The organism is Varibaculum cambriense, assembly GCF_032557235.1.
GTDB classification, from domain to species: Bacteria; Actinomycetota; Actinomycetes; order Actinomycetales; family Actinomycetaceae; genus Varibaculum; species Varibaculum cambriense_C.
The window spans coordinates 1-54,518 of the sequence record NZ_JAWGMB010000011.1 but is presented as its reverse complement, the minus strand read 5'-3'; the positions used below and the strand labels follow the sequence as shown (position 1 = coordinate 54,518).

Below are 54,518 nucleotides of genomic sequence, written 5' to 3'. Positions count from 1 at the left end.
TTTCGTTTGCGGAAATCACGAAACCGCAGGTAGAGCGTTTCGTAATTTTTTCGTATTTTGATCGGCAAATTACGAAACGAGGTCAAAACTACGAAACGAGCGCGCTACAGACGTGTCACAGGTCATAAAAAGGCGCGCCCCTTGCGTGTCACCGTGACGCAGCATCCCGGCCGTGTCACATAGCTACAACCCCTGCAGCGTGCCCTCAATGAGGACGGTCTATGTCGTAGACATGTGCCCGTAATGTGTGTCTGTGTCTCTCCCTTAAAAGGTTTGGGTCGAAATGCCGCAAAATTACGAAACATCCCCGAAATGTGACGTGTCTGTGCAGGTCACAGCGTTATCGCGTGTTTCGTAATTTGGTTTTCCGATTTTCGTAGTTCTACGAAACCGCAGGTAGAGCGTTTCGTAATTTTTTCGTATTTTGATCGGCAAATTACGAAACGAGGTCAAAACTACGAAACGAGCACACTATAGACGTGTCACAGGTCACAAAAAGGCGCGCCCCTTGCGTGTCACCATGCCGCCACACAACAGCTGCCCCACCACAACACCCCAGCCGTGCCACGTGGCGTGTAGAAACGTGCTCGGTTCGATTCGTAAAGATTAGGTCGCAGGCTATTGTGCGCGACGCATAAGTTCCGTACGATGGCCCCCAGACCGTATGTGGCGTTTTAATTCGTTTTTGGTTTAGCCAGCCGCATACGGGGGATAACCCCGAGGATAATTCATAAAGAGACAGCCTCTCGACCGTGATAGGCGCGGTTCCTCCGACGAGATAGACCGGTCGGCAACGGCATTGCCAACCACAAAAGCGGTCAGGTAGGGAGTAAGCGCTCCCGTAAAGCGATGGGACGGCAGACCACCGTTCTAGCGAGTTGAGCACGGCACTCCAAGCCGCCTGAATAGCAAGCCGGTAAAGCACCCCGCTCCGGGACAGATCAATCTGCCCAGGAGCGTTTTTCTATGTCCGAAAAGGACACGACTACCGCCGTCGCGCCACGCTTTTACACGCTGCAGGAACTCGCCGATCTCGGCGTCGGCTCCGAGTCCACGTTGCGAAAAGCTATTAAAGAGGGCCGTCTTTCATTCCACCGTTTCGGCACCGCCTATCGGATTCGCCAAGACGATCTCGACGCCTACCTCGCGGCCGCACGCCGCCCTGCCCCGCAGCTATTCGACGGCTTCGTCGATGCCGTCGTGAATGCAGCGCCCCAACTGACAGATGAGCAGCGCCAGCAGCTCGTCACGGTGCTGGGCGGTGTGAAGCACTAATGCGGACAAACCCGCCTACGACGAGATCCCGCCGCTTAGCTCAGCTAGTCAGGCTGGGTCTTGAACTGAGTGCGAGGGCTGATGGGTGATGGCCGTGCTACTACACACGCGCGCTCCACCGTCGTGCCCCGAGTCCAAATAAACAGTTCATTCAACCAAGGAGAACAAACCATGTCTTTCAGAGACGATTACGCAGCAGCGCTGCGCGATGAGCAGCAAGCAAAAGATACCGTGAACGAGGCGCGCCGTGCACACAAAGCGACAAAGGAGCGCCTTGCGCAGTTGCGCAAGTATGCCGAAGAGTTCGAGGTGAATCTCGACGGTGACAAGTCCGCCAGCACCGAAGGGGACGGTGACAAGTCCGCCAGCACCGAAGGGGACAGCGATACACCTGAGAACGGTGACGGCGACACGCCTGAGAGCACCGAGGGCAGTAAGCCGAAGCGGCATCTAGAAGTTGTACCCGACTAACCCTTTAGCCGTACACGCAATCACCTCATGTGTGTACGGCCACGCGGCGTGACGACGTACAGCCGTCACGTTTGATGTCGCCACACACCCCGCTCGCAAGGGCGGGGTTTTCGCGTGTGTGCGGGTGGCTGCGGCACCGCTACACGTGACACTGTCACGATGCTTGCGCCGGTATCGGCGACGGGGCATATACACGTCTGCCCCGTCGCCTGGATCATCCGCCACATAGCTGGCGGTATGTCGCGCTGCTGTGATGCGCGGTCCCGGTCGGCATAGTCTTGTGTGGACTTGAAATATGCCGAAGACGGGGCCGTGGGTGCAGCAAAGACAGCAGCGTGGACAGAGCAGATTTCAGCAGCTGTGCTGCTGAAGATGCAACCGCGACGGCAGATGGTATGCGGCGCATGCCGCATAATGGACGCGTCGTGAGATACGCCAATATCCATCTCGGCAGGCTTGCCGTGATGGAGCGTTTCGTGATGACCCAAACACGACACATCGATGCTGGCATATCCGAATACATATCGACGGGATATATCGGATTGCCAGCATCGATGTGTCGTGACGTAAAGCATGGGTCATCACACAAGGTGCAGCGCCAGCTGCACTATTGGGCATCTTGACCGGAGCGCAGCGGAGGGCAAGACAGCACCAGCCAGACCGAGCGAGCGAGGTCTGAGACTGGGGCTGTAGGGGGCGGCGCGCCAGCGCCGGGCACCGGGTTATGCGAGCGCCAGCGAGCAGTAATACCCGGTGCAGTGCCTCGGCTATGCCGAGCGCCGGAGCGCAGCGGAGGCGTCGCACCCCCTTATGCCCTTTTCCCCCTTCTACCCCTATAACGACAAACATATAGGGGTTTTGACACAGAAGGGGGCTGCGACCTGCGTGTTTCGGGTCTTAATGCGGTCTTCGACCCTTACCCGAAACGGCCCGTTGATGCGCGAAGCGCACATGGTGCCTACGCAAAACCTGCAGGTCGCCACGCTGTGCGCACCACATACGGCGTCAGCCACTGTATGTCGGTCTTAAAGTAAGGGCCGATGACGGGTGGAAACGCCGCTTGCGGCGTCTTCCCGCGTCATCGAGACACCTGCAGCGAGCCTGCGAGCGCAAGGTGTCTAACCGAACGGCAAGACCGACATCGTTTACGTGGTGCGCACAGCTCCACCCTGCACTCTGGCACCGCCGCCAGGCGGTCATTGCAGGGTGGTGAACATCCCGCAGCGAGCTATCCGCCGCCAGGCGGTGTTGATGCTGCTGCGGGGGTAACGACACGGGTCCGAGTAACACACTTCATATCGGCCCGTGCCACAAGCACACTATCGGTGCAGACGCATCACGTTCGCGGCGGTCATATGCGCGCAAGCGCATGTAACGGACACCGCCAGCGACGTGTGTTTCGCAGCCGTAGGCTCGCGGCAGATCCAGCGGCAGCTGCTGATGCAAATGTGTAGCGCCGCGACTCGATTGGTTCATCTTTGTGGCAGCGGCTGTACGGCCCTGTGGCGGCCGTAGACGCCTCGGATGGACGGAGTGCGCGTGCAGAAGAACAGTTTCAAGACGTCGCTGTTCGTCGTGTATCTGCCGAAGTCGATGTGCAAGGAGATCCCCGACTACTACACCAGTGAGGTGGACGGGCGCGAAGTGAAACGTCCGCGCTATGTCGCCCGCGACTACGAGGAAGCAAAGCAGTACCTCGAAGAGTCAATGCGCTGGCTTGCAGAAAACTTCATCCCCGGCGGTATCGACGCAGTCGCTGGCGGTGATATGAACTTTGACGAATCAACGCCACACATCCAGTTCCAGGCGGATACGTTCTCACCGAAGCCCGAAGATCCCGACAAGCTCCGTTGCCGCCCCGGCATCGCGTACAACACTGACACCTCAGTGCGGTACACATCCGGCCCGAAGAAGGGCAAGCAGATCTCGGGTAATCAAAAGTTCATCGACGCGCAACGCGGACTCCGGGAGCACATGCACGCGCTCGGTTACCCGGTAGAGCTAGAAGTCTCCGAACGACACGACGAGTCACTGAACCTCGACCGCTACACCGAGCAACAAGACCGGGAGCGCGACCTTGCGAAACGTGAGGATGATGTGGAAGTCAAGAAGCGATCCGTGCAGCGCGACATGGACGCAATTGATCGTGACCGCGAGCAGGCTGCTAAGGAACTTGAACAGGCGCAAGAAGCCCGCGAAGCAGCCCAGCGCGTACAGGAGAATGCTGAAGCACAGGCTCGCGAGGTTGCCGAGCGTGTGCTCAAGGAAGCACGCGAGAAGGCCGAGCAAGAAGCCGAAGAGATCCGCAGCGAAGCACGCAAGGATGCTGAGCAGGAGTTGGGCCTGGCCGAAGCGCAAGCAGACGAGCTGCTCGAACGAGCCGAAGAGACTGCGCGGGCCAAGGCGGGCGATATTACAGCCGCAGCTCGCAGCGAAGCAGAGACGATCACTCGCAAGACCGACGAGGCCCGTAAGCAGGCTGAGCGCGACGCCGAGACGATCCGCAGCAAAGCACGAGATGAGGCTACGAGCATCCGCGACGAGGCCACACGCGACGCTGCAGTAACGCGCAAGGATGCCCGCGATGAGGCTGATCAGATCCGCCGCAACGCGCACACGGACGCCGAAGATGAAGCCGCCATCATCATCGAAGAAGCGGTGAAGTCAGGACAACAGTTGGAGCACTTGGATAAGAAGTTCCTGGTGCAAGAACTGCATCGCAGCCCAGAGTTGCTTGAGCGTTACACGCTGTTCAGGCAGTCGCAGACCTCAGGCAAGAAGGGCGGGGCGCAGCAGCGTGCACGCGAGCGCATCGAGAAGCGCCGCCAGCAGCAACAGCAGCGTGATCGTGATGGCGGTATGGAGTTGTAGCACTGCTCTCCCCTGCCCTGTACGGCCTTCTGCGGGCCTAACAGGGGGCCGTCGGCGTCGTAGGTCATTGGCGGCGGGTAAACGGCTGATATTCAGCGAAAATCGAAGAAATCTCGGCTAGGCGGGGCCGGTGTCACTACGTTGCGCAGTGAATTGGCCTGTTGAGTGGCGGAGATAGTGCGCAGCACGTCGGTGTGTACGACGGGGCATGTGCTGCGCAGAAGAGATGTCCGTAGAAGGGCCGACAGAATGTCGTTGTCATTCTGTTGCGTAGTAAAGGTGTCAATAGGATGACAAACCACTTCACTGCCCAATTCACATGTCATTAAAGTGACAGGGCATTTGATTGCGCAGTAAACGTGTCGATGAAATGGGTGCCCAATACACAGTGCAACCTACGTGTTAATGAAATGTCACAGACACTACATAGTGCAGTGAGTTGCGCAGCAGAAACGCCAGTAAAAGCACCGCACCACTGCACCGTAAAACTGCACAAGTGATTCGCAGCAAATTGGCGTGTGAAATGGTTGAAAAAATAACCCCGCAGGTTTCCCTGCGGGGTTTCGTAGTTAGAACGGTACTTCTTCGCCCTCAGCGCCAGCCAGGGCGGCGGTCGCCGCCTCGCCTCCGCGACGGGCAGCGCGAGCAGCGGACTCCTTCTTGGAATCGATCAGCTGCACCGTGTCGATGCGCGCCACCAGCGGGTACTGCTTCACACCGTCCTTGTCGGTGTAGACGTCGGTCTTGAGCGAGTAGCTCACCGCAACGCGATCGCCGGAGCCGATGCAGCCGAACACACCGGGGTTCGCGGCGTCCTGGACGTAGCCGGTCAGCTCCACGATCTCGCTTTCCACCTTGCCGGTGGACTTGTTCTTGAAGGTGTTGCGCGCATAGACGCTGAGCTTCACCGTCGCGCCGCCGTTTGCGTGCTCGAACAGCTTGGGTGCGCGAGCTGCGTTGCCGACGATGGTGCCGTTGTTGAAGGGGTTGGACATGTTGGTTCTCCTTACGTGAGTGGGTGTGATTTGCCGTGCAATTTGGGTACTTAAGCAGCTGCTTTGCTGCTGCGGGGCGGTTGCGCTGTCGTTACAACACTGCCCAGGGCAGCGGTGTGCCTGCCGCCTCTAGGTCGCGCAGTTCTTGTGCTGCGCCCGGATCGGCGTCCTCGCCGTCGATGCCGTCGGCGAGCTGGTAGAGCAGTTCCAGGTCGGTGTGGGTGATGTCGCGCATCACGTGCCTCCTTGTTCGGATTGATGGTCAATCCGTCTGTTGGAGACAGCTCTGCTGTCTAAAGGTCACTCCCCTGCCTCGTTGCGGTGTCTGTCGTCGCAAGCCAAGGCCCCGCGAGAAAAAGAAACCCCGTTGCATTGCTACAACGGGGTGTGTGGTGCTACTCGGCAAACAAGATCGTGCGGGTCTTCTCAGCGCCCTCGCGGACAAGCTCGACCATCCGCTCGCCCTGGCCGATATCGGTCAGCTTCGCCACCAGCGACGGGAAGTTCTCGTCTGGCCCGATCTCGGTGGCTCGCTGCGCAGCCACGCCAGCTAGCCCCGGCTGGCCTGTGGCGTGAGCGAGCACGGCAACAGTGGCGGTGAGCTGCGAGCGCATGCCTGGCCAGCTGGTCGGGACAGCGCGCATAACCTTCTCTATGAACGCAAGGCCCGCCTGCGGCTCATCGAGCAGTGCGGCAAGCAGCGTGTCCCGCAAGCGCGGCGTGGTGAAGCATTTCAGCGCAGACCGAACAGCGCGAGCGCTCGGCTGGGTGATCCCTGCCGCCGCCTGCTCATACTCACGCTGCAGCACGTCTGCGAACATGGGCGGGATATACGCCAGCGCGTCTTCGATGATGTCGGCGTGCTCGGCAGCGTCGATGCCGTGGTCAGTGCTGTTCAACCGTGCCTCGATGTCGTCTTTGCTCGGCTCCGGCAGCTCGCCGGTGTGCTCTAGCATCTGCTGCAGCGCCGCTGATGCGGCGACCTCGCCGACAACACCGTGGCGCGGCTCGTCGATGAGCGGATGCTGGTACACAGACCACCAAGCAGCCCCAGTGACGATCTCGGGCACCTGCACCACCCCGAGCAGCGGCGGTAGCGGCGAGGCCCCGCTGGTGAGGTACGTGGCCGTCTCGTCGAAGACCGGCTGCGCAATGTCATCGCTGATCATGTACGCGATAACAGCGTCGAGTTCGAGGTGGTGGACCCACGCTGCGAACCGCTCGCGGCTCTCGGTGAGCTTCTCCACTGCTTCGTCCAGGTCGAACCGTGCGACCGGGCCGAGGCGGACGGTGTCGACGCCCTCGTCGTCGACGAAGAACGCGAGGATCAGCGAGTTGTTCGGGTAGAACCCGAGGATGCCGGGGAGGTTCGCGAGGATCTCGCCGTGGGATGCAAGCGTGTGAGAATGGGTGGACATGGCAGTGCTCCTTTGCACGAATACGGGGTGTATGTGGTCAATCCCGTATTCGGCCCGGCTCTGCCGGTCGCAGGCGTATCCCAGCAGTGCAGCACTCATGTGTGCCGAGCGTCGCTAGCGCAGCCTGATGCCTTCTCGCCGGGTGCGAGCGCTAGCGACGCAGCCTGTGCTTAAGCGTCGGCTTCGATGCGCTTGAGAGCGCGATAGATCGTCGGCCGCGAGACGTTAAAGGTGCGCGCTACAGCGCTGACGGACTTGCCGCCGTCGATAAGCTCCTTGGCCATCTGCGCCTGCTCAGCGCTGAGCTTCGGCTTGGGGCCGGCGACCCTGCCCTGTGCGCGGGCGTGCGCCACGCCCTCACGGGTGCGCTGGACAAGCAGGTCACGCTCCCACTCGGCAAGACTTGCCATGACGTTGATAACCACCTTGTCGGTGGGCTTCGACGTGTCCAGCGCTGGCTCCAACACCTTGACGTTGATGTCACGCTCGGCGAGGTCAGCGATGGTGTTCACGGTGTCCGCGAGGCTGCGGCCGAGCCTGTCCAAGCGCGTGACAACGAGCGTGTCGTCGGGGCGCATGTACGCCAGCGCGTCATCAAGACCAGGCCGTTGCCAGTTGGTGCCGGAGATGGTGTCTGAGTAGATGTGGTCCGGGTCGCAGCCAGAGCCTGAACGCTCAGATGACTTCGAGCCTGACTTCTAGCCTGGAACCGCTGGTAGAAGTAGCTGTATCTGAGGCAATGTCGAAAGAGCCTAAGAGCCTGCACGAGGCAGCAGAAGCCTCTAAGAAGGCTCGCAGCGCTCTGCTCCAGGAGAAGGAGTCCAACGAAAAGCTGCTGGAGGAGATACGCGCAGAACGCAAGCAGTATAACGACGATATGGAAAAGTCGAACACGAACTTTATTAAGGCCTGCATGTCTGCCTCGTGGATTGCAGCCAGTGTTCTCTTCGTTGCTATCGCACTCGTTGCTGTCGGAGCCTTGGGGAACGGGCTGCTAAGTATGCTCGGCATACCCGACGGCGTGTCTGCCTTGTGGGGTCACGTCCAGGAGGCCAACGGCATCGGCCCAACACTGGGCTGGTTGGCGTTAACACTTATCGTCATAGGGGTTCTTATAGCGCTTATGACCTGGATGTTGTCCCAGGCTGCGCCGGGTATTGCTCACTTAGTCGAGGAATACCGTCGCAATCACCCGAGGAAAGAAACGAACCACTAACTAGAACACGTGCACCGTAAAAAGTAAAAATCCCCACAACACAGCGTAGCGGTTAACCGCTACGCTTCTTTTATGCTCTTCCTATGCCCCAACTTTGCAACAGCACCAATAAACTGGCGCCCCGGTTATAAGTTGGGGCGCCAAGTCGATGTGCTCGAGTCGGGGGATGTTAGTGGCCGGTGCCAAGCCGGCCAGACAGGCGGTTCAGCCGGTCCTGACTGGGACCGTCGAGCCCGATAATGGACACGGTTTTGCCTCTGTCCTGGAACTTCTGCGTAATCGCGTCAAAGGTCGCGACCGTGGAGGCATCCCAGATCTCCGCCTCAGTGAGATCAATAGTGATATGACGGGCAGAATCGGTGTAATCAAAGCGATAAACCAGGTCATTGCTTGATGCCCAAAACAACTGGCCATGCACCCGGTAGGTACGAGTATCAATCTCTCCATCGCCGTCGCCGTCGATCTCGGAGACCTTTTCAATGGAAGCGATATGTGCCATCCGACGGGCGAACATGATCATCGCGGTGACCACACCCAACACCACACCAATGGCCAGGTTGCTGGTGGCTAGGGTGGCAATAATCGTCACGGCCATAACAATGGTCTCAGAGACCGGCATGAGTTTAAGGGTGCGTGGATGCACCGAGTGCCAGTCGATGGTGCCGACCGAGACCATGATCATGATTGCCACCAGGGCAGCCATCGGGATCATGCCAACGATGTCGCCCAGTGCCAGGACCAGGACCAGCAGGAACACACCGGCTAACAGGGTGGATAGGCGGGTACGTGCCCCGGATTCGCGGACGTTGATCATGGTTTGACCGATCATCGCGCAGCCACCCATGCCGCCGAAGAAACCGGAGGCAATATTAGCCACCCCCTGTCCCCAGGATTCACGAGTTTTATCGGAATGAGTGTCGGTGATGTCATCGACGAGCTTGGCGGTCATCAACGATTCCATGAGACCGACCACGGCCATGGCCAGGGCATAAGGCGCGATGATCTGCAGGGTCTCCAACGTCCACGGCACGTTCGGAATAAACAGGGACGGTAAGGTCTCCGGCATCTTGCCCATGTCCGAGACCGTCGGGACAGTCAAACCGGCGGCAATGACCAAACCGGTGAGCACGATAATCGTGACCAGCGGGGCGGGGATCACACTGGTGAGCTTGGGGAAGAAAATCATGATCACCACACCCAAGCCGACGAGTGGGTAGACTATCCAAGGCACATCAATGAGGTGTTCGAGTTGGGCGGTGAAAATCATAATGCCCAGTGCATTGACGAAACCCAGCATCACCGATCGGGGGATAAAACGCTGAAGTTTCGCCACACCGAGGGCGCCGAGCACGATTTGTAGGACACCGCCCAACAGGACGGTGGCGATGAAATAATCCATCCCGTAACCACGCGCCACAGGAGCAATGACTAGGGCGATAGCCCCGGTGGCGCCGGTGATCATTGCCGGGCGGCCACCGGTAAAGGCGATCGCAATGGCCATGACTACCGAGGAAAACAGACCCATGGCTGGGTCAACACCGGCAAGGATGGAAAAGGCAATGGCCTCAGGGATCAGCGCCAGGGATACCGCCAGTCCGGCCAGAATCTCTATACGGATACGGGCGGGGGAAGAAAATGCGTAACGGAAGGATGCGATGATCCCGGTAGGGGCATCAGCGCCGTCTGGACTCAGGAGGGGGCGGGGGGCCGCCGTGCTAGTTTCAGTCATAGATGTCCAATCTTTGAGGGGATAGGTAACTGGGCGAACGCCCGAAAGGAATCCAACCCTCTAGTAACTTTAGGTTTGGTGATGGTGGTCATGGTAGCGGGAGTTTTACTCAACCGCCAACCCAGGCACAGGAACCCGTGGGCAACATCACCGTGAAGGAGAACAGGCAATGCAAAACAGTAATTTCAAGATCGGCGAGGTCGTTGACCAGACGGGGTTGTCGATTCCCACCTTGCGTTATTATGACAACGTCGGCCTGATTACCCCATCGGGGCGTAGCCCTGGTGGGTTCAGGCTTTATAGTGAGGCTGATGTACGTCGTGTTTTGCTGGTGCGACGGATGAAACCGCTGGGGTTTACTCTGGATCAGATGCGGGAATTCCTGGAAGCTGCGGAGATTCTTCATAGTTCAGATGGCGGGCAGGACAGTGATACCGCACAGCAGGCACGGAGTAATGCCAAGGCCACCCTTGCCGACATTCGTGAGGAGACGCGCACCCGCTACGAAAAGCTACGCAAGCAAATTGCCTACGCTGAGGAATTCCTCGATCTGGTCAACACCCTGGTACCCTAAACTGCCCCCATCCTTCGCAGGGAGAAAAAGACCATCGTATTGAATGCGCTCTGTCGAATCGCGTTCCAGATGAAGTGGACGAACGCCCGCGGCCTCTCCGGAGTGGATGGCGATAGTACAGAGGACTTCTGAAATCCGTGCAGACGACTCCTCAAAACGACACAGTCATCCAAGGTCACAAAATCGAAAATTGTCACTTAACCCCATCACTTCCAAACCGGCTTAAGTGACAAAATGCCATCGCTAAAGTCCCGATTTGAGTCCCAGGACGTGCGCCTTAAGAGAAATAACTAAAGCCCCTACCAGTGTTTCTCCTGGTAGGGGCTTGGAAGTTGGTAGCGGGGGCAGGATTCGAACCTACGACCTCTGGGGTAACAAGAGCCGTGTCATACTTCCTGCGAACGCCACGGTTGAGCAGTGTCGCCCCCGATACACGAAGGCAGATCTCCCCCGAACTGCCGGCTCCCGTGGCGTTCCTTCGTAAGAGCTTTGCGCGCCGCAGCGCATGCGCGCGATTGTTGACGTGTCACACACTGCAACCTAGTTCCACACGATCTGCACCGATTCAGGGTTAAAGGTCTTGGTGCCGCGCACGCCACGGCGCAGGCGCACCTGGCACAGGGTATTGATGACTCGGCGCTGCACGGCAAGCTCTGCGTTGTCGAAGGCATCCACGGGCGAGGCGTAGCCGGTTGTGTCGAGCAGCGCCGATGCGCCAGCAAGACGGGCACGGCGCGTTTCGAGTTTCTCGATCTGCGGCTCATAACGGTTTCGCGCGCGCTTGAGGTCACGGGCCTCGATAAGCTCCTCATCGTAGTCAGCCTGGACGCGGGCGAGCTTTGCGCGAAGCTCAGCGAGTTCGTCGTCGATGGCGTTGACCTCGTCGTCGTCCACAGTCGGCAGCAGGTCCGCCAGGTCGTCACGGCCAAGGCGGGCGCGGATCACGGCGAGCACAAAATCATCGACGCTATGTGTGCGCACTAATCCACAGGCGGCGCAGCGGTAGCGGTCGGCATGTGTGCGCACGGGGTTGCCACACTCGTCGCAGACATACAGACCCGAGCCGAGATGGCGGCGAGTGTTCCGGCGCTCCTTGTTGGTCAGCCGGTCGGGATCGTCGAGCACGTTCTGCACGCGCCACCACAGATCTGGTGTGACGATCGGCTCCCACTGCCCTTTCACCGGCTCGCCGGTATCGGGGTCGCGGACGATATGCGTGACACGGCGGTATTTGTTCTTCACGCCTTTGCGCTTGGCCTTCTTATAAGTGGAGTAACCCGCATACACGGGGTTGCGCAGGATCGAGTGCAACGACGTGTAGGCCCACGGCTGCGCGTCGGGAACCGGCTTTTCTTCCTGGCCTTCAGCGCGGCGTCGAGCGTTGCGCTCTGTGACCACGGTGTACATATGGCGCGGCGTGGTCGGGATATCCGGCAAGCCCGGTTGATCGACCCCAGATAAGGCGCGCGCAATGTCGCGCATGGAGTTGCCCCTCTCGACAGCGCGGAACATACCGAGCACGGCGGCGGCTTCGGATGGAATGATCTCGCCGGTGGAGGTGTAGCCGATAGGGCGCACACCGCCGGAGTACCAGCGGCCCTGCTCGGCGCGTTGCTGTTGCGCACGAGACTGGCGCATGCTCTTTCGCTCGATCTCGCCGCGTGCCACGGCTGCTTTGATGCGCGCGTACATTCTGCCGCCGTCGGTGGCAAGGTCAGCATCACCGTTCGCAGTGACGAGTTTCAGCCCCTGCTCCTCTGCCCTGTCGATCCACTCTTCGAGCTGCCAGGGCTGCCGTGTGAGGCGGTCGAGGTCCCAGCAAATGATCGCGTCGATCTCGCCGCGCTCAAAGGACGCCACCATCGCGTCGTAGTCGGGGCGGTCCACGTCCTTCTTCGACGCGGAGATCGACTGATCGACGTAGGTATGCACGACGTCCCAGCCGCGTTGCTCGGCAAGGGCTTCGCAGTCCTGGCGCTGCCGGTCGATGGCGAGGCCGTCCATGGCAGCATCGAGCGAGATACGGAGGTAAATAGCAGCACGTGTTGTCATGCCGCTAACACTAGCGCGCCTCAGGTTACATTGAAACGAAACTCCACTACGTCGCCGTCTTGCATTACGTATTCTTTGCCTTCTTGGCGCAGCTTTCCGGCGTCGCGGGCAGCGTGGATCGAACCGAGTTCCACTAGCTCATCAAAGCCAATAATCTCGGCTTTGATGAATCCGCGTTCAAAATCGCTATGGATTACCCCCGCCGCTTGGGGAGCGGTCCAGCCTTTATGGATTGTCCAGGCACGGGACTCTTTTTCCCCGGCAGTCAGGAACGTTTGCAGCCCCAAGGTATCGAAACCTACCCGGGCTAATTGATCAAGACCAGACTCGCTCTGTCCGGATTCTTCCAGCATTTCCCGCGCGTCCTCTTCATCCAGTTCCACTAGGTCGGCCTCGAACTGGGCATCTAGGAAAATGGCTTTCGCCGGCGCTACCAGATTTTCTAGTTCACGGCGCTGATCCCCATCCAGCACCTGCTCGGCATCCATATTGAACACATAGATAAAGGGCTTCAAAGTCATCAACTGAAATTCTTTTAGCAGATCTTTATCCAAGTCACCGTGGGCAGATAAAAGCTCTCCGTCCTCTAATATCGCCTGGGCTTTCTTGACCTCTGCCAGCACTTCCGGAGGAGTTTTCCGTCCGCGCACTTCCTTTTCTAGCCTTGGTACTGCCTTTTCTAGAGTCTGCAGGTCAGCCAGAATCAGTTCGGTAGAAATGGTTTCAATATCGGAGGCAGGGTCAATCTTGCCATCTACGTGCACCACGTCCGGGTCGCTAAATACCCGAGTTACCTGGCAGATAGCGTCGGCCTCCCGGATATTGGCTAAGAACTGGTTACCGAGACCTTCCCCTTGGGAGGCGCCTTTTACGATTCCTGCAATATCTACGAAAGAAACCGTCGCGGGCACAGTTTTCGCAGATTGGAACATTTCGGTTAGTTTCTGCAATCGCGGATCCGGCAGCGGCACTACCCCCACGTTGGGGTCGATAGTCGCGAACGGATAATTCGCGGCAAGCACGGTTGCGCGGGTGAGCGCATTGAACAAAGTTGATTTACCGACGTTAGGTAATCCTGCAATCCCAATTGTTAAAGCCACGCCTCTACCCTATCGAAGGGTGAAAGCGGCAGGAAATCTAGCCAAAAAACGCTTAGTTCCCGAGTACGCCCCCCTGCCCGCTCTCGGTGGCTCCCGCTAGCCTGCCCCGGTAAGGGTCTGCACAATCTCTGCCAGCGAGGTATAGAACTCCCCGAATCGGTTAATAGGAAGCATGACCGCCACGATCACTAAAAGCATCGCTGCTATCGATCCAGCTAGGGCCCGCAAATAGGCCGTGCGACTAGCCACTTTCATCACTTTGGGAACCCGGCGAATTAGCGTACCCAAAGCCAAAATGGCCACCACCCCTGCAACTGCGATAGTTCCCCATCCCATGAGGGAAAATATCCCCGGACCAGTATCTGGCAGCAGCGCTGAATTGGCACCTTTAATTTGGGCAGTCTTCGGGGCGTCACTACTGCGCACCTGTTCCCACCAGCGGTAAAGCTCTGGCATTTGCTCCCGCCAAATTGCCCAATTGTGTCCGCCTTTCGGCTCAATATGTAGCTGTACCCGGTCGCCTGGTTTAAAAGAAGCCTGCGAAAAGGATTTCGCTAAATGTAGGGAATCTTTATCTAACCTCGCCCCCGATACATACATATTTAGTGGCCAGGGGCGTTTCTTGCCCGCTAAAACTGAAAGGGTATTGTCTCGGAATCCGGTACTATTTTTCCCTCCCCAAGCCCCCACGATCGGCTGATCGTAGCCGGAAAGCACTGCGCTAGTACCAAAAACATCCCCGTAGAGAATCCCCAGGCGCGCGCTGCAATAAGCTCCGGAAGAATTCCCGGCGATCATCCAATCTTTTCGCTTTTCAGATACGTTCGGGAAGCTAGAGCGCACCATTTTGGGAATATCGAAGCTCAGCCAGGTGGCAGTTTGCGCCCCGTTCTTTACATCCGCGCAGGTAGGGGCTTTAAGGTCAACGTTTCCTTCCGGAATAACCACGATAGTGGGAGCGATCTCTCCGCTATCAATTGCTTTTTGCAGGTTGTTAGAAAAATCGAGGGCGAGGGCGACCGATACCGGAGATCCCGGGTAGCCGTGGATAAACTCCATAACGTTATAAGTGGTGTTTTTATCCAAGGGATCATACCCCTGCGGCGTCCACACGATTACCTGCTCTTTTACCCCAGATTGCGGCCCGGAAAACACCGTTAGTTGTCGGCCTTTCGACAGGGGTTTAAAACTAGGGATCCATTCTTCTTGCCCCGGTAAAGCCGGCGCGGTCAAGGGATTTAGTTTTTCAGAGGCAGCAGGTAAACGTTTGTCTGCTCTCCCAGATTTCTTGGCAGCTATTTTGGATCCCCGCTGGGTATCACTGATTTTTACCTGGCTGTTTTGCTGATCGCTAACCATCTGCCACAGCTCAGAAGGGGTGGATACGTATTGCATCGGCAAGTTGACCAGCAGACCCACTGCCACCACCTGGATCACGGCTACCAATAAAACCACCAAAACCGACCGCAGGTAATGCCCAGGTTGGCGAATCATCAGCGGCAGTGCTAGCAGCAGACCGACTGCTGCCACACAAAAGAGGATAACGAAGGGTAGAGAGGTAAGCATGCTTGCCGCTAGCAGGTATGCCCCGGATCGTTGGTGCGCCGGCGGTTATTGTTTTTTATGATTCCTGCTTCTGTCAGTTCTTTACGCAAGGGTAAAGGCAGCGCGAAAGTTACTGTTTCCTGGGCGGTTTCCACTTCCTCTACTTCCGCAAATCCCCATTGTGCCAGCTGCGCTAAAACCTCTTTTACCAGCACTTCTGGCACGGAAGCACCGGAGGTTAGCCCCACGGTTTCTACCCCTTCGAACCAGATCTCTTCCATCTCTAAGGCCTTATCAATGCGATAGGCACGCTGGGCCCCGCCTACTTCTGCCACTTCTTTTAACCGCACTGAGTTGGAGGAGTTCGCCGACCCTACGACCACTACTACCTCGGCCTGTTCCGCAATCTTTTTTACTGCCCCCTGCCGGTTTTGAGTGGCGAAACAAATATCTTCACTGGGGGGATCACTGAGCCCTGGGAATCGTTCTCGTAACCTATCTACAGTTTCTCTAGTTTCATCCAGGCTTAAAGTAGTTTGGGAAAGCCACACCACTTTTTCCGGGTCACGCACCTTTACTTGGTTTACGCTTTCGGGGTCGCCTACTACTTGAATATGGTCGGGGGCCTCCCCTTGGGTACCTTCTACTTCCTCGTGTCCTTCGTGGCCTACCAGCACAATGTCATAGTCAGCCTTGGCGAAACGCAGGGCTTCGCGGTGAACTTTGGTCACCAAAGGGCAAGTGGCATCGACAGTTTTCAGTCCCCGCCGCTTGGCCTCTTCCCGCACCGCCGGAGATACTCCGTGGGCGGAAAACACTACCCGCGCCCCGGTGGGAACTTCATCTAGTTCAGTTACAAAACGCGCACCTTTAGCGCTAAGCTGCTCCACTACAAACTTGTTATGCACAATCTCTTTACGCACATAAACTGGGGCTCCATAGAGCGCTAAGGCTTTTTCTACTACGTCTACCGCGCGATCTACTCCCGCGCAGTAACCGCGCGGGGATGCCAAGAGTACCTTCTTAGTTGCCACGCCCCTATCCTACTCAGGTATTTTACTTCCCGCCGAACCGGTGACTGCCGGGCAGTACCTGTGGGTAGAATGAAGCGGTGCGCACAAATCCTCAGGGTCCGCAAACATCGCTGGCTCCCACGGCTGCCCAAACCACTCGGGAAAACCCGTGGCCACTATCTTTGCTGACCGCTAATATCAAGAAATACGTGAACCGAATGTCGCCACTGTGGGTCAGCGGGCAGGTCGTGGAATATAAACGGCGTCCGGGAGCGCGCATGGCTTTCTTTGTTCTGCGGGACGCCAACCAAAGCACTTCTATGACGGTAAAGTGTTGGCCTACGGTACTCGACGCGGTCGGGGATAACTTTACCGAGGGCGCGCAAGTAGTTGTTTACGCCAAACCCGATTTTTATGAGGGTTCAGGTTCTCTTTCGCTGATGGCTAAGGAAGTCCACGCAGTCGGGGTGGGAAACCTGCTTGCCCAGATTGAGGCACTCCGCAAGAAACTAGCCGCCGAGGGGCTATTTGCCCAGGAAAACAAGCAACCGCTACCGGTGATTCCCCGTAAAATCGGTTTGATTGTGGGGCGCAATGCGAAAGCCAAACAGGACGTAATGGTGAATGCTTTGGCACGCTGGCCACTAGCCGAATTTGAAGTGCGAGAAGTGGCAGTACAAGGTCCCACTTGCGCCGCGGAAGTAACTCGGGCGCTAGCCGAACTGGACTCCCTCCCCCAGGTAGAGGTGATTGTGATTTCCCGCGGGGGCGGCGCAGTCGAAGATCTGCTACCTTTTTCCGAGGAATCTTTGGTGCGGGCCGCAGCAACGGCGCGCACCCCTCTAGTTTCTGCTATCGGGCATGAAGAGGATGCGCCCCTGCTAGATTTCGTGGCTGACTATCGGGCGTCTACCCCCACCGATGCGGCGCGGCGGATTGTGCCCGATTTACAGGAGGAAATCTTAGGGGTTCAGGGCGCCCGCTCCCGTTTGCGCACCCAGATGCTCGCCCTCGTAGATCAACATTTAGGGCAATTAGCCCAGTTGCGTGCCCGCCCCGTGATGGCCGATCCTAGCGCGGTTATTGCGGCTCAAGAACATTCTTTGGCACTAGAGGGTCAGCGGCTGCGTTTTCGTTTTGAAACCCAGCTGGAAAACCAGCTAACTTCCTTGCGCGGATGGCGCGATGCGTTGAAAGCCTATTCTCCCCAGGGGATTTTGGAGCGTGGCTACAGCATATTGCGCTCGCCTGCTGGTGGTGTCGTCAACTCGGTATCGCAGGTAAGTAAAGGGGATCTGTTAGAGGCGATTTTCGCTGACGGCACCGCGGTAACCAAGGTTTTTGGTACGAATCAGAAAAATAGTTCAGGAGGCAGTGATGAGTGAAGAAAACACGGAAGTTCCGGTGGCAGAACTTTCCTATGAGCAGGCGCGCGAACAGTTGGTGGCCGCTATTGCCCAGTTAGAGTCCGGCAAGCTGGGACTCGAGGAATCTTTAAAGGTGTGGGAGCGCGGGGAACAGCTCGCGAGTCACTGTCAATCCTTTTTAGATGATGCCAAGCAACGTTTGGAACAGGCTAAGAAATCAGAATAGTCATGGCTACCAGCGAAGATAATCCAGCACTCAATACCGGGATTAAGGAACAGCTGCCAGCGGACGCGAGCGCGGACGCCCTAGCGAATACGAAAGACCAAGAGGTTACCCCGCAAGAGGGGACAGAAAACGACGAACACCTGCCCTTTGAATTGGGGCAGAAACTGGGGTATCACCGCTCTGCTCCCCTCACTCTCTACCAGATAGTCGATTACGTTTTTGTGGTAATCGCCGCGGTTTTAACCGTGAGACTTGCTTGGATCCTCCTAAAACATGGTTTCCAGCTGTCTCTGGTGATCTTGGTTTATTTAACTTTTTTCTGGGTGCTTTTAGCCTACCTAGCACTACCGCGCCTACATCAAATAATGTCTTCGCTCTATGTTCCGGACTATTACATTGGGCGTTCTAAAACCGGGGATGGGATTTTGGGGGATCCTATTAACCTGGCTTGGCTGGGAGAAGAGGATGATATCCACCTGGCGATGCAGGCAGCCGGCTGGACAATGGCTGATGAGATCACGCTTTCTTCTTCTTGGAAAATTATTTTTGCCAGTGTTTTTAAGCGCTCTTACCCGGCGGCTCCGGTTTCTCCGCTCTATCTTTTTGGGCGGAAACAAGATTTTGCCTATCAACAAGAGGTAGACGGTAACCCCAGTAAGCGACACCATGTGCGTTTTTGGAAAGTTCCCGAGGGCTGGAAACTGCCGGGAGGAATCCAGGTGGATTGGCTAGCGGCGGCAACTTTCGATAAGGCGGTCGGCCTATCGCTATTTACTTTGCAGATCACTCACAAGATTGACGAAAACATCGATATTGAACGTGATCATGTAGTAGACACCGTCCGCGAAGCCTGCACCAGCGTAGAGGTGGAGGTGATTCCCGACGCTACCAGTGCCTATCACTCGCGCAACGGCGGAGGCGACCGGGTGCAAACCGATGGCAGCATGCCGGTGATTGAAGCGAACCTAGTCAGCGAAGAGCACTTGAATCCACATGAAAACCTGGCTTTGCAACACAAAGGGTATTTGCGTTCTTCCCGCGAACAGACAGAAAAGAAAAAGAAACGCCGGTTGCTGCGTGACCGCCAGGTACCAGCCACTTCTTTGGCCTGCGGGATTACTTTAACAGCGTTGCACGCCCTGGAACTGGCAGTTGTCGGCTACATTTTAGCCACCAATCCGAAATACGCTGATGAATTGGGCTTTTCTTTTTACCAGACCCGCCTGGCAGGCTACGGTTTCATGGCGTTAGCGGTCTTACTTACCGTCTTAATCGTGGGAACTTTATTTCACCAAAAATGGATGCGCCTAGGCTTGCTGTTGGTGCTAACTGCAACGGTATTTGTGCGGATGATGGAGTCTTTGGGGATTGAGGGCGCTTCTGGCACTCCCCTCTGGATTACTTCCACTACCCTATCGGTGTTGGCGATTTTAGCGATTACTTCCCCGGCTGCGCGACGTTGGGTAAAGGTCGAATAACTTCACCTGTCTCCCCCAACAAACCCCAAATTACTGGTAGGGAGTCACTTCCAGTAGCTTTACCTGGATGGTTTTGCCATTGGGAGCCAGGTAATCAACGGTTTCGCCCACTTTATGCCCCATAATTGCTTGCCCCAGCGGAGCATCCGGGGAATAGACATCCATATCTACGTCGGGGCTGGCTTCGCGTGACCCCATCAAGAAGTTCACTTCCCGCCTCCCTAAGGTAGCTTTTACCACCATCCCGGGCTCTACAACACCGTCATCTGCAGGCGGCTCGCCTATCTCGGCATTTTCCATGATTTCTTTTAGCTGCAGAATCCGAGTTTCATTCCAAGACTGTTGTTCTCGAGCTGCATGGTAGCCGCCATTTTCTTTTAAGTCACCCTCTTGGCGAGCCTCATCGATTCGACGGGCGATCGCCGGACGCTCTACTTCTTCGAGATGGCGTAGCTCTTCTTTGAGACGATCATATGATTCCTGGGTCATCCAAGTCTTGTCTGCCATCGTGTTCTCCTCAGCTAATAAAACAAAAGACTGACCACGCCGAGCGCGGTCAGTAAAACAGCAGGTATCAGTGTAACAAATTGCCGCTTAAGTTGCTATCAGGGGCAATCTGTGGGGACTACCAGTCTAAACTCTCCGGTCAAGCCAGAACCGCGAAATAAGCGGCAACACAAATACAAGTCCACCCCGCCACCGTACCGGCGTGAAAAATCTCGTGGTAGCCAAAGTAGCGGGCATTTCTACCTGGCCAACGCAGACCATAAAAAACCGCGCCTATTGTGTAGCACAATCCGCCGGCTACTAGTAGCCAGATCAGAGCCAATCCGCCGGCTTGACGTAGCGGCGCCATATAGCCAACAGCTACCCACCCCAGCAAAATGTAGATGGGAACATACAGCCACCGGGGAGCACCTGGCCAAAATATCGAAAGCAAGATTCCGGCCAAGGCACCCAGCCACACCAGCACCAATAGGTTTCTCGCCTGGGGGTAAGACAAGAGGGAGACTGCGATCGGGGTATAAGACCCCGCAATCAACAAGAAAATATTGCAATGATCGAGGCGGCGCATCACGCTGTGAGCACGTTTGCCCCAATCTATGCGGTGGTACAGCGAAGAAACCCCGAAAAGCAGTAGGGAACAAACCAAATAGACCGCACACGCCCAGCGTTCCTTAGCGGTATTGGCTAAGCAAATCAGCACAATGGAGGCAGCCAGAGAAAGCGGTACGGTAACGGTGTGAATCCATCCCCGCATTTTAGGTTTGGGCAAGACGCTTAAAGAGTCCGTTACTCGTTTTTCTACCTGCGTGTATGTTCCTTCATCAGGTGTCATCCTTCCTCCTTGGGTCAGATAGAAACCTGTCCCAGCCTAAAAGCTACGGCAGACTATTTTACTTGCGACCTACGCTATTGCAGGGGCGCAATAGTGTCAACAGCACACCGTAGGGGGTAAAATTCAACTATTAACTCTAAAGGAGCAAGCTTGACTCACCTTACAGATCTGGTCTATCGACTCTATGCCCGCAACCTAGAAAAGGCACTCCCTACTGAATCTTTGCCGCGCCACGTGGGGGTAATCCTGGATGGGAATCGGCGCTGGGCGCACCAGGTAGGGGCGCAATCTGAAACCGGTCATAGAGTTGGTGCGGACAAGGCTCTTGAATTTTTAGGGTGGAGTGAAGAGGTCGGGATTCCGGTAGTTACTCTTTGGATGCTCTCTACCGATAACCTGCGACGTTCTGGGGAAGAACTCAGCAAGCTCTTTGACATTATTTGCACCGTTGTAGAACAAATAGCTTCCCTTGACCGCTGGCATTTGCGGTTGTTAGGGAATCTTTCTCTTTTACCGGATCAGGTACAACAGCGTCTACAACGGGCGGTAGATCAAACGCGTACTGACTCTCCCCTGACTGTAAATATCGCGGTGGGCTATGGAGGGCGCGAAGAAATTACCGAGGCAGTACGCAACTTGTTACTGGAAAAGGCACAAGAGGGCGCTACTTTAGAAACCGTTGCCAGGGAGCTTTCGGTTGACGAGATAACTTCCCATGTTTATACCGCCGGGCAGCCGGATCCTGATTTGGTTATTCGGACTTCTGGGGAGCAGCGTCTGTCTGGATTCTTGATGTGGCAGTCCACTCACTCCGAATACTATTTTTGCGAAGCCTTCTGGCCCGATTTCCGCAAAATCGACTTCTACCGCGCACTGCGCGACTTTGCCCTGCGAGAAAGGCGAATGGGTAAATAAAACTTATTCTTCGCTACCGGCAGTTTCTGAATTATCTTCCGGTGAGGAGGCGCCGTCTCCCTCTTCGCGGGCTGCCTGTTCGGCCTGGGCAACTTTTTTAATTTTAGTGGTCGCCCCTACCTCAAAATCAGTTTTCGCGTCCCCCGGGAGCATCTGGTTAGGATCGGCACTGGCAAACTCAGAAAGAGTGCTTTGAATTTCTTTCTGTACTTTTTCGGCCTGCTCCGCATGTTCCAGAATACTTTGCCGCTCCCCATCCTTTTCTGCCTCTGCCTTTGCTTGGCGGGCTTCCGCTAGATTTTGTTCGCTAGGTCGCGCAGCTTCCGCAAGTTCGCGATCTAAAGATCCGGGAGGACCACCTGGACGATCCTTCTGGTAGCTGAGGCGAATAAAGCTGTCATAGCCGCGCAGGTAGAGCACGGTAGTATTCACGAAAGCCAAGATCGGAACCGCGAAAACTGCCCCCACGATTCCCATAGCGGCACCACCGCCGGCCACTGCCAAGAGCACTGCGACTGGATGCAGACTGACCGCATTCGACATTAGAGCCGGTTGCAGCAAATTGGATTCGACCTGCTGGACTACCAAAATAATAATCAGCATCACGATAGCGGTGGTGAAACCTTTATCTACCAAAGCGATAGCTACCGCCATCATCCCGGAGAGGATTGCTCCCAAAATCGGTACGAAGGCCGCCAGGAACACTAAAATCGCCAAGGGAATAGCAAGCGGCACCCCAATCAGGTAGGCACCCCCACCAATACCTACAGCGTCAATCGCTGCCACCAAGCATTGGGTGCGAGTATAGGCACCGAGCGTAACCCAGCCGCGAATAACTGCTTCGTTTAGGGGATTACGTGCCGAACGCGGAATAAGCCGCAAGAACCATTGCCAAATTTTACGGCCATCTTTTAGGAAGAAGAACAGGCAGAATAAGGCGGTCAGCGCCCCGGTGAAGGCTCCCGCCACCGCTGACATGGTTCCCAAGGCATTGGATGCCAGCCATGAAGCATTCTTGCGGGCATAGCTTTGAATTTGATCTTGGGCTTGCTCCCACAGCTTAGTGGCCGTCTCGGTATCCATTTTCAACGGACCAGTAGCGAGCCAGTGGATACCTTCATCCACGCCCTCTTTAGCGCGACCTATTAGATTGGGAAGTTCGCTAGCCAATTGGGTGCTGGAGATCGAGATCATCGCGGAGACGATTCCCAACCCAATAATCAGGGTTACTGCCGCTGCCAAAGTCCTTGGAAAATGCAGTTTTACATATAAAAATCCCAATACCGGTTCTAGCAGCACCGATAATAACAACGCTACCGCTACCGGGACCATAATCACTTTGAATTTTGCGACGACGAATATAAAGGCACCAAAAGCCAAGCCCACCACTAGTAGGCGCCATGACCAATCAGCCGCTACCCGTAAGGTGAACGGAACCGCATCTTCTTCGGATCCTGGATTAGCCTCTGCTTTCATTTCCGGTAAATCCTGGTTATAGGATTCGATGTCCAGCTGGGAAGGGGTTTTCTCTGGCTGGGGAAGTGAAAGGTTGCTTAGTAACTTGCGTCCTGTTTGCCTTATTCGTTCGAGACGAGAGTTCATAGTACAAGATTAGCAGCGTCCTTGAGCTAGCTTAAAAACCAGCTTCCCGCTACCTTGCCTAGTTAGTTGCAGAATTCGGTAACTAAGCCCTGCCAGTTTGAAACTCGGTTAACGGGTCATCCGAGAGATCGTTTGTCCCGAATCTTCATCGACGAGGCTAAGCCCATCCATAGTGAAGCCATTCACTCGTAAAAAACGTCGTTTCTCCTGATCTGACCGCAACACCCAGGCCTGTGCAGGGGTATCAGCATCGAGTACATAATCCAAAAGCCGTTGAGCAATATCTGGAGAATAGCTCTCGCGAATAATACCGAAAAAAGCAATATCTAGGTTACGGGGAGCCGGCCCCAACTGATGATCATCTTGGGGTGAGGGAGTAACGTAGGCCATTCCCACCACTTGGCGTCCCCGAGAAGCAAAGGCTATTCGGCGCCCTTTAGTCTGTAAAATCTGCTGGTGCCAATAACTGAGCAGTGCCTCTTCAGTATGTTTTTCCCAAAAAGTTTCCGGAGCCTGACTACCGATAGTTTCGGTTAGAATCCGGCGATGCGCCATGGCCGCGCCGGCAGCATCAACCAAAGTGGGAGTTCTTACTATCACCGGCACAGCTATTTCCTCTCTAAAAGTACTTCGGGGCGACTAGCCTTATTGTAGTCGCCCCGAAGCAAAGTTTTTTATTTAGTTGTCTCTCACGATCGCCAGGATCCGCAGGATCTCCACGTAGAGCCAGACCACCGTCACCATAATCCCCAGGGCGCAGCTCCAGGACATATCTTTATCCACTCCCAGGCGCACGCCCTCACGAACCATGTCGAAGTCCGAGATCAGGGACATGGCTCCAAAAATCACCGCGAATAGCCCCACCAACAGTCCTAAGGGCAGTCCCATCACGGTAATCTGATCAATGTTACCTATCGCGCTGGAGGGAGTAACCATCGCTAACACCATCGCCAAGAGGCGATAAACAATGATTGAAACCAATCCGAGCAGCAAGATCTTCATAAACTTCGAGTTGACCCGCACCAGTCCCGATTTAAACAGCACCAGGCAGGTAACGAATACAGCAACTGTCCCGATCAGAGCTTGCACCACGATCCCGGGATAGCTGTATTCGAAGAACGCGGAAATACCACCGATAAACAGCCCTTCAAAGAAGGAATAACCCAAAGTGATCGCCGCTGAAGGCTTACGACGGAAGGAAGAAACCAACACCAGCGCGAAAGCCACCAAAGCGGAAACTGAAGAAATGGTGAGCATAGTTCCCGCGTTAGCCGTTAAGTCATTTACGCCCCAAAACCATAGCGCCGCCGCGGCCAGTACCATTACCCCAAAACTTGCGCCGGTGCGTACCAGCACATCGTCTAAAGTCATGGGACGAGAAACTCGCTGCTGCTCACCCAGTTGCTGACCTTGATCAAAGGTAGTTTGTCCGGGAATCGAGGTGCTTTGTCCGGGAACGCCGGGGGTAGCGGACTGCGGATATCTCGGATTAGCGGACCGCGCGTCCCCTCCCACCTGGTAGCCAGGCATTTCGGGATAACCGGCGGGAGTGCGACGCATCTGCTCGCCTACTTGATTCATAACCGGATTTGCCATCTAGATCTCTCCTTCTTCCGATACCGGCCACTTCCGCTTGGCAACTGCATTAGTTGCGCCCTGTAAGTTTTCAGAGGCGGAAGCCAGGCCACTAATCAAATTATTAGTGAATGTTTCTTAAAACTTTCTGGATGACTTCCGCAAAAATAATGAGTGGTACCCCCGGTCGGACTCGAACCGACACTGGACTGATTTTAAGTCAGCTGCCTCTACCGATTGGGCTACGGGGGCTTTACCTGGGCATTTATTATTCCCTGGGATACGCTAGTGCGCACCAGCCAAGTTTTGTTTTACCAAAAGTGAAAACCTTTTGTAAAGCGCCACTCCATATTAAACCTCAGGCATCCCCGATTGTCGAAACGAATAACCGTTAACATAGGGGCATGCGCGAAAGACATGGAGACAAAGACCAAGGATCCGGGAATAAAGAAACGCAGCGGGACATTCATTACTTCCCGCTAGAAAAAGAGGTTGAAGAACTGGTTAGTCCCCCTGACTATCAGGATCTAGCGGCTCCTTCCCCCAAAGATTACAGCGAGGATGCTCCCCATGGGGTCGCTACCTCCATTAAACGGGTGTTAGCTAATGACATTGTGGCCGGTATGATTTTGGTCTCGGCCGCTATCTTGGCACTAGTTTTAGCGAACGCCCCTTCTCCGGTGCGGGAAGGATATATGGCGCTTTCAAACTTCGAGTTTGGTCCGCGTTCCTTAGGGTTACACCTAGCGGTACATGAGTGGGCACAAGATGGCATTCTCACCCTGTTCTTCTTCGCGGTGGGCCTGGAACTAAAACAAGAGTTCGCGGTAGGTTCCCTGCACAATATTAAGGTTGCTGCTATGCCGATTATCGCCGCGATATTCGGCATGATTGGTCCGGCCTGCGTGTATCTGATAGGAACTGCGATTTCTGGGGATAATGCCTGGCATGGTTGGGCGATTCCCACCGCTACCGATATCGCCTTCGCGGTGGCAATTCTGCAGATCTTTGGGCGTGGCCTGCCGCTAGCGGCTCGTACCTTCCTGCTAACCCTGGCAGTCGCCGATGACCTGGGTGGAATTTTGGTAATCGCCATCTTCTATGCCACGGGAATGAAGTTTATTTCCCTATTGCTGGCGTTTGTTTGCGCCGCGATTTTTGGTTTCTTAGCCCAAAAACGCTGGGGACGCTGGTGGATTCTAGTTCCCCTGGGTATTGTGACCTGGTATTTCATGTTTGATTCTGGGGTACACGCCACTATCTCCGGAGTGCTGCTAGGCATGACGGTTCCCGCCAAACAACTCCCCGGCGAGAGTGAACCGGAAACTGAACGTCTCACTGAAGCAGTCAACCCCTTTAGCGCGGGACTGGCAGTGCCGATTTTCGCTTTCTTCGCTGCCGGGGTAAATGTGGTGGATGTGGCCGGCGGTCCCCTCAACGTGATTACTCACCCGATCGCGCTTTCGGTCATGCTGGCGATGCCCCTTGGTAAAGTGCTGGGAATCTTCGGTTCCGTAGCCCTGTTCACCAAGGTAACTCCCTTGACTCTAGGTGAGGGCGTAGGGCTGCGCGACGTACTCCCAGTTTCATTAACCGCTGGTATCGGCTTCACAGTAGCACTACTGATTTCCCACCTGGCCTTTAGAGGGGACGCGGAACTGACCCAAGCAGGATCCTTGGGGGTATTGATGGGAACCTTCGCTTCCGTGATCCTGGCCGCCATCGCCCTGCAAATTCGGGTACGGCATTTAAAAGCTGCCGGAAAGATCCAAAGCTAAAACCTATAGCCTCCCTAGCTCTTCCTGGCTGAGCAGGTGCTAGGGAGACTATTAGAGCGATTGTGCTCCTCGTGCTAGTTTTCGAGGACGCGCGCCTGCTCCAGCAAAGTCGCAAAGTCCGGGTTATCCTGGTCTGCAACCTCTAGGTAACGACTAGGCAGCAACACCCGGTTGTATCCCAAGGACGCTGCCTGCTCGAAGAAGCCGGCCGACATTTTACGGGGAGCTTTTAACAGGCCGGCATTACTAGCTCCGGCTGCCAGCAGTCCTTCGCGCAGCTGCAACGCCGCTAAGGCTTCATGGGGCTTTTGATAGGCCAGCGCCACTTTTAGCTGCTGCCCTTCCTCAGGCAGGGATACTAGATCCACGATCCGTTCAAACCCGAAGCTGAAGCCAACGGCGGGGACATCTCGCCCCAGCCAGCGCCCTACTACTCCGTCATAGCGTCCTCCTCCACAAATCGAGGAGCCGGAGGCGGTGTGGGAAACTTCGAAAATCGGTCCGGTGTAATACCCCATGCCGCGCACCAAAGTGGGGGTGAACTTGATTTTAATATCGGGGCAGATATTACCTACCTGAGCAGCAATTTCGCCCAGATCATATAGCGGCAGCTCGGTTTGCAAACCCGATACTTCCAAATTTTTCGTATCTGCTTGCAGCTCTACAGCGGAAATACTAGCTACCGCTGCAACCAAAGATTCAGCTTGGCTATCGCTCGCAATCTCGTGAGTAACCAGTTCCTTAACCACTGCCTCTTGACCGATTTTCTCCAGCTTATCCAGGGTGATAAAGGCACTATCCTGCTTATCACCATCAATACCGGCAGCCCTCATCAGGTCACGCAGGAAACGACGATCATTAATCAACACGGTAGAGTCTTTGTCTAATCCCAGTTTGGTGACAGCACTCCAAGCGGTCGCTAAGATTTCCACCTCCGCACTAAAAGAACTCTCCCCCAGAATATCGATATCTACCTGGTTGAACTGGCGGAAACGGCCCTTTTGCGGACGCTCAGCGCGCCATACCGGGCCGGTTTGAAAAGCACGGAACACATTCGGCAGTTCTGCCTGGTGAGTAGCGAAATAACGAGTTAGCGGAAGGGTCAAGTCATAACGCAGCCCTAGGTCTACGGCCTCGGCGGGCAGGATGCCGGCTTGCGGATCCAAACCGCGCCGCATCACCTGGAAAATCATTTTTTCATTTTCTCCACCTTGCCCAGATTGCAGACGCGCAATCGGCTCTAAGGCGGGGGTTTCTATTTCCATGAACCCTAGGGAAGTATAGTTGTCACGCAAAACGCTAAGAACGCGTTCACGCCAAGTTTTTTCGGTGGGTAAAAAGTCTCGCATTCCGCGAGTGGCAACAATTTTTCCAGACATGACTATAACTTTAGCATTGGCGTCAGTCTCGACTTTAGGACTAAAAAGTTTATCAGGGTAAAAGTAAACGAAAGTTAAAAGGGTAAAAGTATTAGCGGTACCCCCAACGGGATTCGAACCCGTGTCTACGCCGTGAGAGGGCGGTGTCCTAGGCCTCTAGACTATGGGGGCCAGAAACAAGAACCAACAGGTTCCCATTTTGCTGGGGTACCAGGACTTGAACCTAGAATGGCTGAACCAGAATCAGCTGTGTTACCGATTACACCATACCCCAAGGGCTGTTCAACTAAGCTGACGCTTAATCGCACAGTCACCTACTCTAACCCAGTAGGTTATCCCGCTTCAAATAATTTCCTTGTGTGACTAATCACCTGCATTATGCCTGTTCCAGATGGTTTTGCAGTTTACGCAGGCGTTTTATAGTTGCCTGTTTCCCCAGGATCCCGATGGAGTCAAATACCGGGATCGACACGTTAGAGCCGGTGATCGCCATAAAGAGCGGTTGGAAAGCAACGCGAGGTTTAAGCCCCATTTCTTCGACCATTACCTGGCTCATAGCGGCTTTAACCGCCTCGGGATCTCCAATGGTGCCGGCCTCGCCAACTTGGCCTTCTGGCAGGTCTGCTACCACTTTGGCCGCGGCCTCGAGTACCTGCGGGGCATTATCTTTGAGTTTACGTAGCGGCTTTTCTTGATATTCCACCTGGTCATCCGCAATAAACAGGAATCCCAGCAAGCTCTTAGCTTGGGAAAGTACCTGCATCCGGCTTTGGGCAAGCGGAGCGGCAGCCTCCAAAAGCTGTTTTTCTTTATCGGTTAAATCGGCTAGGTTATCGGCGCTTATAAATCCGCCGGCGTGCAGATAGGGAACGATCCGCTCAGTGAAATCACCGGTTTCCAGCATCCGAATATGGTCAGCGTTAATCGCCAGTGCTTTCTTGGAGTCAAAGCGCGCCGGATTGGGGTTGACGTCCTCAATATCGAAGGCCGCGATCATCTCTTCCTTGCTAAACACGTCCCGATCGGCCGATAAAGCCCACCCTAACAGCGCTAAATAGTTCACTAGCCCTTCGGGGATCATCCCGTTTTCCCGGTGCAATAGCAGGTTAGATTCTGGATCCCGCTTAGATAGTTTCTTATTGCCCTCCCCCATGACGTAGGGCAGGTGCGCGAACTCGGGGACGCGGTCTGCGATCCCTAACCCGATGAGGGCGCGGTAAAGCACGATTTGGCGCGGGGTGGATGAAAGCAGGTCTTCTCCGCGCAGCACGTGCGTAATATGCATTAGGGCGTCATCTACCGGGTTTACCAGGGTGTAGAGAGGATCGCCGCCCCCGCGCACAATCACATAGTCGGGAACTGAACCGGCCTGGAAAGTGATGTCTCCACGCACCAGGTCATGGAAAGTAATATCTTCATCGGGCATCCGCATCCGCAAAACCGGTTGGCGCCCTTCCGCACGGAAAGCAGCGATCTGTTCTTCCGTAAGGTTACGGTCATAGCCGTCATAGCCCAGGTGGGGATTGCGCCCGGCGGCCTTATGACGCGCCGCGATTTCCTCGGGGGTGGAATAGGATTCGTAAGCATATCCCCCGGCAAGCAGCTTATCCGCTACCTCTTTATAGATATCCATACGTTCGCTCTGCCGGTAGGGGCCGTAGGGGCCGCCTTTATCCACGCCCTCGTCCCAATCTAGCCCCAGCCAGCGCAGCGACTCTAAGATTTGCTCAAAGGATTCTTCTGAGTCGCGTTTGGCGTCGGTGTCCTCGATCCGGAAAACGAAAGTTCCCCCGGTATGGCGCGCGTATGCCCAGTTAAACAGGCAGGTACGCACCATTCCCACATGTGGGGTACCAGTGGGTGAAGGGCAAAACCGCACCCGAATAGGGGAAGTGGAATCCGGATTCATACCTATAATCTCCTTGCGTAAAATCGTTAGTTCCCCTTGATTCTACTTCGCGGCCCGCCTGATTCTCGAACCTGGGGGATTATCGGGGCTCGTCTTTCTCCTCTCCCCTTCTTTTCGGGCACCATCTGCAAACAGTATTTGCGCGCGCCCTGACTTTTCTAGAGGCGTAGGGTGGATACATGCAAGATTTTGACCACTTATCCCTGCAAGAACTACGCCGTAGAGGATCCTTAAAATGGACGGGAAAAACCTTGGAGGGCGAGCCCTTATGGGGAGCCTGGGTGGCAGAAATGGATTTTGGAACCGCGCCTGCGGTTGCACGCTGCCTGCACCGCGCTATCGATGACGGTTTCTTTGGCTATATGCCGCCGCGACTGGCAAATGATCTCCAGCGAGAAACCGGGCGTTTTCTCGCTGCATCCTATGGGTGGCAGGTTAGCGCCGAGGATGTGTTTATTTCCTCCGATGTGCTTTCAATTCTGCGTGCCCAAATCCAACTGATGACTAACCCCGGGGAAGCGGTGGTGGTTCCCACTCCGGCCTATATGCCGTTTTTGACTATCCCCGCTCAGCAGGGACGCGATTTAATCGAAGTTAAAAGTCGCTATTATCAGGGACGTTGGGAGCTTGATTTTGCGGCGCTCGATAGAGCCCTTAGCCAGGAAAAAGCTAAGTTGCTGGTGCTTTGCAACCCGTGGAACCCCACCGGGAGAGTCCTCAGCGAAGCCGAGCTGAGAAAAGTAGGGCAGCTGGCACTTGCCCATCAAGTAACGGTGTTTGCGGATGAAATCCATGCTCCCCTAGTGCTGACCGATAAGGCTCGCCACATTCCTTTTGCCAGCCTGGATCCGGAGTTTTCCCAGATCACCGTGACTGCGCACGCGGCCTCTAAAGGCTGGAATCTGGCGGGACTCCATTGCGCGCAAATGATTTTGCCGCCCTCGCCGCTACGCGATCAATTTGAAGAGTCAAGGTTAGCAACCCAGCTAGCGGTGGGCGCGACTCCCCTAGGGGCACTGGCTGCCCGCGCCGCTTATCAAGAGGGTGGCGCTTGGCTGCAAGAAATCAAAGCTTATATTCGCGAAAACCTCGCCTGCTCCCGGGATTTGGCGCTGCAGATTGCCCCTCGACTGCAAATCCCGGAAGTGGAAGGCACCTATCTGTCACTATGGGACGCGAGTAACTATGGCGAAAACCCGGTAAAAATCGCGGAGGAGAAAGCGCGAGTAGGGGTAAATGGGGGCGAGATCCTGGGTACCGGCTACCCTGGTTTATTGCGGCTTAACGCCGCGAGTCCCCGCTACTTGTTCTTGGAGATGACCCGGAGGATAGCTAGCGCGCTGCGAGAAGCAGAAAATGATTAGGGTTGCTGCACAGCAGGTGGTGTAAATGGGTTAGCGGTTGGCGCTAACCACCATATTTTCCATCTGTCCTACCCCGGTGATGGCGCTTGTTAGGCGCTCACCAGCACTTAAGGGCTGCGGCAGCTCGATTCCTCCTACGATCACTACGTCCCCGGGTAGCAGGGTCATCATGGAACTTACCTTCGCGAAAGTCTCAGCGGCTTTCAGCGGCAAGTCGGCGCTGCTAATGGAGGCAATCTCCTGCCCGGAAACGCTAGCGCTAATGGTGACGTTATCGGGATTAAAACCAGGGTCAACTACAATCCACGGACCGATTGCGGCAGAAGTGTCCCAAGCCTTGGACTGAGAGAAACTGATATCTTCCCCGCCGCTCGCAAAGTCTACCCCGATAGTCCACCCAGCGATCACCGACCCCACCTGCTCCGGGGTCACGTTTTTACAAATAGTCTTGGCGACCGCTGCGATCCCCACGAAGGCGCGCGCCGTGCCGCCTCCCCAAGCAGGAATGGCGATGGGGTCATCTGGTCCAATCACCGCCGTATTGGGTTTGATCGCCACCTGCGGCCACTGCCCCACACCCGCCGCTGATCCCGGCAGATTCGTGCAGCAGCTAACTGCCTTCGAGCGGGGAATCACCGGAGATAGCAGCCGTGCCTCCTCTAAGTTGTAAAGCTGCCCAGAAGGTTCCGCCTTCTGGAATAACGGGTCACCTTTTAAGGCAACGATCCGCTCGCTTCCGTCCTCGAGAGCTCCGTAAATAGGGTGGTCATCAATCCGAAATCGCACAATCTTCATAGAGCCCAGTCTAGCCTCCTTGCTAAAGTAGAAAGGATGAGCCAAGGAGGAACGCGTGAGTAATAATGAACAGGAACCTACGTGGCGACGCCTGATTTCCGCGATGTTTACCTCCCCGCATCCTGAAATAACTCCTGGCACTGACCTGGGAATTTGTGTCGAATTGGATGGCAGTTTCCATCCTCTACGCCGGGAAGTTTCCGGTAATTGGACCCGCAATCGTGCCAGTTGGCGCGATCTTTGCCAAACTAAATGGGAGTCAGTTTCTGCCGGTTTAGATAGGACGCAGCTCAGCTGCTTGCGACAGGTGGCCGGGCTATTGGAAAAAGCTCCTCAGCGACTATCTTCCGAGGAGGTAGGGCAGGTATCCCCCGCTATTCGCTCTTTGGCACGCGCCGGATTTTCTTTTGCCCTCGGCACCGAGCCCCTCACTGCACTGCGTTTCTCTCCGATTCTGGCGCGTCCTTTCCTGGATATTTGTGCTACCGGCGACGTGGCGCTGCGCTTCGGGATTGATTTTTCTGCCGGTAAAGATCCGGCGGGGCGCACAGTGGCTGCTACTTGTGTGGCGGCCGGTCTAGAACTGGTGGCCAGCGCGGAGCTGGGCTGTTTCGCCTTCTGGGATGATCGTTTCGGAGCGCTCAACCGGGTGTTGGGGGCGAAACCGGCGCGGGTGCCGCAAGCAGATTTAGCAGATTTCTTGTTACAAGATTTTCCGCGCCTTAGCGAAAGTTTCCCGGTCTATTCTTTAGATAACAGTTTTGAGTTCCCCAAATATCGCTACTTGCTGGAAGTGGGAACTTCCCGGGCAGAGGACCTTTACCGGATTCACTTGCGCGCCATGCGTGAGCTTGAGGGTGAAAAGATTGAAACCAGCGCCCCGCCTGACCAGATTGCGCAGCTGAAAACCCAGGTGACGAAGTGGTTGCGCCGTCAAGAAGGAGTTTTCACTTTCGATAGTTTCCTTTCTTGCCCCGCTCACCGCATTAACCAGCTGTTAGATGAGTTGGAAACCGTTTTTGAGGGTCAAGATTTAGAGGTTAATCGCCGCGGGATTCCCCGTTCATTTTCGCAAAGGGGCGGGGAAATCATCGTGGATTTAGCCCCCAATACTTACGGCTGGTTTACCCCGCAGGTGCGGCTGCGTTTAGGAGACCGCGATTTTACATCCTCCGAGATTTCCCAGATTCGCGAGCGGGGCGGGCTGATCGATGCCGATACTTATCTAAGTGAAGCCGATCTGGATCATCTGACGCTGCTTAGTGAGCGCGCCGGCCTTAATCGGCGTGGCATTCATCCGGCGATTATTAGCCTCTCCCAGATTCTGGAGGGAACGCAGGCGCAGGTGCGCGGCTTAGAAGCCTGGAAGAAACGCAAACTAAAGTTGCCACCGATTGCCCCGCCTCACGCCGCTAAGCTGCGCGAATATCAACGCACGGGCGTGTCCTGGTTACTGGCACAACTATCTATTGGCCCCGGAGCGGTGCTCGCTGACGAAATGGGGCTAGGGAAAACTCTGCAGATTCTCGCGGCGATTAAATCCTTACCCACCTCGAATCCAGTGCTGGTAGTGGCGCCAACTTCGGTAATTAATGTTTGGGAATCCCAGGCGCAACGTTTTTACCCCGAGATTAAGGTGCGGGCACTGCGTAGCGGCACCGAGATTGAGGAAGGTTTCGATGGGGCAGATTTAGTGGTTACCTCCTATGGGTTGCTGCGCCGCCATGCGGAGGCTTTCTTAGAGCCTCAGTGGCAAGGGGTGATTTGTGACGAGGCGCAGCTGGTGAAGAATCCGCGTACCCAAGCCTGGCGCGTCCTCGCCGATATGCGCCGCGAGTGGACGATTTGTGCTACCGGCACTCCCCTAGAGAATTCGTTAGCGGATTTGCATGCGATTTTATCTTTGGCGCAACCGGGCACTTTGCTTTCACGAGAACAGTTTGCTGCCTTGCAGCTACGCGGGCTCAGCCAGGTGCGTTCGCTGGTGGCTCCCTATATGTTGCGGCGCACTAAAGCAGAGGTAGCGCCAGATTTACCTCCCAAGATTGAACAGGTGTTGCGGGTTGACTTAGAACCGGGGCATAGCGTCGCCTATCGGGAACTGGAAACCCAGGCGCGCCACCAGGTTAGCGGCATGCTGCAATCCGGGGATCGAATGTCGATTTTGGCAGCACTGACCGCGCTGCGGCGCGCCAGCTTAGACCTGCGGCTAGTAGGTGGACGCGCCGAGATCACCAGCGCGAAAACCAACGCTCTGGTGGAACAACTGCAAGCAATACCCGGCCATAAAGCCCTAGTATTTTCGCAGTTCACGTCCTATTTAAAGCTAATTAAAGAAGCTTTGGAGGAGGCGGGAATCAAAACCGTTTATCTGGATGGGTCTACTAGGAGACGCGACCAGGTAGTTAAGGAGTTTTCCGAGGGAGACGCACAAGCATTCTTGATTTCGCTGCGAGCAGGTGGCACGGGGCTTACTTTGACTGCCGCCGACTATGTGTTTGTGATGGATCCGTGGTGGAATCCGGCGGTGGAAGAGCAGGCAATCGATCGCGCCCACCGCATCGGGCAAGAGCGCCCAGTCAATGTTTATCGCTTGGTTGCGGCAGGAACTATTGAAGAAAAGGTTTCTCAACTTCAACAGCGTAAACGCGATTTATTCTCTTCGGTGGTACATGCTTCCAGTTCTATTACCGATTTAGCTAATGCTTTGTTGCTGGATAGCGAGCAGTCAGTTTCTTCCATTTCCTGATTTTGGTGCGAAAGGTAGTAAACGGGGCAACCGTGTTGATATGTATCCATTTCCACACCGGCCAGGCCGAGGGGGTAGACGATGCCCATGCTCGCTGATCAGGCGCGAACAGTTCGGTTGCACTGAGAGTATTTACCAGTTCAATAACTTCAGCTAGCAGCGCTTTGAAGTGGTCAATCAGCTCTGCGGTTTCAACCTGCCCCCAACGCTTATAAAAAGACTCATAAAGGCCGCCCAATTTATTCCATTTGTAACCGGGAGAGGGAGTAACCACCTCGATACCGGCTTGTTCATCGCGTTCCCATCCCAGTAAAAGCTCCATCCACCCCAATTGGTAAGCAAGCATCTGGCGGGGAGTGCGATCTACCCCCTCGACTAACAAATCCCAACTACCCGCAGGAACCTCGGTGAATTCACCGATAAACAGATTAGCGCGCTTAGCAATCTCCGCAGCTAGCTCAGCTCCTGACTCATATGTCCTCATTTCCTACCCCCTAAAGCTGGCTGAACTTAGTTACGGCTTCTGCCTCAAGTTTCAGCTATTTCTGCTAACCGCTTACAGTTTCGATTATCCTCGGTCGCTATTAAAACTCACGTCTGTCGCATTCAAGAATATATAACTCTCTTAAAGATTCCGCCCCACCTCCACACCGTATTCACAGGCGCTAGCTTATGGTTTTTCATAGCAAGCAAGTATCGGTTATTCCTTTTTGACTGTCGATAATAAAAACTGCTGGATAAGCGTTTATGCGCCGGGAGCTAAATTCTGCTGTCGCTGCTGGCGGCCGTAGAAATTCTTAGAGAGGATCAAAAGGAAATAGATGGAAGGAATCGCTATGAAGACCTTGGAACTTTTGCGCAATCGCCGCTCCCGCTACCAACTGAACCGGGAGATTCCCCTCAGCCACCAGCAGTTGCTCGATCTGATTGATGAGGTAACCGCGCAGGTTCCAGATGCTTTCAATATGCAATCGCAGCGGCTACTGGTAGTTACCGGTGAAAATCAAGACGCCCTCTGGAATCGGGTTTTTGAGGTTTTCGAGAGGAAAATTCCGCGGGAAAAGATTGATTCTTTCCGGGCTGGTTACGGCACTATCCTCTACTTTTATGACCAGGAAGTCACCGAAGAAATGGCGGGCAAGTTCCCTACTTATGCTGACAAGTTCCCGCATTGGGCGGCGCAATCCTTAGGAATGCTGCAATTTTCGCTATGGGTAGCGCTCCGGGAAGCAGGAATTGGAGCTTCCCTGCAACACTACAATCCGGTGGTTGACCATGAGGTCAAGCAAATGTTCGACCTGCCCGAAACCTGGGTGCTAGATGCGCAAATGCCGTTCGGTTTGGCCAGCGATGAGCCCCAAGCTAAGCAGCTGCAAGACATTCGCCAGCGGGTAATCCAGCGCTAACAAAGCAATCGAGCGCCGGCAAGGTCAAGCTTTAGACCTTGCCGGTAGCCCGGCGGCATTATTCCCCGGCTCGAGTTGGAATCCACCTGACATTTTCAGGTAATAGCACAAATTTCGCGGTTATGCCAGGTAAAACAACCTATAGGAGTACGCCCTGCTCACTGCTGCTAGCTTTTTCTGGCGTCAGCGAAAGAGGCGCTACTACCTCCATAGTGTCCTCTAGAGGAATTTCACCTAAAGCTGCCAGCACGCACCTGCCTACGTGGTAACCCAAGTTTACCGGTACCGCGTTACCTATCTGTTTGAATTGGGCAGCCATGGATCCGCAGAACTCCCAGAGATAGCGATACGCATCCCCTAAGAGCTTTGCTTACCGCAATAGCTCCCACTTAGATTGAGGAGGAGCTCTCAGCTTAGCGGTAGCGGCGGCGCAGGATAATTGTCGCTCCCAGCGCTACCCCCAGGGCACAAATCCCCAACAGAGCAGCAGAACTACTGCCGGTATGAACTATTTCCTCCGGCACCGGAGGTGTCGCAGGCGGAGTCCCTGGTGGGGTTACCGGAGGGGTTGCAGGTGGAGTCACCGGCGGAGTTACCGGCGGCGTGGAAGGTGGTGTCGGCGGTGGCGTGGGCGGAATAAAAGTATTGGTGAAGGACACCAGGTTAACCCCATCATTTTGCTCGGCTTGGGCAACTTGGCTGACCTCGAACTTACCCGCAAGTTCTGCCGGCAAATTCTCTGTCACCTTATAGGTAAGCGCCACTCGCTCTTCCGGTTTCTTCTCCACATCTGCGAGCGTATATTTAGGGAGTTTCTCGAGGGCGAATTGAAAGTCTTTGCCCTCGCCTTGTCGGAAACTGTCGGCTTTCAGATACTTTCGCACCGACTCGGTCGCTATTTTGTTGTTTCCCTGCCAGGTTTCCACTTGGAAGTTATCGATATAATCACGCATATCGAAATCTTTAAGCAGTTCAAGTCCGCCCTCCCAGTGTTTCTTAACCAGCAAATCCAGGTAGGGGATAATCTCGGTTTCTGAATCAGGAATCCGGTTATAAATAGGTTTCTTGCCTAGTTTTTTCAGCTTTACTTGAAACTTAATCGAGAGATTTCGCGCCTCAGGAATCTTAATCGCTTTAAGAAAATCGAATTCTGCTACCTGGGTCCTTGCCTTGTCCAGCAGCCTAATCTCCCGGGTGTCCGGGTTATAGCGGGCCTCAAAGTCCGTGGTTAAGTCCCCGTCCTCCATGACTTTTAAGGAATCCGGAACCAGTTCCAGGCGTTCATCTAGCTTATCAATTACCGTGGCCGTGTCCTTAAAGCCCATGTCTACATACTTGCCATACTTAACCACCAGGCGGTGATCTCCCGGAATCTTCGCGTTAATCTGGTAATCGATTAAGTCTCCCCTGCTGGCGTAGGCTTTTTTCGCGTCCTCCCCAATCGGGTATTTCGCCTGGTCGATAACCTTATCAAAAACCGGTTTCTTCGGTATCAGCAGTAGCAGCGGGGTCTTGTAACCAATATATGCGCGCGAGCTCGCGTTATCCTTAAATCGCTCATCGGTAGCGCCATAGGGATTAGCTCACACTTCTTCATGATTGCTGTTCGACTGGAGCATCCTCATAGTGAGCCGCCCATTTTCTGCCAGGCGAACTCCGTACTGTAATGACAGGTCGTAGTCTTTCTTGAACGCTGGCGCCGCGTCCTCAATCCGCACCGTATACTCCCCCGGAGTTACTGCCTTAAACAAACTTGCCGGATAATCGTAGGCGGTTTTAGTAGCAGTAGATTTTGCGATCAGCTTTCCTTGCTGGTTATACAGCCCCAGGGTAAACCCGGGTTTCGCATAGGCAGTAGCAAAAGAGTCATACTTGACGCTTTCGATATTAGAAGCCAGGATATACACCTGTTTTCCCAGAGTAACGGTCAAGGTATTAGTCGCCGGATCGAATTTTTGCCCGGCAATTCCGTAATACATATAAGCCTTTGGCAAGCTGGGCAAAGAAAGCTTCGCGCCCTCCGGCACCCCGGTCGCTTGAATATCGAAAGAGTAATCTCCGCTGGCAGTAGGGAGCGTTAGCTGTTTTTCTGCCTGGGGATCCGACTTACCCCCGATATTAAACTTCCAGGTGTCACTCTCCCCCAGCACCTCCAGGGGACGCTTAATAGTCACGTGATAGGTCTTATCCACCAGCTTCAGCGGTTTTAATACCAGCTGGAATCCCTCGCCCATGGCCAGTACTTTTTGCACCGAATATGGCGTTTTCTGCCCGCCGTCTTTCAAGGTGATGCTCGGCAAGTCTGCCTGCGTTGACGGCACCGGAGAGCTCGGGGCGAACTTGCCGCTGTCATCGTAGGCGAGCGCTTTTAGGAAACCGTGACCAGCAGAATCTTTCCTGACCGTAACAGTCTCATTTTTCTGGCTAACCGAGTTGTATAGCGGGAGTTCAAAGGATTGCGCGGTGCCCGGAAGGGATTTCCCGGCTTCATCGACCATAGTAACGTCGTAGCGCGCCGAGATTTTTTCTTTAAAGGTCATCCGCATTTCCGGGGTGCCATCGGAGCCGGCCGCAACCTTTACTTTTTGTGCCTCCCCTATCTGCGAAAAACCTTTCTTCACCGAAAAAGTAATTTCCTTGCCGAGGGGGTAATCCGCGGCCTCTAGGCCGAACTCAATCTCGCATTTGCGCAACCCATTTTCTAGGGTTTTGTCCGAGGTAACGTCAGCGGCCTCAATCTCGTAGGAGTCAGCAAACCAGCCGGTGCCTTCTTGAATCTCTAAGTCGGTGCACTTAGCCCGGGTATAGATAGTTGCATAGAGGGCGGCTGTATCTTCGTCCTCGTCACCTGCCGCCTGCGCTAAAGGCGATAAATACGCCATCCCTAAGATTAGTGCCAGGATCACACCGATCAGAGAAAGGTTCGCGGCTTTTCTGTTCATATTCCCCACTTGCGGTAGCAGTATTTCGACCTGTTGTCAGAATATCGCGCTGGAGATACCGAAAATAATGCAGCGTAAAAAATCACAATAATACTTGCCTGGAAGGAGAGAACAAACCCACCAGAAAAATACTGCAAAATTAATAGCTGCTATTACCTATTTGACATGGAAAAACAGCCACCTGTATTCGGGGAGAATCGCGCACTTGCAGGAGGGAGCAATGCTGCGTATGATCCAGTTCGTGTCCAAAACACAGCGGCATTATTTTAACTATGCGGCAGTGATATTATCCGGGTTCCTCATCGCCCTGCTGATAGGAACCTGCCTACTAATGCTGCCGTTATCCACGGTGCATGTCGGGGGTCTACCGCTACTTCCGGCCTTATTTACCGCCACCTCTGCCCTCTGTGTTACCGGTTTGACGATTGTTGACACCGCCACCTATTGGACGGATTTCGGCAAGGTCGTAATTTTACTATTAATACAGGTAGGCGGCTTCGGGGTGATGAGCTTTGCGGCGGTGCTCGCCCAAGCAGTAATCCGCCGAGAAAGCCATAGCGCCAAGCTGGCTTCAGCGGCCGAGCGGCGCAGCGTCACCGGCAGGTTGGGCGTGCTGTTGCGCCGGGTACTGGGAACTTCCCTCTTGATTGAGCTACTAACCGCTATTCCCCTGACGATTCGTTTCCTGTCCCTAGGGTATTCGCTGCCGCGCGCCCTCTGGCATGGGGTATTTCACGCAGTTTCGGCCTTTAATAATGCCGGCTTCGCCCTCTATTCGGACAATATGTCTTCCTTTGTGGGCGATTGGGGGGTGTGTCTGCCCCTGATCATTGCGATCATTATCGGAGGTTTAGGATTCCCCGTCCTCTTCCAACTGCGCACCAGCCTATTCAAGCCTTACCGCTGGTCACTGCACACTCGGATGATGATAGCTGGCACCGGCGGCCTCCTAGTATTTTCTTCCCTACTGGTTACCGCTTTCGAGTGGCATAACCCGAAAACTTTGGGCAAACTCCCCACCGCGGACGCGATCCTGGCCGGATTATTTCAAGCAGTCCAAACCCGCACCACCGGTTTTAACTCGATAGATATTGGACAAATGCATGAGTCCACCTTGTTTGCGATGGACACTTTTATGTTTATCGGCGCTGGACCGGCCGGAACTGCCGGGGGTATCAAAATCACCACCATGTTTGCCCTCCTGGCCATTGTCGCTGCCGTTATCCGCGGGCGCAACCAAGCAGTGGTGTTTGGAAAAAGCATTTCTTCCGAGGTCGTCCATCAAGCAGTCGCGGTGGTGGTGCTGGGATTTATCTTGGTGGTTACTTCCACCATTTCGATCATGTTCTTAACCCACTTCAACTTGTCGCAAACCCTATTTGAAGTGTTCTCCGCTTTTGGTACCGTGGGTCTATCTACGGGAATAACGCCGCTACTTAACGATCCTTCGCAGTTAATACTTATAGCTTTAATGATTATTGGGCGGCTAGGTCCGATTACGGTTGCTACCGCACTCGCTTTCGCACCTAGTGCCTCTAAGATTTCCTTCCCCACAGAAAGGCCGATCATTGGTTAATTTCTCGAAACCTACTTATGCGGTTCTGGGATTAGGACGCTTTGGCAGCGCCGTCGCCCGCGAACTCATGTCCGACTACGCCGTGGTTATCGGTATCGATTTAAACGAGACGGTAGTGAACCGCAATAACGGCATCTTGAGCCAGGTGGCGCAAACGGACGCCACCGATATTGCTTCCATTACTGAACTCGGCGTCGCTGATTGTGATGGCGTTGTAGTCGGGATTGGCGGCCCCCACGTAGAGGCCTCTATCCTCACTTGCTCCCTGCTCACCGATATGGGGGTTAAGAACCTGTGGGCAAAGTCCTCCGGAACCGCCCACGGACGCATCTTGGAACAGATTGGGGTGCCTCATATCGTTTACCCCGAGGTCGCGATGGGGCGCAGGGTTGCACACTTGGTACGCGGGGTAAACCTGGACTACGTAGAACTGTCTTCCGGCACCGCCATGGTTAGAACTATTCTTCCCAAGTCGGCATCGGGTCCCCTCGATGAGGTCGATCTTTGGAACCGGCACGGGGTAAAGATCGTGGCGGTACTGCGGGAAAACCAGTGGCAACCGGTGCTGGGGGAAGTAGAACTTTCCGAGGGCGACCAAGTACAGATTTACGGCGGCGCGAAACAGGTAGAAAAGTTTGCCCGCCTCGCTCCCCGCCCGTAGTTGCCCTACCCCACCGCGGACACTAGCAATAACCGGCCTAACTGCCTCCGCAGACCCTATAGACCCTATTGCAGTGGCGATAACCGAAGTAGTGGTGCGGTTTATGATTCGCGGGGACTGTTGGTGCTGTGAGGTTTTGAGTAAAACAAGCTGCCAATCTTGTTAGCTGTCACTGCTATCAATGAATAAGCGACCCCGTAGATCTGCGCAGATTCGTTGAAAAAGATCAGCATGGGCACCATGAAAAACAGTATCGGCATCACTATCCATAAAACTGTGAAGCCCTCCGTGATTCCGTCCCAGACGGCTAACGTCACGGTGATTAGCGGAAACACTATGAACAGCATCAAGATAAACAGCATCATGCCTGAATCAGGGGCGCTGAATACTCCGATGGCGGCTCTAGTAAGAGCAGGCAGTAAAAGATAGCACGCGAAAAGCCCGCCAAGTCGTGCCCAAGTGCCGCGTCTTTTCCACCTTTGCATGCACTCATTTTTTCATGTCCAGAAGGGAAAAACCATGGGGCTTGGAAACTGGCTACGCCCCAAACCAAGCGACGTTAAAAACCACCAGATGAACTCGTCCTATCCGTTTATATTTGAGCCGACTTCTTCTGGGCTTCCGGTTACCGAACGTAGCGCGATGCATAGGACGCTCATCTCTATCGCGTAATCTTGCAGGAGATTTTGGGATCTCAAATCTACTACGAGTGCTGCGGTAAAGTAGAAGGTGCAGAAGGTGGGAACAAGGTCTCCCATCATGTCTTAGAGGGTGTCTAGCGGACGCAAGCGCTGCTAGGCTCTCTTCTTATTTCTTTTCCGGTCTAGGGGGGTCATTACCGCGCTAACCCGGGAGATACCCGTCAGTCAATCTTCCACCACGAGGTTGATAGAAGCAACAAGATCGGGGTTAATACCCAAAGTGGCGGGTTAATCCCAACAGGAGCCATAGCTACCCGCTGGAATTAACCCGCCTAGAGAAAATCCACCCGTCACTAGCGCAAAACCAAGAGACCAATTAAGCGTTAAACGCCTGCTCTATGCGCTCGTGCGCGGCCCAGATCTGCTCAGGTAGATTCTTGAACTGTGCAAGGTGTTCGCGGCGGTAGCCCATCTCCTTCTTCCACAGATCGGTGTCGATGGAAAGAAGCTTATCCAGATCGGCGTCGTCACCTTCGAAACCATCCAGATTCAACTCTTCCTTCTTCGGCAAAATACCTACCGGTGTTTGCACGCCCTCAGCGCGCCCTTCCTTAACGTCTAGCAGCCAAAGCAGCGCTCGCAGGTTGTCGCGGTAGCCAGGCCAGCAGAAGTGTCCGTCTTCCGGATCGCGCTGGAACCAGTTCACGTGCGCAAAAATGGGCTGTTCCTTCGCGGAGCCAATTATTTTCAACCAGTGGGTCGCGTAGTCCCCTTCGGGGTAGGACATGAAGGGGCGCATCGACATCGGATCGTAACGCAGCACGCCCTCCTTGCCTTCAGCCGCGAAAGTGGCTTGGGCGCCCAGGGTCAAACCGTCGTATACGCCCTCGGCTAGGTCGGTGATTGCCCGGATAAGCGGCTCCCGGTCCTTTACTCGCCCGCCAAAGATGATGGCGTCAATTGGCACCCCTTGCGGTTCTTCGTAATCGGGAGCCACGTTGGGCACGTTAGCCAAAGATGTGGTGAAGCGGGAATTGGGATGTGCCCACTCGTCTCCCTTGGCCTCGCAGCGCTGTCGATCGGCCGGGCGGTCGGAAATCTTTTCGCCCTTCCAATCCCGCCAGCCAGTAACGTCTTCGGGGTAGTCCGGGGTCTTACCTTCCCACCACAGCTCTTGGGTTTCGGGGTTGTAAGCGACGTTGGTGAAGAGCGTCTTAGAGCCTTCTTTGATGGCGTCCATGGCGGTGGGATTAGACTTCCAGTTGGTGTCCTTTGCCACACCGAATGCGCCGTATTCGGGGTTCATGCCGTAAATCTTGCCGTCTTCGCCAACGTGCAGCCACACGATGTCATCGCCGTAGAAGTAAACTTCGTAGCGGTCACCCAAGGCGTCCGGGGCTAGCATCATGGCGAGGTTGGTTTTACCGGAAGCTGAGGGGAAACCACCGCACACGTAGTAGGTGTGATCCTTGAGCTTATCCTTAATCCCGATCAGCATGAACTGTTCGGAAAGGAATTCCCCGGAGGCCCAGCCGTCGTAAGAAGCTTGGCGCAGACCGTGGGCGATCTTGCCGAGCAGCGCGTTGCCGCCGTAGGAGGAACCGAAGTGCAAAATTGTGCGTTCGTCGGCTACCGTGGCAAACAGGCGCTTATCCTTATCGGTGCCCTGCCCCAAGTTCTTCAGGTCGCCAGTAACGTGCACTGCGCGCACGAATTCTGCCGGATTTTCCAAATTGTTCAGGTGTTCTACGCCAACCCGGGCCATGCGGATCATGTGAAGAACCACGGTGAGGTTGTCGGTAAGTTCCACTCCGCGAGCCCACTTTTCTAGCGGCGATTTCGGCGGTGCCATCAGGTAGGGCACCACGTACATTGTTTTACTCCGGGAGGCGCCCTTCATGCTTTCCAACTGCCGGGCAGTTACTTCCGTGGCGTCGTGCCAGTTGTTGTAAATTCCGGCTTCTTGCGGATTGTGGGTGGCGACGACGGTGCGTTCCTCGCTGCGCGCCGTGTCCTTGTAGTAGGAGCGGGAGTAGTAGAGTCCATCACCCGCAGGTGCGATTTCACCGGTGGCTAGGCCTTCGGCGATGAGTCGGTCGTCATCCTTTGCGGAAATGACTTCGATGGCAGCGGGTTCGGTAATTCCGGCCCAGTGCGCTACATACTCAGCTACTGCGGGATTTTCCAGCCCGGCATCGCTGAGGATCTTGGCAATGTTATCCATATTTATTACTCCTAAAATTTCGTGTAGTAGAACATTAAATTTAGGATACCCGAAACTTTTGAAGCAAACCTGGATTTAAGTCCTGCCTGGAATAAATAGGAACAAAACCTGGGACGCTGCAGTATGGGCTAGCAAATCCGCTAATAGGAGAGCCCTCTGTAGGCTAGTTAGTTTCTTAGCTCTCCCTTTTCTCCCGCCTATGTGTCGGCTAGATTACTCCGACATTACTTGACCAAATAGGGGGCACTCACGCTACTCTTTTGTTAGGCAAGGCTTACCTAATTAAATATTAGAAGGGATATATCGCATGAAAACACGCGACTTCATCAACATTGGCGTTTTTACCGCAATTTATTTTGTGCTAGTTTTCGGCACTGGAATGCTAGGCATCATTAATCCAGCAATGATGTTTGTGGGCTATGCCTTAGGTCTTATCGCTAACGGCGCCGTAATCATGCTATTTAAGTCGCGGGTACCGAAGATTGGCGCCTTGGCATTAATGGGACTATTAGTCGGGATTTTAATGGTAATTACCGGGCACCCCTGGGTTACTGCCCTACTTACACCTTTGCTGGGACTAGCCGCAGACTTCCTCTTCGCTAAAAAATCAGCGGTTTTTCGGGTCCTAGGATACGCCGTCATGTCCGTATGGTACGTGGTGCCCTGGTTCCCGGTATTCATTGACGCTCAGGGCTACTACAAATATATTGCTGACTCTATGGGGACTGCCTATGCAGATTCATTACGCTGGTTCTTGTCACCATGGATGATTGTGGCCTGGGGCGTGGGAATTTTCATTCTCGGGCTTATCGGCGGAGTCTTCGGAAATTCTCTAATGGCGCGGCACTTCCGTAAAGCTGGCATCGCAAAGTAATGAGCCTTCAATGCCAAACTAGCGCCCCCGGATCAGCAGCAAGCTATCACCAAGATCAGGTCACCAGCGCTGAAATCTTAGCAGCTAACCAACGGCATTCCCGGCCAGATCCGCGCACCGTAATACTGGTTATATTCGTATTAAATGCCCTGGTAATGTCGCGACTACCCATAGTGATCACTTTCCTGGTAGCCGGTATTGCGCTCTTGGCTTTACTATTGTCACACTGCTATTCATGGGCGCTAGGTTTCCTCGCCGTGGAAGGAACCTGGGTCGCTTGTATCTATCTTTTCCCCAGAATCTGGCCAAGCGCCCTCACCGCGTTCCTAATGGTTTTAGGCTACTGGATGATAAGGATTTGCACTGTTGGCGGTCTGGCAGGTTACGCGATTAAAACTATCGTCCCCGGAGAACTCGTAGCCGGTCTTCGCAGCTTACGCATACCGATAGCTGTAACCGTTCCCCTGGTAGTGCTACTACGATTCATACCGACAGTATTTCGGGAATACCGCGCAGTAAGAGAAGCAATGTCCCTGCGGGGATTACAAATGGGATGGCGCGCCCTCTTACATCCCCTCCATTTTCTAGAAATGGTTTTAGTTCCCTTACTGGCATCCTGCGCCCGAACCGCTGATGAAATGACCGCCGCCGGCATGGTGCGCGGTTTAGGGTCCACTATTTACCCAAGTACTTTGAAACAGCTGCGATTCAGCCGACTGGATGCCCTCTGGATACTGACGCTAATCGCCCTGATTGCTCTCATCCCCTACTCAGACCATCTAGCTATACTCTCGGGTGGATTCAAATGAGCACCTTAATCGACCAGGTCTCCTTCGATTACCAGTTCAACCCGGACGAAGAAACCTCATCAGCTCACGTAAGCGCAGTCAGCGATATCAACCTCGATTTCCCTACAGGATCCTGTACCTTAATCACCGGTCCTTCCGGAGCAGGCAAGTCGACCCTCTTAAAACTTCTGAACGGTTTAATACCCGAACTTTATAAGGGTAATCTCAGCGGACGCACTACCCTTGCTGGTCTCGATACCGTGCAAACAGATATCCAAGAATTAGGGCGTGCCGCCGGGACAGTTTTTCAAAATCCCCGTTCCCAGTTTTTTACGGCAAATGTACTAGAAGAGTTAGCATTCGCGAGCGAAAATGCCGGAGATACTCCCAAAACAACTGCTAACCGGATCGCGGAAGCTGTAAACGCCTGGGGCATTCAGCGTCTGCTAGGCAACGAGTTACGTAAGCTTTCCGGAGGTGAATTGCAGCTGGTTGCTTGCGCAGCAGCAGTTGCCGGACCGCAGCAAATCCTGCTTTTAGACGAGCCCACCTCTAATCTTTCCCCTGAAGCAATCTCCGCATTCAGCGAAGTCTTACAAAGATTAAAAATCGCGGGCTGGACCCTGGTAGTAGCCGAGCACCGCGTTTACCCTCTAAAGGGTCTCGCAGATCAAGTCGCGATCATGGATAAAGGACGAATCCAGCATTTGTATACTGCGGATAAGTTTTTTAGTTTGTCTTCTAAACAGCGTAAAGAGTTAGGGTTGCGTACCCTGGAAAAACCGGAAATGTGCGTTAACACCACTCCTGATCAGCAGGCGGACGGTATCACCGCAAAAAATTTAAGGTTCAGTTACGGCAAACACCGCGTCCTCAATATTCCTTCCCTATGTTTACCGAAGGGAAAAGTAGTTGCGCTAGTCGGCCCGAACGGAGCAGGCAAAACTACTCTTGCGCGCACCCTCATCGGGTTAGCTCACCCGGAAGGAGGCAGCGTTATTAGTTTTAGCGGCAAATCCTGCCGAGCGGCAGACAGACAAAAACGCAGCGTGCTAGTAATGCAAGATGTAAACCGGCAACTATTTGCTGAAACGGTAGCGGCAGAGGTCGTACTAGGAAATGACAATCTTAGTAAAGAGCAGGTGCAGGCGCTTCTAGGTGATCTGGGGTTGCAAGGATTATCTGAACGGCACCCAATGACTCTTTCCGGAGGACAAAAACAGCGTCTCGTTATTGCCAATGCCCTGGCGAGCCAGGCAGAGCTTTACGTATTCGATGAACCCACCTCGGGGGTTGATTACCAGCACCTACTATCGATCAGTTCTCAGATTCGCTCACTAGCCGCAAAGGACAAAGCGATCCTGATTATTAGTCACGACTTGGAGTTCATCAATGAAGTTGCCGATTATCAGCTGTTGCTCCAGCCTCTCGATAGTGAAATAAACGTGCAACTTACCGCGCCCGACCAAGAGAAACATTGAAAGAGGAAGCACAGTGAATGATCACCAAGTTAGCGAATCAGAAAAAGATGCAGCGGAAAATATCAAGCTGACCAGCAAACAAGGTAAAGCCGCATTACGAGAACTATTAGCTCCCGTGCAAATGGCGCTGCGAGTCGGTCAAGTGATGGCGGTTATATCCGCTATTTTGCGAGTTTTTCCTTTCGTTGCTTTAGTGGGGATCGGCAACGAACTCCTAACCTCATTGGGCAATGGCGTATCCCCCAACCAAAGCGTCATCATATTTTGGGTACAGGTGTTAATCGGAACATTTTGTGGAGGGCTGTTCGCCTATTTTGTGGGCTTGTTGGTTACCCATATTGCAGATAATCGCCTATCCGCAAGTATTCAGCAAAAGATTATCCGTTTTCTGGGGCAAGCTCCTTTAACTTGGTTTAGCGATAACACTTCCGGACACGTGCGTAAAGTACTGCAAGACGATGTAAAGAATCTACATGTGCTAGTAGCACACCGCCCCGTAGATTCGCTGATCGCTACCCTAGTGCCCATATTTTGCGCGGGTTATACCTTCACTATTGATTTAAGACTCGGACTTTTAGTAATTGTTACGGTGCCGATTTACATCATTGCCTACGCAGTGATGATGCGAGGAATGAGCGATAAATCCTTAGAACTTGATGCAAAACTTGATCAGGTTTCCTCCGCAATGGTGGAATTCGTAAAAGGCATCCAGGTGGTTAAAACTTTTGGGATCACCGGAAAAGCACACCGCAAGTATGCCCACAGCGCCAATGAAGCCTGTGACTATATGGAGGAATGGAATCGGCCAATGGTGCATGCGGCTTCCCTGACCGCCGCCCTCACCTCTACCCCATTGGTAGTTCTCTTATTTGGGATTGTCGGCCCCTGGTTCGTCTCCAAACATTGGGTTAGTCCGGTAGAAGTAGTTGCCGGTTGTTTAATTGCCATCGCGCTGCCCTCCTCAATTAACCTGATAACCCAGCTTGCTTGGAATTACCAGTTAGCAGGTGCCGCGGCCAAAAGGATTCTTGATCTTCTTGGGGTAAAGCCCCTCTCCTGCCCGGATCAGTCACTGCATTTACCCCAAGACGCAAGCATCGAATTTAAAAATGTATCGCTCAGCTATGGCCATACGCTAGCTTTGGATAATGTTTCCTTACGTTGTGCGCCCGGTACAGTAACCGCTCTCATGGGGCCATCAGGAGCCGGGAAAACCACCCTAGCCAAATTGGCCGCCCGCTTCCTGGATCCCGATACGGGAACAGTACTAATCGGTGGAGTCAACCTTAAAGAACTTAGTAGAAGCGACCTCTACCATCATCTCGGGTTCGTCTTGCAAGATGCGCAGCTCTTGCGGGCTTCCATTCGCGACAACATCTCTATCGGGCGACACGATGCAGATGAAGCCGAGATTATTAACGCTGCTCGCCAGGCACAGATTCATGACGAAATCATGGCACTACCTAAAGGATATGACACCGTCGTCGGGGAAGATCTGAAGCTATCGGGAGGGCAAGCTCAGCGGATTGCCATCGCCAGAACCTTACTATTGGATGCGCCGATACTCATATTGGATGAGGCAGCAGCCATGGTAGATCCGGAATGTGAAGCACAAATCCAAAAAGCTATTAACCATCTGATGGCCGGACGTACTGTTCTGGTTATTGATCACCGCCCAGATTCAGTCAAGAACGTCGATCAAATCGTCCTCCTTGATAAAGGAGAGCTGGTGGCCTGCGGTGATCACCAGAAGCTACAAAATATAGAACTCTACCGCCGCCTGTGGTCGGCATCCAATGTTGAGTTTACGGAAGGAGGACGAAACTGAAATGGCTAAGTCAACGGGAGCTATCGACATAATTCGAACAAATTTCCGCCTCAGCGCCAACTCTCAAAATCACAGCAGGAGTATCAGCTGGGCAGCTCGGATCATCAGCGGCATTGCGCAGGGGGTAGGCTTACTTGCGCTGATTCAGCTCGCAAATACCTGGGCTAGCAGGCAGGAAGAAACCGCCAATAACGCTAACCCCTGGATCTTAACCCTGCTCGTCACGGCGATTATCGGAGCGATCAGTATCTACATACGAGATCGGTTCTCCTACGAAGGCGCGTTTTCGGTGATGCGTTCTGTCCATCGCCGCGTCGGGAATCAGTTGGCAAAACTGCCCCTGGGATGGTTCTCCACTGATACTACCGGGCGCTTGTCCCGTCTAGGGGCAGCTACTGTCAATGAGCTCGGCAATCTGAGTGCCCACTTGCTCACGGAACTGTCTGCCGCCACCGTCACTTTGCTGACGCTGCTTGCTGGTTTGCTCTGGTGGTACCCCATCCTGGGGTCAATTTTTGCGTTATGCCTAATCTGTTACCTGATTCTGATGTGGGCACTAACCTATCTTGACAGTGCTGCCAGCGCCTACGCGGCCCCGGCGGCTACTGAACTCGCTGATCGGATTGTAGAATTTTCTACCTGTCAATCTATGCTCCGTGCATGTGACCAGACGATTTACCCCCAAATGGCCACCGCTTTAGCAGAAAATCGCCGCAGATCCACTCGCCGACTATGGATAGAATGCATCGGGAATTTCCTCGGCGGTATCGCCTCGCAAACAATTTGCGTGGTAATGATTATTTCCAGTGTTCATCTTGCTTTTACTGGAAGCCTTGCTCCCCTGGCAGTGGTGGCGGTCATTGGGATAAGCCTAGAAATTACTCATTACCTTTCCACGATTTCTGATTGTCGAACCGGGTTATTGGCGGTTGGACCGACAATGGCGACTATTAACGAAGTACTAGATGCGCGCCCTCTTCCTGAGCCGGAAACTTCGCTACCCCAACCACTACCCCATCAGGTTGAGCTTCGAGAGGTTGATTTTGCTTACGGGAACGATAAACAGGTGCTCAACAAAGTCAGCTTCACCGTTGCGCCCCACACTATGACCGCACTCGTTGGCTCTTCGGGGGCAGGTAAAACCACTATTGCCCGCTTAATTTGCCGATTTTGGGACGTAAGCTCGGGTGCGGTACTCGTTGGAGGTCGAGATGTCAGAGAACTGACGACTGAAGATTTAATGAGCCAGATTTCAATGGTTTTCCAAGATGTCTATCTTTTCGATGACACTTTGGAAGCAAATATCCGCATCGGTAACTCCAATGCGAGCAAAGAGGCTCTACTACATGCGGCAGAACTAGCAGGTGTCAACGATATTGTTAGCCGCCTTCCCGATGGTTGGGATACAAACGTTGGTGAAGGTGGCTGCGCGTTATCAGGAGGGGAACGCCAACGAGTTTCGATTGCTCGCGCTATTTTAAAAAATGCTCCGATTGTGCTCTTCGATGAAGCTACCAGCGCTCTGGATGCCGAGAATGAAGCAAATCTGCTGCGCTCTTTCGAAGTATTACGTCGCCAATCAACCATGTTGGTAATCGCACATAAACTCCACACGATTACTCGGGCTGACCAGATTGTGGTTCTAGATAATCAGGGGCAAGTGGCTCAGGTTGGTACCCACAATGAACTTGTAAATTGCGAGGGGATTTACCGAGATTTTTGGGATGAGCGTCAAGCGGCCTCTGGATGGAAAATATCCGCACAATAGTTCGGAATAGCTAGGTAGCATACCCGGAATTATTTGCAAGTATTTTCCGGTTAGAGGTCGTTGCAATGGCTATTACTTCAATATTTAAGGAAAAAGTCTAGAGATTAATGCCAATTATTTTTCTGATTCGGCATTGATGAATTCACTGAAGGATTTGGGGGAAATCATGAGGTATACATCTAATTTTAGGGAAACTACTATTTCTCGTCTCCTGTTTATTGCGGTCACTATTTCTGCTGCCGCGAACCTATTCTTAACTTCTTTAGGAGTTGCAGTAGCTTATGCAGCAGATACCGAAACGACCAGTGTAGGAGATAACCTCACTGCCTCCTGGGATCCGACAGCCAAAATCCTGACCGTCAGTGGCCATGGTCAGCTAGATCGAGCCAAATGGATGTCTGAAACTCCGGCCACCCACAATGAGCCCAATAGTAGATTCTGCGGAACTGTTAAAGATGCAAATGGCAACGCCAAGCCAGCCGAACCGCAGCCGGTGGAAATATAATTTATTCCTAATCCGGGCACCACCATAGATTTCCCACAAGATTCCAGCTTCCTTTTTTCCCACTGTGACAAGGCCAGCATCGACTTTCCGGATACTGGTATTAATACCGGCAAAGTCACCACGATGAGCTATATGTTCTATAAGGCGACGCTGGCGAACCCGAATACCTCTAACTGGGATACCAGCAAGGTGACCAGTATGAGCGGCATGTTCGGCGCCACCAAAGCAGCTAATCCCGATACTTCAAAGTGGAATACCAGCCAAGTCACCAGAATGAATGGAATGTTCCAGGGTGCGAAAGTAGCTAATCCGGATGTATCAAACTGGGATACCAGCCAAGTCACCGACTTGAGCGACATATTCAACGGAGCTACTGTTGCCACCCCGGATGTCGCCAATTGGGATACCAGCCAAGTCACCAACATGGAAGGTGTCTTTACTGCAGCAGCTGCCGCGAAACCAGATGTGTCAAAGTGGAAGACCAACAAAGTTACCAATATGCACAATATGTTTGCCGGAGCCAGCAGCATAGAAAATTTGGACGTATCTGGCTGGGATATTAGCCAGGTTGAGGAAGAGACCGTCGCAGACGTTTTCGCTACTGAGGGGCGCACGAGTGTACGGATCAAAGGCGCTGCTTTAAAGCGTAATATTTCTAGCTGGTTTAAGTTTATAGCCGACCCTTACCATATTCGTAATGTTGACGATGGCACGGTGTTAAACGCTACCCCGGGTGATGGGCAAACAGTTTCTGTCATGTTGGATTCGGTTAAAGACAAAATTGTAGATAAGGCCACCTACCTAATTCGCCCTAATGAAATAGTAAAAGTAACGGCAACTCCGACACAGGTTTGGCAAGGCGAACCACTGCCAGTCTTGGATTACCAGGTGGATGCGGCTCATAGCAAAGATTTACTCACCGGTGCTCTCAGAGCTGACTACGGGGCAGATACCCCGGCGGGACAGGTTGCGATTAAGCAAGGAACTTTAAAACTTAAAGACGCAGTAACCGGAGCATATTCACTAGAATTTACCGCAGGAATTCTCAATGTTAATGCTTGTCCAGAGCAACCGGAAGCTAAAGTTGATACTTCTAAGTGGGCTGATAACAATCACCCGGGGGCTAAAAATTGTGCCGATCGAAAGGTATACCAAAGTAGAACCATCACCACTACCCCTCATAAATGGGATAGCAATAAACATGAATGGGTTTTAGATACTGCAAACGCGAAGGAAAAAACTGAGAGTCAATCGCGGAATATGACCGACCAAGAAATCCACATATGCGCTGATAACCAACCTGGAAACCAGCCTTCCGTTACACCCACAGAGCATTCTGGTAAGCACCCCACTGTGCATCCAGTCCCTAAAATTGCTCCAGTGAAGAAAACTGAGCCTACTCAGGTAACCCAGATCTCCACTTTGCCTCAGACCGGGACTTTGGTTGGCCAAATCGCGCTTCTAGCTTGCTTGCTAGGGGCCGCCGGCAGCATTGTTTGCCGCTTGCGCCGCACCGCCCGCTAGCGGATCAGTTTATGACTCTCGGGGTTTGGTGAGGCGTTGGGGCGGCCAAGGAAAAATCCGATTAACGTGGGCAGCGTATTGGATGTATTCATCCCCGAATTCATTTTCAAGCCAGCGTTCTTCAGTGTGTTTCATCAAAACAGTCAACGCCACCCAATAGATGAACGGGAGGGTTAGTAGCCACCAGTTCACTTGTATGAGCAGCAGACCGCAGTTTAATAGCAGGAAGGAAGAATATACGGGATGCCTAACCCAAGCGTATATCCCGCTAGTCATAAGCTGACCAGTTTTAACGCTTTCGACCATGTGAGAGCCAAAAACAGCTGAAACCCACACGATTACCGCAACTACCATCACAACCAGACCCGCCGCAATCATGAGGTTATGCACCCAACTATTTCCGATAGTTCCGTTTGCGATCCAGCCTAAAAAATGGACAAGACTCGCTGCAATCGTGACGATAAAAATACCCGAAACCTATATCGGACCTACACCTAACACAGGCAAATGCGAAGCTCCGATTTTATTCATACAGCTATTTTCGCACCAGCCTAACCCGCTCTAGCAATGGCAGAAGTAGCTAACGCTATGGCAACCGCCGCAGAAGGAGAAGTAAAAGCAATATCCCGGGTGACCACGCCCCGCTTATTTTCTATGCGGATTGAACCATCACTAACTAGCTTTTGGTGACGACTAGCGCTAGCCGTATAGGAGTTAACCGTTGCCTGACTTCTGGCTTTACTCGTTTCCCAGCTAGCAACCACGATTGATTCCTTGAGAAGGAAAAACTCGCCATCAATCAGCTGCATCGAGGCATCTATCCCATCTTTTTGCTTATGTAGATGAAAAATAGGTGAAGAAACTATCTGAGCGTTATCTAGTTGCACAGTATTTTCTGGGGAACGCAAAACATTGACTCCCAGGATTGGCAAAATCAGCTTCACATTATCTAAGAACGACTCGGCTGATGCTCGTTGCGCTTCAGAAAGCTTCCTAACCCGAGGGGTTTGCCTGTTATCAGGCATAGAACAGCGCTCAGCATTCTTAGCGATTTCAACCAGACGGGCTTCTAAATAGCCCCAATGTCCCTCGTTAAAAGATCGTTGCAAGCTAGCGATAATAACGACCTTTTCCCACTGCGGCTTCTTTTTGTCATGATCGCGTAAGCGCTCAACAAAGTTTTCTGTCTTGCCTATATAGCACCAAGTGTTCTCAATAGCTTCAGGGTCATTCCCAAGAAGAATATACACACCATTACAAGCGATTGAGCTGAATGACCCCGTGTTTGCATGGGGTTTTTGAGACGTTTGAGTTTGTTTGAACCTCGTAGCGACTAGACATCATAGTTCTGCTAAAGTCAACACCGCTTTAGCAGGAATTTTTATGGTTTTTGCTTCTAATCATAAAGAGATTATTTGCGGAACTCGGGATGGTAAAAACTCAGCAAAATTGCCGCAGCTATCAGGACTGCGCAACATGTCATTGGTAGCCACGGAGAGAGTCCGTAAAGTGCGGTAGAGGCTATCGGTGCCACTACATAGGCTGCACCATTGTTAGCATTAATC

48 protein-coding genes and 3 tRNA genes are annotated in these 54,518 nt (G+C 53.8%); 22 read left to right on the top strand and 29 right to left on the bottom strand.

From position 1 onward, the window contains the following. Positions 1-966: 966 nt before the first annotated feature. The 3 genes from E6072_RS08235 to E6072_RS08225 all read left to right on the top strand — a co-directional run bounded on the left by E6072_RS08235 (position 967) and on the right by E6072_RS08225 (position 4,617). Positions 967-1,275: a helix-turn-helix domain-containing protein gene (locus tag E6072_RS08235; protein WP_024058948.1), complete on the top strand. Its 309-nt coding sequence runs from the start codon at positions 967-969 to the stop codon at positions 1,273-1,275. Between the two features lie 171 nt (positions 1,276-1,446). Next, positions 1,447-1,746 (top strand): hypothetical protein, encoded by a 300-nt coding sequence (locus E6072_RS08230; protein ID WP_024058949.1) that lies wholly within the window; start codon positions 1,447-1,449, stop codon positions 1,744-1,746. Positions 1,747-3,285: 1,539 nt separating this feature from the next. After that, on the top strand, positions 3,286-4,617 hold the full coding sequence (locus tag E6072_RS08225; protein ID WP_239271772.1) for a hypothetical protein: 1,332 nt from the start codon (positions 3,286-3,288) through the stop codon (positions 4,615-4,617). 569 nt (positions 4,618-5,186) lie between these two features. Here E6072_RS08225 and E6072_RS08220 read toward each other — a convergent pair. From E6072_RS08220 to E6072_RS08205, 4 genes are all read right to left on the bottom strand, one after another. Next, positions 5,187-5,612: a single-stranded DNA-binding protein gene (locus E6072_RS08220; protein WP_016456430.1), complete on the bottom strand. Its 426-nt coding sequence runs from the start codon at positions 5,610-5,612 to the stop codon at positions 5,187-5,189. A 91-nt stretch (positions 5,613-5,703) separates the two neighbouring features. Beyond that, positions 5,704-5,847 carry a hypothetical protein gene (locus E6072_RS08215; protein ID WP_016456431.1) on the bottom strand — a complete coding sequence of 48 codons (144 nt, stop codon included), beginning with the start codon at positions 5,845-5,847 and terminating at the stop codon, positions 5,704-5,706. A gap of 160 nt (positions 5,848-6,007) precedes the next feature. Next, positions 6,008-7,030, bottom strand: a complete 1,023-nt coding sequence (locus E6072_RS08210) for a DUF4192 domain-containing protein (protein WP_316075844.1) — start codon at positions 7,028-7,030, stop codon at positions 6,008-6,010. Positions 7,031-7,200: 170 nt separating this feature from the next. Further along, positions 7,201-7,674, bottom strand: coding sequence for a recombinase family protein (locus E6072_RS08205; RefSeq protein WP_080972893.1), 474 nt, complete (start codon positions 7,672-7,674; stop codon positions 7,201-7,203). 35 nt (positions 7,675-7,709) lie between these two features. On the opposite strand from E6072_RS08205, the gene E6072_RS08200 reads away from it, so the two are divergent. Next, complete coding sequence (locus E6072_RS08200; RefSeq protein ID WP_218079069.1) at positions 7,710-8,246, top strand: hypothetical protein; 537 nt, start codon at positions 7,710-7,712, stop codon at positions 8,244-8,246. A gap of 169 nt (positions 8,247-8,415) precedes the next feature. On the opposite strand, the gene E6072_RS08195 is transcribed toward E6072_RS08200, so the two are convergent. Beyond that, positions 8,416-9,975 carry a SulP family inorganic anion transporter gene (locus E6072_RS08195; RefSeq protein ID WP_034664651.1) on the bottom strand — a complete coding sequence of 520 codons (1,560 nt, stop codon included), beginning with the start codon at positions 9,973-9,975 and terminating at the stop codon, positions 8,416-8,418. Between the two features lie 169 nt (positions 9,976-10,144). On the opposite strand from E6072_RS08195, the gene E6072_RS08190 reads away from it, so the two are divergent. Further along, positions 10,145-10,549 carry a MerR family transcriptional regulator gene (locus tag E6072_RS08190; protein WP_048733850.1) on the top strand — a complete coding sequence of 135 codons (405 nt, stop codon included), beginning with the start codon at positions 10,145-10,147 and terminating at the stop codon, positions 10,547-10,549. Between the two features lie 386 nt (positions 10,550-10,935). Here the strand turns inward: E6072_RS08190 and E6072_RS08185 are convergent, their stop codons facing one another. From E6072_RS08185 to E6072_RS08165, 5 genes are all read right to left on the bottom strand, one after another. Further along, the gene (locus E6072_RS08185) at positions 10,936-11,079 is read right to left on the bottom strand and encodes a hypothetical protein (protein ID WP_180961475.1); all 144 of its coding nucleotides are present in this window, start codon (positions 11,077-11,079) and stop codon (positions 10,936-10,938) included. 10 nt (positions 11,080-11,089) lie between these two features. Then, complete coding sequence (locus E6072_RS08180) at positions 11,090-12,601, bottom strand: recombinase family protein (protein WP_070421670.1); 1,512 nt, start codon at positions 12,599-12,601, stop codon at positions 11,090-11,092. A 20-nt stretch (positions 12,602-12,621) separates the two neighbouring features. Next, complete coding sequence (gene ychF / locus E6072_RS08175) at positions 12,622-13,701, bottom strand: redox-regulated ATPase YchF (RefSeq protein ID WP_316075851.1); 1,080 nt, start codon at positions 13,699-13,701, stop codon at positions 12,622-12,624. Positions 13,702-13,797: 96 nt separating this feature from the next. Continuing rightward, positions 13,798-15,231 carry an alpha/beta hydrolase-fold protein gene (locus E6072_RS08170; RefSeq protein WP_316075853.1) on the bottom strand — a complete coding sequence of 478 codons (1,434 nt, stop codon included), beginning with the start codon at positions 15,229-15,231 and terminating at the stop codon, positions 13,798-13,800. Positions 15,232-15,275: 44 nt separating this feature from the next. Further along, positions 15,276-16,280, bottom strand: coding sequence for a 4-hydroxy-3-methylbut-2-enyl diphosphate reductase (locus E6072_RS08165; RefSeq protein ID WP_316075855.1), 1,005 nt, complete (start codon positions 16,278-16,280; stop codon positions 15,276-15,278). Between the two features lie 77 nt (positions 16,281-16,357). Between E6072_RS08165 and xseA the strand changes: the two genes are divergently transcribed. Genes xseA through E6072_RS08150 form a run of 3 tightly spaced genes read left to right on the top strand, consistent with a single transcriptional unit; the run spans position 16,358 to position 19,330 of the window. Next, on the top strand, positions 16,358-17,644 hold the full coding sequence (gene xseA / locus E6072_RS08160; protein WP_288292845.1) for an exodeoxyribonuclease VII large subunit: 1,287 nt from the start codon (positions 16,358-16,360) through the stop codon (positions 17,642-17,644). Further along, complete coding sequence (locus tag E6072_RS08155; RefSeq protein ID WP_288292844.1) at positions 17,637-17,852, top strand: exodeoxyribonuclease VII small subunit; 216 nt, start codon at positions 17,637-17,639, stop codon at positions 17,850-17,852. Before xseA ends, E6072_RS08155 begins: the two co-directional genes overlap by 8 nt. Positions 17,853-17,854: 2 nt before the next feature. Continuing rightward, a complete protein-coding gene (locus E6072_RS08150) occupies positions 17,855-19,330 on the top strand; it encodes an LssY C-terminal domain-containing protein (protein ID WP_288292843.1) in 1,476 nt (491 codons plus the stop codon). 30 nt (positions 19,331-19,360) lie between these two features. Here E6072_RS08150 and greA read toward each other — a convergent pair whose 3' ends face one another. Together greA and E6072_RS08140 are read right to left on the bottom strand one after the other, a co-directional pair. Beyond that, positions 19,361-19,837, bottom strand: a complete 477-nt coding sequence (gene greA / locus E6072_RS08145; protein ID WP_278866125.1) for a transcription elongation factor GreA — start codon at positions 19,835-19,837, stop codon at positions 19,361-19,363. 139 nt (positions 19,838-19,976) lie between these two features. Continuing rightward, positions 19,977-20,669: a hemolysin III family protein gene (locus E6072_RS08140; RefSeq protein ID WP_288292842.1), complete on the bottom strand. Its 693-nt coding sequence runs from the start codon at positions 20,667-20,669 to the stop codon at positions 19,977-19,979. 150 nt (positions 20,670-20,819) lie between these two features. On the opposite strand from E6072_RS08140, the gene E6072_RS08135 reads away from it, so the two are divergent. After that, a complete protein-coding gene (locus tag E6072_RS08135; protein WP_288292841.1) occupies positions 20,820-21,584 on the top strand; it encodes an isoprenyl transferase in 765 nt (254 codons plus the stop codon). Positions 21,585-21,587: 3 nt separating this feature from the next. Here E6072_RS08135 and E6072_RS08130 read toward each other — a convergent pair whose 3' ends face one another. From E6072_RS08130 to E6072_RS08115, 4 genes are all read right to left on the bottom strand, one after another. Continuing rightward, a complete protein-coding gene (locus E6072_RS08130) occupies positions 21,588-23,186 on the bottom strand; it encodes an AI-2E family transporter (RefSeq protein ID WP_316075860.1) in 1,599 nt (532 codons plus the stop codon). A 108-nt stretch (positions 23,187-23,294) separates the two neighbouring features. After that, positions 23,295-23,792, bottom strand: coding sequence for a hypothetical protein (locus E6072_RS08125; RefSeq protein ID WP_288292614.1), 498 nt, complete (start codon positions 23,790-23,792; stop codon positions 23,295-23,297). A gap of 72 nt (positions 23,793-23,864) precedes the next feature. Further along, positions 23,865-24,782, bottom strand: a complete 918-nt coding sequence (locus E6072_RS08120; protein ID WP_288292615.1) for a Bax inhibitor-1/YccA family protein — start codon at positions 24,780-24,782, stop codon at positions 23,865-23,867. A 154-nt stretch (positions 24,783-24,936) separates the two neighbouring features. After that, a tRNA-Leu gene (locus tag E6072_RS08115) sits at positions 24,937-25,013 on the bottom strand. A 152-nt stretch (positions 25,014-25,165) separates the two neighbouring features. Between E6072_RS08115 and nhaA the strand changes: the two genes are divergently transcribed. Further along, on the top strand, positions 25,166-26,539 hold the full coding sequence (gene nhaA, locus E6072_RS08110) for a Na+/H+ antiporter NhaA (protein WP_288292144.1): 1,374 nt from the start codon (positions 25,166-25,168) through the stop codon (positions 26,537-26,539). 74 nt (positions 26,540-26,613) lie between these two features. Here nhaA and E6072_RS08105 read toward each other — a convergent pair whose 3' ends face one another. The 4 genes from E6072_RS08105 to gltX all read right to left on the bottom strand — a co-directional run bounded on the left by E6072_RS08105 (position 26,614) and on the right by gltX (position 29,827). Further along, complete coding sequence (locus E6072_RS08105) at positions 26,614-27,918, bottom strand: ATP phosphoribosyltransferase regulatory subunit (RefSeq protein WP_316694980.1); 1,305 nt, start codon at positions 27,916-27,918, stop codon at positions 26,614-26,616. Positions 27,919-28,016: 98 nt separating this feature from the next. Then, positions 28,017-28,089, bottom strand: a tRNA-Glu gene (locus E6072_RS08100). Positions 28,090-28,120: 31 nt separating this feature from the next. Continuing rightward, a tRNA-Gln gene (locus E6072_RS08095) sits at positions 28,121-28,192 on the bottom strand. A gap of 102 nt (positions 28,193-28,294) precedes the next feature. Further along, positions 28,295-29,827, bottom strand: coding sequence for a glutamate--tRNA ligase (gene gltX, locus E6072_RS08090; RefSeq protein WP_316694978.1), 1,533 nt, complete (start codon positions 29,825-29,827; stop codon positions 28,295-28,297). A gap of 179 nt (positions 29,828-30,006) precedes the next feature. Between gltX and E6072_RS08085 the strand changes: the two genes are divergently transcribed. Next, positions 30,007-31,191, top strand: a complete 1,185-nt coding sequence (locus tag E6072_RS08085; protein ID WP_316075866.1) for an aminotransferase class I/II-fold pyridoxal phosphate-dependent enzyme — start codon at positions 30,007-30,009, stop codon at positions 31,189-31,191. A 30-nt stretch (positions 31,192-31,221) separates the two neighbouring features. Here E6072_RS08085 and E6072_RS08080 read toward each other — a convergent pair whose 3' ends face one another. Next, complete coding sequence (locus E6072_RS08080) at positions 31,222-31,986, bottom strand: fumarylacetoacetate hydrolase family protein (protein WP_316075868.1); 765 nt, start codon at positions 31,984-31,986, stop codon at positions 31,222-31,224. 841 nt (positions 31,987-32,827) lie between these two features. Between E6072_RS08080 and E6072_RS08075 the strand changes: the two genes are divergently transcribed. Beyond that, positions 32,828-34,735 carry a DEAD/DEAH box helicase gene (locus tag E6072_RS08075; RefSeq protein ID WP_399335705.1) on the top strand — a complete coding sequence of 636 codons (1,908 nt, stop codon included), beginning with the start codon at positions 32,828-32,830 and terminating at the stop codon, positions 34,733-34,735. On the opposite strand, the gene E6072_RS08070 is transcribed toward E6072_RS08075, so the two are convergent. Continuing rightward, positions 34,686-35,219, bottom strand: a complete 534-nt coding sequence (locus E6072_RS08070) for a ClbS/DfsB family four-helix bundle protein (RefSeq protein ID WP_316694973.1) — start codon at positions 35,217-35,219, stop codon at positions 34,686-34,688. The genes E6072_RS08075 and E6072_RS08070 overlap by 50 nt on opposite strands. 337 nt (positions 35,220-35,556) lie before the next feature. On the opposite strand from E6072_RS08070, the gene E6072_RS08065 reads away from it, so the two are divergent. Then, positions 35,557-36,141 carry a nitroreductase family protein gene (locus E6072_RS08065; RefSeq protein WP_316694971.1) on the top strand — a complete coding sequence of 195 codons (585 nt, stop codon included), beginning with the start codon at positions 35,557-35,559 and terminating at the stop codon, positions 36,139-36,141. 139 nt (positions 36,142-36,280) lie between these two features. Here the strand turns inward: E6072_RS08065 and E6072_RS08060 are convergent, their stop codons facing one another. The 3 genes from E6072_RS08060 to E6072_RS08050 form a co-directional block, all read right to left on the bottom strand. After that, the gene (locus E6072_RS08060; protein WP_316694970.1) at positions 36,281-36,460 is read right to left on the bottom strand and encodes a hypothetical protein; all 180 of its coding nucleotides are present in this window, start codon (positions 36,458-36,460) and stop codon (positions 36,281-36,283) included. Positions 36,461-36,554: 94 nt separating this feature from the next. Beyond that, complete coding sequence (locus E6072_RS08055) at positions 36,555-37,634, bottom strand: isopeptide-forming domain-containing fimbrial protein (protein ID WP_316695001.1); 1,080 nt, start codon at positions 37,632-37,634, stop codon at positions 36,555-36,557. Positions 37,635-37,724: 90 nt separating this feature from the next. Continuing rightward, positions 37,725-39,083: a hypothetical protein gene (locus tag E6072_RS08050; protein ID WP_316694967.1), complete on the bottom strand. Its 1,359-nt coding sequence runs from the start codon at positions 39,081-39,083 to the stop codon at positions 37,725-37,727. 220 nt (positions 39,084-39,303) lie between these two features. On the opposite strand from E6072_RS08050, the gene E6072_RS08045 reads away from it, so the two are divergent. Beyond that, the gene (locus E6072_RS08045; RefSeq protein WP_316694966.1) at positions 39,304-40,659 is read left to right on the top strand and encodes a potassium transporter TrkG; all 1,356 of its coding nucleotides are present in this window, start codon (positions 39,304-39,306) and stop codon (positions 40,657-40,659) included. Next, the gene (locus E6072_RS08040; RefSeq protein WP_316694965.1) at positions 40,652-41,320 is read left to right on the top strand and encodes a TrkA family potassium uptake protein; all 669 of its coding nucleotides are present in this window, start codon (positions 40,652-40,654) and stop codon (positions 41,318-41,320) included. Before E6072_RS08045 ends, E6072_RS08040 begins: the two co-directional genes overlap by 8 nt. A 101-nt stretch (positions 41,321-41,421) precedes the next feature. Here E6072_RS08040 and E6072_RS08035 read toward each other — a convergent pair whose 3' ends face one another. Together E6072_RS08035 and E6072_RS08030 are read right to left on the bottom strand one after the other, a co-directional pair. Beyond that, positions 41,422-41,805, bottom strand: a complete 384-nt coding sequence (locus E6072_RS08035; protein WP_038109029.1) for a hypothetical protein — start codon at positions 41,803-41,805, stop codon at positions 41,422-41,424. A 532-nt stretch (positions 41,806-42,337) separates the two neighbouring features. Beyond that, on the bottom strand, positions 42,338-44,185 hold the full coding sequence (locus E6072_RS08030) for a phosphoenolpyruvate carboxykinase (GTP) (RefSeq protein ID WP_024058982.1): 1,848 nt from the start codon (positions 44,183-44,185) through the stop codon (positions 42,338-42,340). Between the two features lie 307 nt (positions 44,186-44,492). Between E6072_RS08030 and E6072_RS08025 the strand changes: the two genes are divergently transcribed. The 7 genes from E6072_RS08025 (at position 44,493) to E6072_RS07995 (ending at position 52,953) form a co-directional block, all read left to right on the top strand. Beyond that, positions 44,493-45,059, top strand: a complete 567-nt coding sequence (locus E6072_RS08025) for an MptD family putative ECF transporter S component (protein ID WP_024058983.1) — start codon at positions 44,493-44,495, stop codon at positions 45,057-45,059. Next, entirely contained in the window at positions 45,059-45,868 is an 810-nt protein-coding gene (locus tag E6072_RS08020; RefSeq protein ID WP_024058984.1) for an energy-coupling factor transporter transmembrane component T, read from the top strand. Before E6072_RS08025 ends, E6072_RS08020 begins: the two co-directional genes overlap by 1 nt. After that, entirely contained in the window at positions 45,865-47,328 is a 1,464-nt protein-coding gene (locus E6072_RS08015) for an ABC transporter ATP-binding protein (RefSeq protein ID WP_316694963.1), read from the top strand. Before E6072_RS08020 ends, E6072_RS08015 begins: the two co-directional genes overlap by 4 nt. A gap of 13 nt (positions 47,329-47,341) precedes the next feature. Then, positions 47,342-49,156 carry an ABC transporter ATP-binding protein gene (locus tag E6072_RS08010; protein WP_024058986.1) on the top strand — a complete coding sequence of 605 codons (1,815 nt, stop codon included), beginning with the start codon at positions 47,342-47,344 and terminating at the stop codon, positions 49,154-49,156. Between the two features lies 1 nt (position 49,157). Next, on the top strand, positions 49,158-50,924 hold the full coding sequence (locus tag E6072_RS08005; protein WP_024058987.1) for an ABC transporter ATP-binding protein: 1,767 nt from the start codon (positions 49,158-49,160) through the stop codon (positions 50,922-50,924). 166 nt (positions 50,925-51,090) lie between these two features. Beyond that, complete coding sequence (locus E6072_RS08000; protein WP_038109034.1) at positions 51,091-51,429, top strand: hypothetical protein; 339 nt, start codon at positions 51,091-51,093, stop codon at positions 51,427-51,429. A gap of 3 nt (positions 51,430-51,432) precedes the next feature. Continuing rightward, positions 51,433-52,953, top strand: coding sequence for a BspA family leucine-rich repeat surface protein (locus E6072_RS07995; RefSeq protein WP_316694999.1), 1,521 nt, complete (start codon positions 51,433-51,435; stop codon positions 52,951-52,953). A gap of 9 nt (positions 52,954-52,962) precedes the next feature. Here E6072_RS07995 and E6072_RS07990 read toward each other — a convergent pair whose 3' ends face one another. Then, positions 52,963-53,343 (bottom strand): isoprenylcysteine carboxylmethyltransferase family protein, encoded by a 381-nt coding sequence (locus tag E6072_RS07990; protein WP_024058991.1) that lies wholly within the window; start codon positions 53,341-53,343, stop codon positions 52,963-52,965. 161 nt (positions 53,344-53,504) lie between these two features. Next, positions 53,505-54,062, bottom strand: coding sequence for a DUF4357 domain-containing protein (locus E6072_RS07985; protein ID WP_238128279.1), 558 nt, complete (start codon positions 54,060-54,062; stop codon positions 53,505-53,507). Positions 54,063-54,518 lie beyond the last annotated feature (456 nt).

Bases quoted from the DNA above. Each gene is read 5' to 3' on its own strand.
- E6072_RS08235 (WP_024058948.1), top strand. From the start codon at position 967: ATGTCCGAAAAGGACACGACTACCGCCGTCGCGCCACGCTTTTACACG.
- E6072_RS08230 (WP_024058949.1), top strand. From the start codon at position 1,447: ATGTCTTTCAGAGACGATTACGCAGCAGCGCTGCGCGATGAGCAGCAA.
- E6072_RS08220 (WP_016456430.1), bottom strand. From the start codon at position 5,612: ATGTCCAACCCCTTCAACAACGGCACCATCGTCGGCAACGCAGCTCGC.
- E6072_RS08215 (WP_016456431.1), bottom strand. From the start codon at position 5,847: ATGCGCGACATCACCCACACCGACCTGGAACTGCTCTACCAGCTCGCC.
- E6072_RS08210 (WP_316075844.1), bottom strand. From the start codon at position 7,030: ATGTCCACCCATTCTCACACGCTTGCATCCCACGGCGAGATCCTCGCG.
- E6072_RS08200 (WP_218079069.1), top strand. From the start codon at position 7,710: ATGACTTCGAGCCTGACTTCTAGCCTGGAACCGCTGGTAGAAGTAGCT.
- E6072_RS08195 (WP_034664651.1), bottom strand. From the start codon at position 9,975: ATGACTGAAACTAGCACGGCGGCCCCCCGCCCCCTCCTGAGTCCAGAC.
- E6072_RS08190 (WP_048733850.1), top strand. From the start codon at position 10,145: ATGCAAAACAGTAATTTCAAGATCGGCGAGGTCGTTGACCAGACGGGG.
- E6072_RS08180 (WP_070421670.1), bottom strand. From the start codon at position 12,601: ATGACAACACGTGCTGCTATTTACCTCCGTATCTCGCTCGATGCTGCC.
- E6072_RS08155 (WP_288292844.1), top strand. From the start codon at position 17,637: ATGAGTGAAGAAAACACGGAAGTTCCGGTGGCAGAACTTTCCTATGAG.
- E6072_RS08150 (WP_288292843.1), top strand. From the start codon at position 17,855: ATGGCTACCAGCGAAGATAATCCAGCACTCAATACCGGGATTAAGGAA.
- greA (WP_278866125.1), bottom strand. From the start codon at position 19,837: ATGGCAGACAAGACTTGGATGACCCAGGAATCATATGATCGTCTCAAA.
- E6072_RS08140 (WP_288292842.1), bottom strand. From the start codon at position 20,669: ATGACACCTGATGAAGGAACATACACGCAGGTAGAAAAACGAGTAACG.
- E6072_RS08130 (WP_316075860.1), bottom strand. From the start codon at position 23,186: ATGAACTCTCGTCTCGAACGAATAAGGCAAACAGGACGCAAGTTACTA.
- E6072_RS08120 (WP_288292615.1), bottom strand. From the start codon at position 24,782: ATGGCAAATCCGGTTATGAATCAAGTAGGCGAGCAGATGCGTCGCACT.
- nhaA (WP_288292144.1), top strand. From the start codon at position 25,166: ATGCGCGAAAGACATGGAGACAAAGACCAAGGATCCGGGAATAAAGAA.
- E6072_RS08105 (WP_316694980.1), bottom strand. From the start codon at position 27,918: ATGTCTGGAAAAATTGTTGCCACTCGCGGAATGCGAGACTTTTTACCC.
- gltX (WP_316694978.1), bottom strand. From the start codon at position 29,827: ATGAATCCGGATTCCACTTCCCCTATTCGGGTGCGGTTTTGCCCTTCA.
- E6072_RS08085 (WP_316075866.1), top strand. From the start codon at position 30,007: ATGCAAGATTTTGACCACTTATCCCTGCAAGAACTACGCCGTAGAGGA.
- E6072_RS08080 (WP_316075868.1), bottom strand. From the start codon at position 31,986: ATGAAGATTGTGCGATTTCGGATTGATGACCACCCTATTTACGGAGCT.
- E6072_RS08075 (WP_399335705.1), top strand. From the start codon at position 32,828: ATGCGTGAGCTTGAGGGTGAAAAGATTGAAACCAGCGCCCCGCCTGAC.
- E6072_RS08070 (WP_316694973.1), bottom strand. From the start codon at position 35,219: ATGAGGACATATGAGTCAGGAGCTGAGCTAGCTGCGGAGATTGCTAAG.
- E6072_RS08065 (WP_316694971.1), top strand. From the start codon at position 35,557: ATGGAAGGAATCGCTATGAAGACCTTGGAACTTTTGCGCAATCGCCGC.
- E6072_RS08060 (WP_316694970.1), bottom strand. From the start codon at position 36,460: ATGGCTGCCCAATTCAAACAGATAGGTAACGCGGTACCGGTAAACTTG.
- E6072_RS08050 (WP_316694967.1), bottom strand. From the start codon at position 39,083: ATGAACAGAAAAGCCGCGAACCTTTCTCTGATCGGTGTGATCCTGGCA.
- E6072_RS08045 (WP_316694966.1), top strand. From the start codon at position 39,304: ATGCTGCGTATGATCCAGTTCGTGTCCAAAACACAGCGGCATTATTTT.
- E6072_RS08035 (WP_038109029.1), bottom strand. From the start codon at position 41,805: ATGCAAAGGTGGAAAAGACGCGGCACTTGGGCACGACTTGGCGGGCTT.
- E6072_RS08030 (WP_024058982.1), bottom strand. From the start codon at position 44,185: ATGGATAACATTGCCAAGATCCTCAGCGATGCCGGGCTGGAAAATCCC.
- E6072_RS08025 (WP_024058983.1), top strand. From the start codon at position 44,493: ATGAAAACACGCGACTTCATCAACATTGGCGTTTTTACCGCAATTTAT.
- E6072_RS08020 (WP_024058984.1), top strand. From the start codon at position 45,059: ATGAGCCTTCAATGCCAAACTAGCGCCCCCGGATCAGCAGCAAGCTAT.
- E6072_RS08015 (WP_316694963.1), top strand. From the start codon at position 45,865: ATGAGCACCTTAATCGACCAGGTCTCCTTCGATTACCAGTTCAACCCG.
- E6072_RS08005 (WP_024058987.1), top strand. From the start codon at position 49,158: ATGGCTAAGTCAACGGGAGCTATCGACATAATTCGAACAAATTTCCGC.
- E6072_RS08000 (WP_038109034.1), top strand. From the start codon at position 51,091: ATGAGGTATACATCTAATTTTAGGGAAACTACTATTTCTCGTCTCCTG.